The sequence below is a fragment of the Actinoplanes sp. TBRC 11911 genome, from assembly GCF_012933445.1.
GTDB lineage: Bacteria > Actinomycetota > Actinomycetes > Mycobacteriales > Micromonosporaceae > Actinoplanes.
In genome coordinates, this window is sequence record NZ_JABBNC010000024.1 from 1 (window position 1) to 57377 (window position 57377).

Annotated in this window: 53 protein-coding genes and 1 riboswitch (1 of these 54 running past the window's edge); of the genes, 28 read left to right on the forward strand and 25 right to left on the reverse strand. The window is 68.6% G+C overall.

Going from position 1 to position 57377, the window contains the following annotated elements; genetic code table 11:
* From HH310_RS27655 to HH310_RS27670, 4 genes are all read left to right on the forward strand, one after another.
* Positions 1–265, forward strand: a 265-nt coding sequence (locus HH310_RS27655) for an adenosylhomocysteinase (RefSeq protein WP_211192704.1), incomplete at its 5' end; no start/stop codon positions are given.
* 66 nt (positions 266–331) lie between these two features.
* Positions 332–1951, forward strand: coding sequence for a Na+/H+ antiporter (locus HH310_RS27660; RefSeq protein ID WP_169178597.1), 1620 nt, complete (start codon positions 332–334; stop codon positions 1949–1951).
* Positions 1952–2008: 57 nt separating this feature from the next.
* Positions 2009–2212, forward strand: a complete 204-nt coding sequence (locus tag HH310_RS27665; protein ID WP_169178598.1) for a hypothetical protein — start codon at positions 2009–2011, stop codon at positions 2210–2212.
* An 8-nt stretch (positions 2213–2220) separates the two neighbouring features.
* On the forward strand, positions 2221–2793 hold the full coding sequence (locus HH310_RS27670; RefSeq protein ID WP_169178599.1) for a hypothetical protein: 573 nt from the start codon (positions 2221–2223) through the stop codon (positions 2791–2793).
* Positions 2794–2803: 10 nt separating this feature from the next.
* On the opposite strand, the gene HH310_RS27675 is transcribed toward HH310_RS27670, so the two are convergent.
* Complete coding sequence (locus HH310_RS27675; protein ID WP_169178600.1) at positions 2804–3235, reverse strand: MarR family winged helix-turn-helix transcriptional regulator; 432 nt, start codon at positions 3233–3235, stop codon at positions 2804–2806.
* A 65-nt stretch (positions 3236–3300) separates the two neighbouring features.
* Here HH310_RS27675 and HH310_RS27680 point away from each other — a divergent pair, with 65 nt between their 5' ends.
* Positions 3301–4146 carry an LLM class flavin-dependent oxidoreductase gene (locus HH310_RS27680; RefSeq protein WP_169178601.1) on the forward strand — a complete coding sequence of 282 codons (846 nt, stop codon included), beginning with the start codon at positions 3301–3303 and terminating at the stop codon, positions 4144–4146.
* A 64-nt stretch (positions 4147–4210) separates the two neighbouring features.
* Here HH310_RS27680 and HH310_RS27685 read toward each other — a convergent pair whose 3' ends face one another.
* From HH310_RS27685 to HH310_RS27695, 3 genes are read right to left on the reverse strand one after another with little or no spacing between them, the layout of a single operon-like run.
* Positions 4211–5791 (reverse strand): ABC transporter permease, encoded by a 1581-nt coding sequence (locus HH310_RS27685; protein ID WP_169178602.1) that lies wholly within the window; start codon positions 5789–5791, stop codon positions 4211–4213.
* The gene (locus tag HH310_RS27690; RefSeq protein WP_169178603.1) at positions 5788–6681 is read right to left on the reverse strand and encodes an ABC transporter ATP-binding protein; all 894 of its coding nucleotides are present in this window, start codon (positions 6679–6681) and stop codon (positions 5788–5790) included. Before HH310_RS27690 ends, HH310_RS27685 begins: the two co-directional genes overlap by 4 nt.
* A 3-nt stretch (positions 6682–6684) precedes the next feature.
* The gene (locus HH310_RS27695) at positions 6685–7278 is read right to left on the reverse strand and encodes a TetR/AcrR family transcriptional regulator (RefSeq protein ID WP_169178604.1); all 594 of its coding nucleotides are present in this window, start codon (positions 7276–7278) and stop codon (positions 6685–6687) included.
* A gap of 123 nt (positions 7279–7401) precedes the next feature.
* Between HH310_RS27695 and HH310_RS27700 the strand changes: the two genes are divergently transcribed.
* Positions 7402–8496 (forward strand): hypothetical protein, encoded by a 1095-nt coding sequence (locus HH310_RS27700; protein ID WP_169178605.1) that lies wholly within the window; start codon positions 7402–7404, stop codon positions 8494–8496.
* Positions 8497–8498: 2 nt separating this feature from the next.
* On the opposite strand, the gene nhaA is transcribed toward HH310_RS27700, so the two are convergent.
* Together nhaA and HH310_RS27710 are read right to left on the reverse strand one after the other, a co-directional pair.
* Positions 8499–9629, reverse strand: coding sequence for a Na+/H+ antiporter NhaA (gene nhaA, locus HH310_RS27705; protein ID WP_248294481.1), 1131 nt, complete (start codon positions 9627–9629; stop codon positions 8499–8501).
* A 65-nt stretch (positions 9630–9694) separates the two neighbouring features.
* Positions 9695–10063 carry a hypothetical protein gene (locus tag HH310_RS27710; RefSeq protein WP_169178606.1) on the reverse strand — a complete coding sequence of 123 codons (369 nt, stop codon included), beginning with the start codon at positions 10061–10063 and terminating at the stop codon, positions 9695–9697.
* Between the two features lie 147 nt (positions 10064–10210).
* Between HH310_RS27710 and HH310_RS27715 the strand changes: the two genes are divergently transcribed.
* From HH310_RS27715 to HH310_RS27755, 9 genes are all read left to right on the forward strand, one after another.
* Positions 10211–10963 (forward strand): SDR family NAD(P)-dependent oxidoreductase, encoded by a 753-nt coding sequence (locus tag HH310_RS27715; protein ID WP_169178607.1) that lies wholly within the window; start codon positions 10211–10213, stop codon positions 10961–10963.
* 234 nt (positions 10964–11197) lie between these two features.
* The gene (kdpF, locus tag HH310_RS27720) at positions 11198–11287 is read left to right on the forward strand and encodes a K(+)-transporting ATPase subunit F (RefSeq protein WP_169178608.1); all 90 of its coding nucleotides are present in this window, start codon (positions 11198–11200) and stop codon (positions 11285–11287) included.
* Entirely contained in the window at positions 11287–12930 is a 1644-nt protein-coding gene (kdpA, locus tag HH310_RS27725; RefSeq protein WP_169178609.1) for a potassium-transporting ATPase subunit KdpA, read from the forward strand. Before kdpF ends, kdpA begins: the two co-directional genes overlap by 1 nt.
* Entirely contained in the window at positions 12931–15030 is a 2100-nt protein-coding gene (gene kdpB, locus HH310_RS27730) for a potassium-transporting ATPase subunit KdpB (RefSeq protein ID WP_169178610.1), read from the forward strand. It abuts the gene before it with no gap.
* Between the two features lies 1 nt (position 15031).
* The gene (locus tag HH310_RS27735) at positions 15032–15901 is read left to right on the forward strand and encodes a potassium-transporting ATPase subunit C (protein WP_169178611.1); all 870 of its coding nucleotides are present in this window, start codon (positions 15032–15034) and stop codon (positions 15899–15901) included.
* Positions 15902–15909: 8 nt separating this feature from the next.
* Complete coding sequence (locus HH310_RS27740; protein ID WP_169178612.1) at positions 15910–18369, forward strand: DUF4118 domain-containing protein; 2460 nt, start codon at positions 15910–15912, stop codon at positions 18367–18369.
* Complete coding sequence (locus tag HH310_RS27745; RefSeq protein WP_169178613.1) at positions 18366–19043, forward strand: response regulator; 678 nt, start codon at positions 18366–18368, stop codon at positions 19041–19043. The genes HH310_RS27740 and HH310_RS27745 overlap by 4 nt, the downstream gene beginning before the upstream one ends.
* Positions 19044–19074: 31 nt before the next feature.
* Positions 19075–20172, forward strand: a complete 1098-nt coding sequence (locus tag HH310_RS27750; protein ID WP_169178614.1) for a hypothetical protein — start codon at positions 19075–19077, stop codon at positions 20170–20172.
* Positions 20172–20885, forward strand: a complete 714-nt coding sequence (locus HH310_RS27755; RefSeq protein ID WP_248294482.1) for a LamG domain-containing protein — start codon at positions 20172–20174, stop codon at positions 20883–20885. The genes HH310_RS27750 and HH310_RS27755 overlap by 1 nt, the downstream gene beginning before the upstream one ends.
* Here HH310_RS27755 and HH310_RS45505 read toward each other — a convergent pair.
* From HH310_RS45505 to HH310_RS27815, 12 genes are all read right to left on the reverse strand, one after another.
* A complete protein-coding gene (locus HH310_RS45505) occupies positions 20879–21439 on the reverse strand; it encodes a DUF1707 domain-containing protein (RefSeq protein ID WP_312034362.1) in 561 nt (186 codons plus the stop codon). The two genes, HH310_RS27755 and HH310_RS45505, sit on opposite strands and share 7 nt — an antisense overlap.
* Positions 21440–21511: 72 nt before the next feature.
* Complete coding sequence (locus tag HH310_RS27765; protein WP_169178615.1) at positions 21512–21781, reverse strand: hypothetical protein; 270 nt, start codon at positions 21779–21781, stop codon at positions 21512–21514.
* 14 nt (positions 21782–21795) lie between these two features.
* Complete coding sequence (locus tag HH310_RS27770; RefSeq protein ID WP_169178616.1) at positions 21796–22008, reverse strand: hypothetical protein; 213 nt, start codon at positions 22006–22008, stop codon at positions 21796–21798.
* The gene (locus HH310_RS27775) at positions 21977–22552 is read right to left on the reverse strand and encodes a RelA/SpoT domain-containing protein (protein ID WP_169178617.1); all 576 of its coding nucleotides are present in this window, start codon (positions 22550–22552) and stop codon (positions 21977–21979) included. The genes HH310_RS27770 and HH310_RS27775 overlap by 32 nt, the downstream gene beginning before the upstream one ends.
* 263 nt (positions 22553–22815) lie before the next feature.
* The gene (locus tag HH310_RS27780) at positions 22816–23667 is read right to left on the reverse strand and encodes an NAD(P)H-binding protein (protein WP_169178618.1); all 852 of its coding nucleotides are present in this window, start codon (positions 23665–23667) and stop codon (positions 22816–22818) included.
* Positions 23668–23683: 16 nt separating this feature from the next.
* Complete coding sequence (locus HH310_RS27785) at positions 23684–25099, reverse strand: L-fucose/L-arabinose isomerase family protein (protein ID WP_169178619.1); 1416 nt, start codon at positions 25097–25099, stop codon at positions 23684–23686.
* Complete coding sequence (locus tag HH310_RS27790) at positions 25096–25686, reverse strand: LUD domain-containing protein (RefSeq protein WP_169178620.1); 591 nt, start codon at positions 25684–25686, stop codon at positions 25096–25098. The genes HH310_RS27785 and HH310_RS27790 overlap by 4 nt, the downstream gene beginning before the upstream one ends.
* The gene (locus HH310_RS27795) at positions 25683–27110 is read right to left on the reverse strand and encodes a lactate utilization protein B (RefSeq protein ID WP_169178621.1); all 1428 of its coding nucleotides are present in this window, start codon (positions 27108–27110) and stop codon (positions 25683–25685) included. Before HH310_RS27795 ends, HH310_RS27790 begins: the two co-directional genes overlap by 4 nt.
* A complete protein-coding gene (locus HH310_RS27800; protein ID WP_169178622.1) occupies positions 27110–27841 on the reverse strand; it encodes a (Fe-S)-binding protein in 732 nt (243 codons plus the stop codon). Before HH310_RS27800 ends, HH310_RS27795 begins: the two co-directional genes overlap by 1 nt.
* A gap of 9 nt (positions 27842–27850) precedes the next feature.
* The gene (locus HH310_RS27805) at positions 27851–29251 is read right to left on the reverse strand and encodes a rhamnulokinase family protein (RefSeq protein WP_169178623.1); all 1401 of its coding nucleotides are present in this window, start codon (positions 29249–29251) and stop codon (positions 27851–27853) included.
* Positions 29248–31272 carry a bifunctional aldolase/short-chain dehydrogenase gene (locus HH310_RS27810; protein WP_169178624.1) on the reverse strand — a complete coding sequence of 675 codons (2025 nt, stop codon included), beginning with the start codon at positions 31270–31272 and terminating at the stop codon, positions 29248–29250. The genes HH310_RS27805 and HH310_RS27810 overlap by 4 nt, the downstream gene beginning before the upstream one ends.
* Positions 31273–31536: 264 nt before the next feature.
* On the reverse strand, positions 31537–32562 hold the full coding sequence (locus HH310_RS27815; RefSeq protein ID WP_312034364.1) for a LacI family DNA-binding transcriptional regulator: 1026 nt from the start codon (positions 32560–32562) through the stop codon (positions 31537–31539).
* Positions 32563–33018: 456 nt separating this feature from the next.
* On the opposite strand from HH310_RS27815, the gene HH310_RS45510 reads away from it, so the two are divergent.
* The 7 genes from HH310_RS45510 to HH310_RS27850 all read left to right on the forward strand — a co-directional run bounded on the left by HH310_RS45510 (position 33019) and on the right by HH310_RS27850 (position 43368).
* A complete protein-coding gene (locus HH310_RS45510) occupies positions 33019–34524 on the forward strand; it encodes a sugar ABC transporter ATP-binding protein (RefSeq protein ID WP_169178625.1) in 1506 nt (501 codons plus the stop codon).
* 25 nt (positions 34525–34549) lie between these two features.
* Positions 34550–35578 (forward strand): ABC transporter permease, encoded by a 1029-nt coding sequence (locus tag HH310_RS27825; protein WP_169178626.1) that lies wholly within the window; start codon positions 34550–34552, stop codon positions 35576–35578.
* The gene (locus HH310_RS27830; protein WP_169178627.1) at positions 35571–36569 is read left to right on the forward strand and encodes an ABC transporter permease; all 999 of its coding nucleotides are present in this window, start codon (positions 35571–35573) and stop codon (positions 36567–36569) included. Before HH310_RS27825 ends, HH310_RS27830 begins: the two co-directional genes overlap by 8 nt.
* 9 nt (positions 36570–36578) lie before the next feature.
* Positions 36579–37646: a rhamnose ABC transporter substrate-binding protein gene (rhaS, locus tag HH310_RS27835; protein WP_169178628.1), complete on the forward strand. Its 1068-nt coding sequence runs from the start codon at positions 36579–36581 to the stop codon at positions 37644–37646.
* The gene (locus tag HH310_RS27840; protein WP_169178629.1) at positions 37646–37981 is read left to right on the forward strand and encodes an L-rhamnose mutarotase; all 336 of its coding nucleotides are present in this window, start codon (positions 37646–37648) and stop codon (positions 37979–37981) included. The genes rhaS and HH310_RS27840 overlap by 1 nt, the downstream gene beginning before the upstream one ends.
* Positions 37978–39144 carry an L-rhamnose isomerase gene (gene rhaI / locus HH310_RS27845; protein ID WP_169178630.1) on the forward strand — a complete coding sequence of 389 codons (1167 nt, stop codon included), beginning with the start codon at positions 37978–37980 and terminating at the stop codon, positions 39142–39144. The genes HH310_RS27840 and rhaI overlap by 4 nt, the downstream gene beginning before the upstream one ends.
* A 2025-nt stretch (positions 39145–41169) precedes the next feature.
* Entirely contained in the window at positions 41170–43368 is a 2199-nt protein-coding gene (locus HH310_RS27850) for a discoidin domain-containing protein (protein ID WP_169178631.1), read from the forward strand.
* Here HH310_RS27850 and HH310_RS27855 read toward each other — a convergent pair.
* Entirely contained in the window at positions 43365–44342 is a 978-nt protein-coding gene (locus HH310_RS27855) for a LacI family DNA-binding transcriptional regulator (protein WP_211192706.1), read from the reverse strand. The two genes, HH310_RS27850 and HH310_RS27855, sit on opposite strands and share 4 nt — an antisense overlap.
* Before the next feature lie 180 nt (positions 44343–44522).
* Between HH310_RS27855 and HH310_RS27860 the strand changes: the two genes are divergently transcribed.
* The 3 genes from HH310_RS27860 to HH310_RS27870 are packed head-to-tail and all read left to right on the forward strand — an operon-like array spanning position 44523 to position 47347.
* Positions 44523–45554, forward strand: coding sequence for a sugar ABC transporter substrate-binding protein (locus HH310_RS27860; protein WP_169178632.1), 1032 nt, complete (start codon positions 44523–44525; stop codon positions 45552–45554).
* 3 nt (positions 45555–45557) lie between these two features.
* A complete protein-coding gene (locus tag HH310_RS27865; protein WP_169178633.1) occupies positions 45558–46571 on the forward strand; it encodes an ABC transporter permease in 1014 nt (337 codons plus the stop codon).
* Positions 46568–47347 carry an ATP-binding cassette domain-containing protein gene (locus tag HH310_RS27870; RefSeq protein WP_169178634.1) on the forward strand — a complete coding sequence of 260 codons (780 nt, stop codon included), beginning with the start codon at positions 46568–46570 and terminating at the stop codon, positions 47345–47347. The genes HH310_RS27865 and HH310_RS27870 overlap by 4 nt, the downstream gene beginning before the upstream one ends.
* Before the next feature lie 97 nt (positions 47348–47444).
* On the opposite strand, the gene HH310_RS27875 is transcribed toward HH310_RS27870, so the two are convergent.
* Positions 47445–47648 carry a hypothetical protein gene (locus tag HH310_RS27875; RefSeq protein WP_169178635.1) on the reverse strand — a complete coding sequence of 68 codons (204 nt, stop codon included), beginning with the start codon at positions 47646–47648 and terminating at the stop codon, positions 47445–47447.
* A gap of 154 nt (positions 47649–47802) precedes the next feature.
* Positions 47803–48708, reverse strand: a complete 906-nt coding sequence (locus HH310_RS27880) for a Gfo/Idh/MocA family protein (RefSeq protein ID WP_169178636.1) — start codon at positions 48706–48708, stop codon at positions 47803–47805.
* Between the two features lie 35 nt (positions 48709–48743).
* On the opposite strand from HH310_RS27880, the gene HH310_RS27885 reads away from it, so the two are divergent.
* The gene (locus HH310_RS27885; RefSeq protein WP_169178637.1) at positions 48744–49457 is read left to right on the forward strand and encodes a TetR/AcrR family transcriptional regulator; all 714 of its coding nucleotides are present in this window, start codon (positions 48744–48746) and stop codon (positions 49455–49457) included.
* A 177-nt stretch (positions 49458–49634) separates the two neighbouring features.
* Here the strand turns inward: HH310_RS27885 and HH310_RS27890 are convergent, their stop codons facing one another.
* Complete coding sequence (locus HH310_RS27890) at positions 49635–50303, reverse strand: MBL fold metallo-hydrolase (RefSeq protein ID WP_169178638.1); 669 nt, start codon at positions 50301–50303, stop codon at positions 49635–49637.
* Positions 50304–51872: 1569 nt separating this feature from the next.
* On the opposite strand from HH310_RS27890, the gene HH310_RS27895 reads away from it, so the two are divergent.
* Positions 51873–52910, forward strand: a complete 1038-nt coding sequence (locus HH310_RS27895) for an aldo/keto reductase (RefSeq protein ID WP_169178639.1) — start codon at positions 51873–51875, stop codon at positions 52908–52910.
* Position 52911: 1 nt separating this feature from the next.
* Here the strand turns inward: HH310_RS27895 and HH310_RS27900 are convergent, their stop codons facing one another.
* The 3 genes from HH310_RS27900 to HH310_RS27910 form a co-directional block, all read right to left on the reverse strand.
* Positions 52912–54243, reverse strand: a complete 1332-nt coding sequence (locus HH310_RS27900) for a beta-1,3-glucanase family protein (RefSeq protein ID WP_169178640.1) — start codon at positions 54241–54243, stop codon at positions 52912–52914.
* 316 nt (positions 54244–54559) lie between these two features.
* Positions 54560–56113 (reverse strand): sodium:proton antiporter, encoded by a 1554-nt coding sequence (locus HH310_RS27905; protein WP_169178641.1) that lies wholly within the window; start codon positions 56111–56113, stop codon positions 54560–54562.
* A 4-nt stretch (positions 56114–56117) separates the two neighbouring features.
* Positions 56118–56834: a cyclopropane-fatty-acyl-phospholipid synthase family protein gene (locus HH310_RS27910; protein ID WP_169178642.1), complete on the reverse strand. Its 717-nt coding sequence runs from the start codon at positions 56832–56834 to the stop codon at positions 56118–56120.
* 114 nt (positions 56835–56948) lie between these two features.
* A riboswitch (ZMP/ZTP riboswitch) is annotated at positions 56949–57039 on the forward strand.
* Between the two features lie 18 nt (positions 57040–57057).
* On the opposite strand from HH310_RS27910, the gene HH310_RS27915 reads away from it, so the two are divergent.
* On the forward strand, positions 57058–57377 hold the beginning of the coding sequence (locus HH310_RS27915; protein WP_169178643.1) for a glycine hydroxymethyltransferase. It continues 1102 nt past the right edge of the window; the window shows 320 of its 1422 coding nt (coding positions 1–320); it begins with the start codon at positions 57058–57060; its stop codon lies beyond the right edge, outside the window.

Here is a 57377-nt window from a genome sequence, read left to right on the forward strand (position 1 = left end):
GAACCTGGGCAACGCCACCGGCCACCCCAGCTTCGTCATGTCGAACTCGTTCACCAACCAGGTGATGGCCCAGATCGAGCTCTGGACCAAGCCGGGCGAGTACGACAAGCAGGTCTACGTGCTGCCCAAACACCTCGACGAGAAAGTCGCGCGGCTGCACCTGGACGCGCTGGGCGTACACCTGACCACACTCACCAAGAAGCAGGCCGAATACCTGGGCGTCGACGTGAACGGCCCGTACAAGCCGGATCACTACCGCTACTGAGTTCGTCGTCTCACAGACCGGTCCGGCGCGAGGGCGCCGGGCCGGTTTTTGCATCAATATGAGCAGGTGGACGCCGAGGAAACACTGCTGTTCATCCTGGGTGCGGTCGCGGTGATCGTCGTCGTCAGGCGGATCGCCGACAAGACCGGGCTGCCGTCCGCCGCGCTGCTCACCGTGATCGGGATCGTCTACGCGGTGCTGCCCGGCCCCAACCTGGTGCTCGACCCCGAGATCGTCCTCACGTACATCATCCCGCCGCTGCTCTACATCGCGGCGCTGGATTCCTCGCTGCTGGACATACGCCGCAATCTGCGCACCGTGATCAGTTTGTCGGTGCTGCTGGTCTTCGCCACCGCGTTGCTCGTGGGGGTCGGTTTCCATCTGCTGGTGGCCGGCGGGACCCTGGCCGCCGGCGTCGCGCTCGGGGCGGCCGTCGCACCACCGGACCCGGTGGCGGCGCTCGCGGTCGGTCGCCGCGCCGGGCTGCCGACGAACCTGGTCACGATCATCCAGGGTGAGGGGCTGCTCAACGACGGGACGGCGCTGACGATCCTCACCGTCGCGGTCGCCGCGGCCGAGGGCGACGGGTTCGACGCCCCGCAGGCGACCGGCCAGTTCTTCCTGGTGTCGGTCGGCGGGGTGGTGGCGGGCGTGCTGGTCGCGCTCGTGGTCCGCTGGCTGCGGCACTTCCGTGGTGACCCGCTCACCGCGAACGCCATCTCGCTGGCGACACCCTTCGGGGCGTACCTGCTGGGGGTTTCGGTGCATGTGTCCGGCGTGCTCGCGGTGGTCGTGGCCGGCCTGATCATCGGGCATGACTCGCCGCGGTATGCGGCTGCGGCCAGCCGAATCCAGACCAACGCGGTGTGGCGGCTGGTCGGTTTCCTGCTGGAGGGCATCGTCTTCCTGCTGATCGGGCAGCAGTTGCCGCGGGTCATCCGGGACCTCGCGGACCACGACGTCGGCACCATCCTGGCCGCGCTCGGGGTGTCGCTCGGGGTGGTGCTGCTGCTGCGCCCGCTCTGGCTGATCCTTACCCAGATGCTGCCCGGCTCGCTGCACACCCGGCTGGGCGGCGAGGGCGAGTCCCGCATCCTCGACAAGGCGCTCAGCGGCACCGAGGTCACGGTGCTCAGCTGGGCCGGGACCCGCGGTGTCATCAGCCTCGCCGCGATCTTCACGCTGACCGACGCCGTACCGCAGCATGGTCTTCTGCAGTTCTGTGCGTTCGTGGTCGTGCTGGTCACGCTGGTCGGGCAGGGTCTGACGTTCGCGCCGCTGGTGCGCCGGCTCGGCGTCCGGGCGAACCGCAACGACCTGGCCCGCGAGCGCAACGAGGCACGCTCGGCGGCGGTGCGGGCGGCGCTGGACCGCCTCGACGAGATCCAGCAGGAGAAGCACGACCACATCGAGGACCGCGCGATCGAGAACATGCGCCGGCAACTGGAGATCCGGCTGGACCGTTATCGCAAACGGCTCGACATGCTGGAGAACGCCGAGGCCGACGACGAGGTGCCGACCTCACCGCAGTACGAGGCGACGCTGATGGTGCGGCGCGCGGTGATCGGGGCGCAGCGCGAGGAGCTGCTGCGCTGGCGGGACGCGGGCAACCTCAACGACGACGGCCTGCGCATCCTGGAGCGGGAGCTGGACCACGAGGAGCGGGTGCTGCCCGAGCGCTCCTGACCGAACCCTTACAAAAGCCTGGCATTCCGATAATCCGCGCTCGCCAGGATTCGGCGCATGAACGTCACCCGTTTTGCCGCCCGCCTGGCGCTCGGCGGGCTGCTGCTGGGCGCGCTGCTGCTCGGTGGCTGCGCCCGGCAGCAGCATGCCACGGCACCGGTGCCGGCGGCGACGACCAGTGCCGACGATGTGGACAGCCTCCTCACCGAGGTGGACAACCAACTGAACGCGGACAGCCAGCCGCTCGCCGACCAGGATTGAGGAAAAGAATGAACCGCATTTCCCGTACGGCGGTAGCAGGCGTCGCCGCGATCGGACTAGGCCTGGTGGCGAGCGCCCCCGCGTCCGCCGCCGACACCGATCGGGGTGTCGACGCCGTAAAGCACGCCGTGACGACGCGCATCGACAAGCGCCTCGCGGCCCTCAAGAAGTTCGACAGCGCGCTCGCCGACGCCAAGCAGGTGCAGCCGGCCCACCGGTCCACACTCGACAATCTGATCGACGACCAGACCGCGGGGCTGACCACGTTGCGCGCGAAGGTCCAGCAGGAGACGACCAGGGCGGCGTTGAAGACGGACGCCAAGGCCATGGTGCAGGACTACCGCGTGTTCCTGCTGACCGGGCCGAAGGTGCGCCTGACCGCGGCGATCGACACCGAGCTCGTGGCAGCGGACAAGCTGAAGTCCGCCGACGTGACGAAGTCCTTGTCCGGCAAGGTCGACGCGTTGCTGGCGCTGCGGCCCGGCCCGGACGGCGACGCCATCAAGGCGAGCGTCCAGACGATCCGCAAGTCCGCGAAGGACGCCCGCGCCACGCTGAAGTCGCTCCGCAAGCACAAATAGCCCGCACTGCTCAGTCGACGCCAAGCAGCAGCTTGAGGGACTTGCGGAACTGCTCGGCCGCCGCCGGGTCGAGCGCCGCGAGGAAGGTGCTCTCGGCCGCCCGGGTCGCGCGCGCCCCGTCGGTCAGGACCCGCCGGCCCTCGCCGGTCAGCTGCACCAGGTTGCGGCGGCGGTCGGCCGGGTCGGGGCCGCGCGCGACCAGCCCGCGGCCCTCGAGCTGGTCGACGAGCTCGACCATGGTGGTGCGGTCGATGCCGAGCCGGCTCGCCGCCTGCTGCTGCGCGAGCGGCACCGCGGTGTCCAGAACCGTGAGCACCGCCAGATCGCGGCCGGTGACGCCGAGCGGCGCGAGGGCCGGTCCGGCGTGCTCGGCCAGCCGCAGCTGGGCGTGCTTGAGCAGGTAACCGAGCCGGTCGTGGAGCTGCGGGGTATCGGCGGACATGGCGACACGATAGCGCAGGCCGGCAGATCGTCAGCTAAACTGATTATCGGGTAGGCTGTCGTTTCATGACCCTCACGTTCGGCTGGAAAGCCTCCCAGCAGCACTTCGCCATCGACGGGTATCGCCGGCTGTGGACCTCGGTCGAGGAGGCGGGCTTCGACAGTTGCTGGGTGTTCGACCACTTCCTGGCGATGGGCCGGGACCGCCGCGGCGACATCTTCGAGGCCTGGACGACGCTGGCCGCGATGGCGCAGGCCACCAGCCGGGTCCGGCTCGGCACGCTGGTCACCGGAAACGGTTACCGGCATCCGGCGATCCTCGCCAAGATGGCCGCCACGGTGGACCATCTCAGCGGCGGCCGGCTGACCGTCGGGCTGGGGGCGGGCGGCGATCCGGCCGCGGACGGGATGCTCGGCCTCCCCGATCGTCCGGCGCGCGAACGCGTCGAACGACTCGACGAGGCCGCTCAGGTCCTCCGTCTGCTGTGGACCGAGCCGGAGAGCGACTTCGACGGCAGCCACTATCGGTTACGCCGCGCGCAATCCGACCCGAAGCCGCTGCAGCCGCACCTGCCGCTCTGGCTGGCCAGCAACGGCGAACGGTACGGCCTGCGCATCGTGGCCGAGCGGGCGGACGGCTGGCTGAACGCGACCTTCGACGCCGAGCCGGGCGACCTCGTACGCCTCGCGGCGGTCCTGGACCGGCATTGTGCGACGATCGGTCGCGACCCGGCCACGCTCCGGCGGGCGATTCAGTTCCCGCTGCCCGGCACCGACGACGACACGTTGCGGGCGGTCGAGAAGTTCGCCGGCGCGGGCTTCACCGATGTCATCTTCATGCCGCGCGGCGGCGACCTCGCGCGGTTGGAAGCGACCGCCGCCCTTCTCCCCCGGCTTCGCGGGTTGGGCTGACCCCGGCTCGCCGCCGGGAAACGGCCGGCGGCGAGGGGCAAGGCGGCTAGGCGGCCGAGGCCGCTCAGTCCGGGATGTTGCGGCGGCGCAGGCCGCCCAGGCCGGTGAAGGTGAGCACGAGCGCCACCGCGGTCAGCGTCACCAGCGGCAGGGCCGTCACCGAGCCGCCGGGCACGTGCGGCACGTGGGTGAACGGCGAGATGTCCAGCACCCACTGGTCGAGCCGCAGCGTGCCACCCACCAGCAGCACCAGCAGGCAGATCGCCGGCGGCGCCCAGGCCACGAGCGACAACCGGGGCACCACCCCGAACAGCAGCACGGCGATCGCGGCCAGCACCCACACCGCCGGCAGCTGCACCATCGTGCCGGTGAGGATGTCGCCGAGCCGGGCGCGGTCGTAGGTCAGGCCGGCCGCGACGCCCTCGGCCAGCAGGACCACGGCCGGTCCGATCAGCGAGAACAGCAGATGGCTCGCGGCCCACGTCCAGCGCGAGACGGACGTGGTGAGAACCGCCTCGGCGTGGCCCTTCTGCTCCTCGTCGCGCAGTCGCAGGGTGGCCTGCACGGCGTAGCAGGACGCGATCAGGCCGACCAGCCCGGCCGTACCGGCGAAGTAGTTGTCGGCCAGCGAGGACGCGCCGCCGAGATCGCCCAGGATGTCGGACAGGCCCTTGTTGTCCTCGGCGATGGCCAGCACGCTGCTGCCGACGCCGCCGAAGACGATGCCCAGCAGCGCGAATCCCAGAGTCCAGCCGATCAGCAGGCCGCGGTGCAGCCGCCAGGCCAGCGCCGGCGCCGTCCGTAACCAGGCCGCGGCGGCCGGCCGCCCGAGGCGCGAGGGCAGCATCCCGGAACCCAGATCACGGTGGCCGAGCAGCACGACTGCGACGATCACCGCGACGACGCTGAACAGCGCGCTCAGCGCAAGGGGCCACCAGGCGTTCGCCTGGAACGCGAACACGTGCGTCACCCAGCCGAGCGGGCTCAGCCACGCGGCGAAGGAGAGGCTGCCGTTGTCGCCGATCGCCGAGGTGTCGCCGACGATGCGCAGCACATAGGACACGCCGATCGCCAGCACGACGAGCGTGCGGGCGCTGCGGGCGCCGCTGGTGAGCTGGGCGGCGATCCCGGCGAGCGCCGCGAAGATCCAGGCGCTGGCGGTGAACTCGGCGCCGAAGGCCAGCGCACCGGCCGCCGGCAGGCCGCTGCCGATCATGCCGAGGAACAGCACCAGGCCGAGGACGACGCCGGCCGCCGCGGTGGTGATCAGGGCTGCCGCGAGCTGGGCCTGGCGGCCGACGGCGGCGGCGCCGATCAGCTCGGTGCGGCCCAGTTCCTCGTCGGTGCGGGTGTGCCGGATGACGGTCAGCGCGGCGAACAGGCCGATGATGACGGGGAGAAAGCCGGAACGCCACGCCACCAGCTCGCCGAGCGAATCGCCGTGCAACTGCCCATATAAACTGACAAATCCGGCGTTTGTCGCGCTCGTCTGGGCGTACGCAATCCGCTCTTGATCGGTGGGGAAGAGGCCCTCGAACGCGCTGACGTAGCCCGCGGGCACGATGCCGAGCACCAGCACCCACAGCGGCATGATGAACCGGTCGCGCCGCAGGATGAGACGGATGAGCTTGCCGGTGCCGGTCATCTGTCGCCCCGCTGGTACTGCCGCAGGAACAGCTCCTCGAGCGACGGCGGCGCGCTGACCAGGCTGCGCACGCCGACCTGGACCAGCGTCCGCAAAGCCGGTTCGAGCGCGTCGGTGTCCACATCGAAGCGCACCCGCCCGTTGTCGGTGCGCAGGTCGTGCACGCCCGCCAGGCTCGCCAGCCCGTCCACCGGCCCGGCCAGCTCGGCCTGGATCGTCGTGCGGGTCAGGTGCCGCATGTCCTGCAGCGTGCCGGTCTCGACCGTGCGGCCGTCCCGGATGATCGTCAGCCGGTCGCAGAGCGCCTCGACCTCGGCCAGGATGTGGCTGGACAGCAGCACCGTCCGGTCGCCGCGCCGTTTCTCCTGCAGGATGACCTCGCGGAAGACCTCTTCCATGAGCGGGTCCAGGCCGCTGGTCGGCTCGTCCAGGATCAGCAGCTCCACATCGGACGCGAGCGCCGCCACCAGCGCCACCTTCTGCCGGTTGCCCTTCGAATACGTCCGGCCCTTCTTGCGCGGGTCCAGCTCGAAGCGTTCCAGCAGCTCGGCCCGGCGCGCCCGGTCGAGCCCGCCGCGTAATCGGCCGAGCAGGTCGATGACCTCACCCCCGGTCAGGTTCGGCCAGAGGGTGACGTCGCCCGGCACGTACGCCAACCGGCGGTGCAACGCCGTGGCCTCGGCCCAGGGATCACCGCCGAGAAGCCGGGCGTGCCCGCCGTCGTGGCGCATCAGCCCCAGCAGGATCCGGATCGTGGTGGTCTTGCCGGCCCCGTTCGGGCCCAGAAAACCGTGCACCTCGCCGGTCCGGACGTGCAGGTCGAGCCCGTCCAGAGCCGGTACCTTGCCGAACCGCTTGATGAGTCCCTCGGCATCGATGGCCTCGGTCATTTCCTACTCCTCGGGGGATAGCGCACGCCGCGCCTGTTCGGCCTGCTCAGGGGTGATGATCTGGTTCGTGAAGATCTCCAGCGAGGCCAGCAGGACCCGGTTCCAACCCGCCGGGGTGCCGACGTCCTGGCCGAGCGTGCGGGACAGCTGCTCCCGCATCGTGTAGAGCGACATCTTCATGACGCTGATGACGGCGATGTAGCCGCGCGGGTCGTTCAGCTTGAGGTCGGCGACTTGCAGGAACTCCTCGCCGTACTCGATCATGCGATCGAACAGAGCGTTACCGGCCGGCGAGCCATCCATCATGGAACGCACCAGGTAACGCTGCATCTGGAGCACCTCGGGCGTAACCCGATCGATGATCATCAGATCGGTGAACCGCTTGCCAATGCCGGTGAGCACGTTCAGCGCGTACTCGTCGCAGGCGTCCCGCAGCCCCTCCTTCGAGCCGAAATGGTGGCGCAGCAGGCCGGAGGACACCCCGGCCGCCTCGGCGATGTCACGGACAGTCGCGCCGTCGATGCCACGCTCCGCCATCAGCGCGATGGCGGAGTCCCGGATGCGGGCGCGAGCGGTCAGATCCGATGGGCTACTCACGCGTGTAGGCTACTACACAAGCGTGTAGTCGATGTGTTAAAAACCGTCAACAACGACGCCCGGAGCGTCAACGTCCCGTATCCGCCCCTGCCCCTCGCGCGCGCCGCGGCGGACTGTCATCTCATGACCCTTGCTGATCTACTGCCGTCGCTGCGGACGTTCGCGGCGCCGGCGAATTCCCCCCTCGCCGCGCTCGCCATCGAGTACGGAACGCCGCTGCACGTGCTCGATGAGGAAGTGGTCCGGGACCGGTGCGCCGCGTACGCCACCGCGTTCGGGGCGGACGCCGTCTCGTACAGCGCCAAGGCCGGCCTGAACCACGGCCTGGCCCGTTGGATCGCCGACTCGGGGCTGGGCATCTTCGCCAGCGGGTGCGGCGCGCTGACCACCGCCGTGTCCGCGGGCATCCCCGGCGAGCGGGTGACGCTCACCGGTGTCCGGAAATCGGTCGAGGACATGGAGGCCGCGTTCGCGCACGGCGCCACCGTGGTGGCCCGCACCAACGCCGAGATCACCGCCCTCATCGACCGGGCGCCGCACGGCCTGCCGGTCCTGCTCCGGGTCGGCTCGTCGGCCACAACCGGCGGGTTCAAGCTCGGCTCGGGCGCCACGCTCGCCGCGCTGGGCCGCATCATCCGGGCCCGCAACCTGACGTTCGCCGGGCTCGACTTCTCGATCGGGCACCGGCTCAGCCGCTTCGGCGGCTACGAGGCCCACGTGCGCGAGGCGGCGGCGTTCTGCGCGGTCGTTCAAGCCCGTTTCCGTACGCCGGTGCCCGCCCTCAACCTCGGCGGCGGCTACTCCGACGACTTCGCCACCGCGGCGTTCGCGGCCCGGATCCGGGGCGTGCTGGCCCTGGCCGTGGACCGGTACGGCATCGTGTCGCCGAAGCTGAGCGTCTCCCCCGGGCGTGCGCTGGTCGGCCCGGCCGGCATCTCGATCTACCGGATGCTCGACGACGGCACCGTGAACGGACCGGACTGCACCTGCGGCGGCGAACACCCGGCGACCCTGATCGGACGCGCCTCGCGGGCACCGCTGCGGCCGATGGTGCTGGCCGGCACACCGGTGATGCTGCCGGGTGACGTCGGGCCGGGTGATCTGATCGCGTTCGCCGGGACCGGCGCCTACCACTACGACAAGGGCAGCGCCGCCGTGGTCAGCGTGTGGCACAACCGGGCGCGGCTGATGCTGCCGAAACGCGACATCTTCGAATGACGTCAGGGCCGCCCGCGAGGGCGGCCCTTTTGCCGCATCGTGTTCAGCAGGACGGCGGCGAGCACGGCGGAGATCACCGAGCCCAGCAGCACCCCGATCTTGGCGTGGTCGTCCTGTTCGGTGCCGGCGCCGAAGGCCAGCTCGCCGATGAGCAGCGACACGGTGAAGCCGACGCCGCCCAGCATGCCGAGCCCGATCACGTGCGGCCAGCGCAGTTCCTCGGCCAGCTCGGCCCGGGTGAAGCGCTGCACCAGCCAGGTCGCCGCGGTGATCCCGATGGTCTTGCCGAGGACCAGCCCGCAGACGACCCCGATGGTGATCCGGTCGCGCAGGCTCGCCCCGAAACCGCCGGAGATCGAGACCCCGGCCGCGAAGAACGCGAAGACCGGCACCGCGATCCCCGCCGACACCGGCCGCCACCGGTGTTCGACGCTCTCGGTGGCGGCCACCGGGACGGTGAACGCGAGCAGCACCCCGGCGACCGTGGCGTGCACTCCGGACTCGTGCACCAGCGCCCACGTCGCGACGGCCAGCGGCAGCAGCAGATACGTTCGCGGGAAGCGCCGCACCGCCAGAGCGAACAGCGTGAGCGGGACCAGTGCCAGCAGCAACCACAGCACGTGCAGCGAGGCCGTGTAGAAGACCGCGATGATGATGATCGCCAGCAGGTCGTCCACCACGGCCAGGGTCAGCAGGAAGGTGCGCAGGGCGGGCGGCAGATGCTTGCCGATCACGGCGAGCACGGCCAGCGCGAACGCGATGTCGGTGGCGCTGGGTATCGCCCACCCGCGGACCGCGCCACCCAGGTTGATCAGGGTGTAGATCAGCGCGGGGACGGCCATGCCACCGACCGCGGCGGCGATCGGGAGCACCGCCCGTTTCGGGTCGCGCAGGTCACCGACGGCGAACTCGCGCTTGAGCTCGAGCCCGGCCACGAAGAAGAAGATCGCCAGCAGACCCTCTGCGGACCAGCCGGCCAGGTTGAGATAGCCGATCTTGTACTGCGAGATGTCGGTATACGCCGACGCCCACGGCGTGTTGGCCCAGACCAGCCCGATCAGGGCGGCGGCGATCAGCAGGACGCCGCCGATCGTCTCGGTACGCAAGGCGTCGGCTAGCCGGCGGGCGGGCAACGGGCCTCCTGAGGGGTCGGCGAAACGTCTGCCGACCAGGCTTCCCGGCTCACCTGGTAGCGAGTCTAGTGCCTCGTCATCCTGGCTTGCAGCCGATCATGCGGCTGCCGCACCGCGTGCATCCAGCGCTGCCCGCGTCCGAGCAGGGCGGCAAAACCGATCACCAGCGTGTACGCCCACGCGGGCTCGTCGCCGGTCAGCACGCCCTGGTGTCCGGCGAGGAAGCCGACGTAGACGAGCGCGGCGAAGGCGGTCGAGCCGAGGCAGGCACGCCAGTCCACGGTCCGCGCCGCGATCACGCCGGCGGCGAGAGCCAGCACGATCAGGCGGCCGTGCATATCCGTGCTGACCGCCGCGGCCAGGAAAGCCGCGCCGATCACCGCTACACATCCACCGGCGAGCCCGAAGGCCCACCCCGAGTCGTTCCGTGCCATGCCTTCATGGCACCGCGCCGGGCGGCCGATTTCGCTATCCGTTCACGGACTAGGTACAGCCACCTCGCGAACGTTGACAATCTGTTCACGTAAAGGGTCTGTCAACAGCCGTTGCCGCTCGTCAACCGCACGCAGACAGTTGGCTAGGTGAGGAGCATCGCAATGGTTACCGGCGCCACACACGGGATCGGCTACGAGGTCGCCCGCCGGCTGGCGCTCCGGGACAGTTTCGTCATCGTGCACGGCCCCACGCCCAGCCAGGCGCACGCCGCCGTGGCCGGGCTGATCCGGGACGGCGTCGACCCGCACCTGCTGGAGCCGGTCGCTGCCGACTTCCGCCGGCTCGCCGACGTGGTCTCGCTCGGCAAGTACCTGGACCGCCGGCACGCCGCGCTTGACCTGCTGGTCAACAACGCCGGCGCGGCCACCCCGATCGCCGAGTCGTGGAACGTCAACTACCTGGGCCACTACGCGTTGACCCGGCTCCTCGCGCCCGGGCTGAAGGCGGCCCGCGGCCGGGTCATCTCGGTGACCTCGGCGCTGCACCGGGAGGCGACGCTGGGGCTCACCCCGGTCACGCCGCGCGGGGCGTACGCGAAGGCCAAGCTCGCCCTGACCATGTTCACGCGCTGCCTGCGGGTCGCGGTCGAGGACCCGATCGACGCCGTCGCGGTGCACCCCGGATACGTCGACACCGGCGCTTTCACCGAGTTCTACGGCATGGGCGGCTTACCCGTACGCGATGCTGCCGCGGCGGTCCTGGACACCGGCAAGTACTTCTACTACGAGGGTCACTTCCGCGCGGACGCGGCGCCGGAGGTCTACGACGACGAGGCGCTGCGCTGGCTGTGGCACCGGTCGGAACGAGCCCTCGCCTGGGACCACGCACCCGCGGCATAGCGACGGTTCACCGAGGCGGCTCGCGTCGCGCGTCAACAGCGCGTGAAAAAAGCCAGCCGCCTCGTAGCCATGCCATTAACACCCCTGTTGACGGCCGCCCCGCCGCGCTTCGCTTCTTGCGCAACCGAGAAACCCCTCGTCAAGGAGCAGTGCAGTGGCCGATCTTGGCTTCGTCGTACTCACGGTGGTGCTTTTCGTCGCGCTGGCGTGGCTCGTCAAGGCGGTAGAACGCTGATGAGTCCCGTCAACGTCGTCGGCGGCATCGTCGCCATCATCCTGGCCGTCTTCCTGGTCGCGGCCCTCCTGTTCCCGGAGCGGTTCTGATGGCCGGGTGGCTGTTCGTCATCACGCTGATACTCGCGCTCGCCGTGGTGTACCGGCCCTTCGGTGACTTCATGTACCGAGTGGTGTCCGGGAAACGAAACAGTGTCGTCGAGCGCGGTATCTATCGTCTGGTCGGGATCGACCCGAACTCCGAGCAGACCTGGGGCGTCTATGCCCGCAGCGTGCTCGCGTTCTCGGCGGTCTCGATCCTCTTCCTCTATCTGTTCCTGCGTATCCAGAGCCATCTGCCACTGTCTCTGGGCATGTCCAATGTGAACCCGCATGGGGCGTGGAACACCGCGGTCAGCTTCGTGACCAACACGAACTGGCAGGACTACTCCGGTGAGTCGACCATGGGCCACCTGGTCCAGATGGCCGGCCTCTCGGTCCAGAACTTCGTGTCCGCCAGCGTCGGTATCGCCGTGGCGATCGCGCTGGTCCGGGGCTTCGCCGCGCGCAAGACGCAGACGCTGGGCAACTTCTGGGTCGACCTGACCCGGATCACGATCCGCGTCCTGCTGCCGATCTCGGTCATCTTCGCGATCGTCTTCATCGCGGCCGGCATGGTGCAGAACCTGTCCGGCGGCACCGACGTGACCACCCTGGTCGGCGGCACCCAGCACATCACCGGCGGCCCGGTGGCGTCCCAGGAGGTAATCAAGGAACTGGGCACCAACGGCGGCGGCTTCTACAACGCGAACTCGGCGCACCCGTTCGAGAACCCGACCGCGTGGACGAACTGGATCCAGATCTTCCTGATCTTCCTGATCCCGTTCAGCCTGCCGCGGGTCTTCGGCCGGATGGTCGGGCAGAACCGCCAGGGCTACGCGATCCTCGCGGTGGCCGGCGTGATCGCGCTGGCCAGCATCGCCCTCACCGTCGGCTTCGAGGTGCACGCGGGCGGCACGGTACCCCAAGCGGTCAGTGCGGCCATGGAAGGCAAGGAAGTCAGATTCGGCGTCCCCAACTCGGCGACCTTCGGCGCCGCGACGACACTCACGTCGACCGGTGCCGTGGACGGGTTCCACGACTCGTACACCGCGCTCGGTGGCATGATGCCGATGCTGAACATGATGCTCGGTGAGGTCGCTCCCGGCGGTGTCGGTTCCGGTCTGTACGGCATCCTCATCCTCGCCGTGATCACGGTCTTCGTGGCCGGCCTGATGGTCGGCCGCACCCCGGAGTACCTGGGCAAGAAGATCACCGGCCGCGAGATGAAACTCGCCTCGCTCTACATCCTGACGACACCGGCGGTGGTGCTCATCGGCACCGCACTGGCGTTCATGACCGGCCACAACTCCACCGCGCTCAATACCGGCGCGCACGGTCTCTCCGAGGTCCTGTACGCCTTCACCAGCGCCGGCAACAACAACGGCTCGGCGTTCGGCGGCATCACCGTGAACACCGGCTGGTGGGACACGTCGCTCGGCCTCGCCATGCTGATCGGCCGCTTCCTACCGCTGGTCCTGGTCATGGCCTTGGCCGGTTCGCTCGCGAAACAGCAGGCCGTACCCGCATCCGAGGGCACCATGCCCACTCACAAACCCCTGTTCGTCGGAATGGTCGTCGGCGTCTCCATCGTGGTTGTCGCGCTGACCTTCTTCCCCGCCATCGCGCTGGGACCCCTCGCGGAGGCCTTTTAAATGACCGTCACTGCGGAGAAACCCGCACGCACTGAGGACAACTCCAGGCCCACCGCTGTCAAGGCGGGTCTGCTGGACCCGGGCCAGCTGTGGCGCTCGCTGCCGGACGCCCTGGTCAAGCTCGACCCCCGCGTCATGTGGCGCAACCCCGTCATGTTCATCGTCGAGGTCGGCGCGGTGTTCACCACCGTGCTGTCCATCGCCAACCCGAGCACCTTCGCCTGGGTCACCACGGTCTGGCTCTGGCTGACCGTCGTCTTCGCCAACCTGGCCGAGGCGGTGGCCGAGGGCCGCGGCAAGGCGCAGGCCGCCGCGCTGCGCGCCGCCCGGCAGGACACGGTGGCCCGCTTGCGGGACGGCCGTTCGGTCCCGGCACCCGAGCTGAAGCAGGGTGACGTGGTCGTCGTCGCGGCCGGCGAGATCATCCCCGGTGACGGCGACGTCATCGAGGGCATCGCCAGCGTCGACGAGTCGGCGATCACCGGCGAGTCGGCCCCGGTGATCCGGGAGTCCGGCGGCGACCGGTCCGCGGTCACCGGCGGCACCAAGGTGCTCAGCGACGAGATCGTCGTCCAGATCACCCAGAAGCCCGGCGAGAGCTTCATCGATCGGATGATCGCCCTGGTCGAGGGCGCCAACCGGCAGAAGACACCGAACGAGATCGCGCTGAACATCCTGCTCGCCGCGCTCACGATCATCTTCCTGCTGTCCGTGGTGACCCTCCAGCCGCTGGCCATCTTCTCGAAGGGGTTCCAGGCCGCGGCCCCGAACACGCAGGCGATCAACGCGCACGGCGTCACCGGCATCGTGCTGGTCTCGCTGCTGGTCTGTCTGATCCCCACCACCATCGGCGCGCTGCTGTCGGCCATCGGTATCGCCGGCATGGACCGTCTGGTGCAGCGCAACGTGCTCGCCATGTCGGGTCGTGCGGTCGAGGCGGCCGGCGACGTCAACACCCTGCTGCTGGACAAGACCGGCACCATCACGCTGGGCAACCGGCAGGCCAGCGCCTTCATCCCGGCCCCCGGGGTGGATCCGCAGGAACTCGCCGACGCCGCGCAACTCTCCAGCCTCGCCGACGAGACGCCGGAAGGGCGCTCGGTGGTCGTGTTCGCCAAGAACGAGTACGGCCTGCGGGAGCGTGAGCCCGGTCTGATGACCGAGGCGACGTTCGTCCCGTTCACCGCGCAGACCCGGATGAGCGGCATCGACCTCGGCGGCCGGCAGATCCGCAAGGGTGCCGCGGCCGCGGTCATGAAGTGGGTCCGGGACAACGGCGGTCACCCGACCGAAGCGGTCGGCGAGATCGTCGACGGGATCAGCTCGTCCGGCGGTACGCCGCTGGTGGTCGCCGAGGGCAACCGGGTGCTCGGCGTCATCCACCTCAAGGACGTGGTGAAGTCCGGCATGCGGGCCCGGTTCGACGAGATGCGCAAGATGGGCATCCGGACCGTGATGATCACCGGTGACAACCCGCGTACCGCGCGGGCCATCGCCGAGGAGGCCGGAGTCGACGACTTCCTGGCCGAGGCGACGCCGGAGGACAAGCTCGCCCTGATCCGCAAGGAGCAGGAGGGCGGCCGGCTGGTCGCGATGACCGGTGACGGCACCAACGACGCGCCCGCGCTGGCTCAGGCGGACGTCGGCGTGGCCATGAACACCGGCACGTCGGCCGCGAAGGAGGCCGGCAACATGGTCGACCTCGACTCGGACCCGACGAAGCTGATCGAGATCGTGGAGATCGGCAAGCAGTTGCTGATCACCCGCGGTGCCTTGACCACCTTCTCGATCACCAACGACATCGCCAAGTACTTCGCCATCATCCCGGCGATGTTCGCGGGGGTGTACCCGGGCCTGAACACGCTCAACATCATGCGGTTGCACTCGCCGGAATCGGCGATCCTCTCCGCGGTCATCTTCAACGCGTTGATCATCGTGGCGCTGATCCCGCTGGCGTTGCGCGGCGTCCGGTACCGGCCGTCGAGCGCGAGCGCGCTGCTGCGGCGCAACCTGTGGATCTACGGCGTGGGCGGCGTCATCCTGCCGTTCATCTGTATCAAGCTCATCGACCTCATCGTCCAGTTCATTCCGGGGTTCTGAGATGCGACTCCCTTCGTGGATTTCCCAGCACGTCGCGGCGCTCCGCGCGGTGATCGTGTTCACCATCGTTCTAGGGCTGGCGTACCCGCTGGTCATGGTCGCGGTCGGCAAGCTTCCGGGCCTGGACAGCCGCGCGAACGGCTCGATGATCACCGTGGCCGACAACAAGGTCGGCAGCAAGCTCATCGGCCAGTTGTTCACCGACAAGGACGGCAACCCGATACCGAAATACTTCCAGAGCCGGCCCTCGGCCGCGGGTGACGGGTACGACCCGACGTCGACCTCGGCCAGCAACCTGGGCCCGGAGAGCATCGTCGACACCCTCTCCAAGAACCCGGACGACGCGTCGCAGAGCCTGCTCACCCAGGTCTGCACGCGAAGCCTGGACATCGGCAAGCTGGAGGGCGTGTCCGGGGCCCGGCCGTTCTGTGCCCCGGACGGCACCGGCGCCGTCCTCGGGGTGTTCCGCAGTGGCGGTTTCACCGGCCCGATCACGCGGGTCGTCGCGGTCAACGAGACCGGGACGCCGTTCCTGGACACCTACCAGGGTGTCAAGGTCGAGCCGGCCCAGAACGACGTCGACTACCAGGCCGAGGGCGCGGTGATGACCCCGATCCGGGGCGACGCGCCGGCGAAGCCGGCCGTCCCGGCCGACGCGGTCACCGCGAGCGGCAGCGGCCTCGACCCGGACATCAGCCCGCAGTACGCCGATCTGCAGGCGCCCCGGATCGCCCGGGAGCGTGGCTTGACCTTGGATCAGGTACATCAGCTGATCAAGGCGCACACTGATGGACGGACGCTCGGTTTCATGGGTGAGCCGGGCGTGAACGTGCTCGAGCTCAACATCGCCTTGGACCAGGGCCAGAAGTAAAGGCAGACATGGCTCGCGGAGAATTGCGGATCTATCTCGGCGCCGCCCCCGGCGTCGGCAAGACCTACACCATGCTCGAAGAGGCGCACCGGCGGGCCGAACGCGGGACCGACGTGGTGATCGGCCTCATCGAGACCCATGGGCGCAAACACACCGCCGCCATGATCGGCGATCTGGAGGTGGTGCCCCGGCGGGAAGTGACCTACCGGGGTGCCACCTTCAGCGAGATGGACATCGACGCCGTGCTGGCCCGCAAGCCGGAGATCGCGGTGGTCGACGAGTACGCGCACACCAACATCCCCGGCTCTCGCAACGCCAAGCGCTGGCAGGACGTCCAGGAGCTGCTGGACGCCGGGATCAGCGTGCTCACCACGGTGAACGTGCAGCACCTGGAATCGCTCAACGACGTGGTCACCCAGATCACCGGCATCGAGCAGAAGGAAACCGTGCCGGACGCGATCGTGCGCCAGGCCGAGCAGGTCGAGCTCGTCGACATGACGCCGGAGGCACTCCGCCGCCGGATGGCGCACGGCAACATCTACCAGCCCGAGAAGATCGACGCGGCGCTGGGCAACTACTTCCGGACCGGCAACCTCACCGCGCTGCGTGAGCTGGCCCTGCTGTGGCTGGCCGGCAAGGTGGACGATCAGCTGGATAAATACCGGGCCGACCACGGGATCGACAAGACCTGGGAAACCCGCGAGCGGGTGGTGGTCGGCCTGACCGGCGGTCCGGAGGGCGCCAGCCTGATCCGGCGCGCGGCCCGGATCGCCGCTCGCAACAAGGGCGCCGACCTGCTCGCGGTGCACGTGGCCCGCAACGACGGGCTGGCCGGCGCCAGCCCCGCCGAGCTGGCCAAGCAGCGGGTGCTCGTGGAGAGCCTCGGCGGCACGTACCACCAGGTGGTCGGCGCCGACGTGCCGCGCGCCCTGCTCGATTTCGCCCGGGCGGTCAACGCCACCCAGATCGTGGTGGGTGCGAGCCGGCGCAGCAAGCTCGCCCAGGCGCTCACCGCCGGCGTCGGCGCGACCACCACCGCGCTGGCCGGCTCGATCGACGTGCACCTGGTCACGCACGAGCGGGCCCGCAAGGGCCGCAGCCTGCGCAGCGTCTCGCCGGCCCTCTCGCTGCGGCGGCGCATCGCCGGCTTCGCCCTGGTGGTGTTCGGCCTGCCCGCCCTGACCGGCCTGCTGCACGTGCTGCCGCCGATCAGCCTGACCAACGACATCCTGCTGTTCCTGTTCGCGGTCGTGGCGGTGTCGCTGGTCGGCGGGCTCTGGCCGGCGCTACTGGCCGCGGTGTTCGGCTCGCTGCTGCTGAACTGGTTCTTCACCCCGCCGATCGGCAGGTTCACCATCGCCGCCGCGGATAACCTGCTGGCCCTGGCCATCTTCGTGGCGGTGGGTCTGGCGGTGAGCTGGGTGGTGGACACCGCCGCCCGCAAGACCCGGCAGGCCGCGACGTCGTCCGCCGAGTCACAGACGCTGGCCACCATCGCGGGCAGCGTGATCCGTGGCGAACGGCTGCTGGAACGACTGCGCGAGACGTTCAGCCTCGACTCGGTGACGCTGCTCGAGGACGGCAAGGTGGCCTCCTGCGTGGGCGACCCGTGCACCGACCCGAACACCGCGGACGCCGAGGTCATCATCGACGACCACCACCGGCTGCTGCTGCGCGGGCACCCGCTGGACGCGTCCGATCGCCGGATCCTGGAGGCGTTCGCGGCCCAGGCGGCGCTCGCGTTGCAGCAGGAACGGCTGAGCGCCGAGGCGGCCGCGGCCAAACCGCTGGCCGAGGCGGACAAGATGCGCACCGCCTTGCTGGCCGCGGTCAGCCACGATTTGCGGACGCCGCTGGCCAGCGCCAAGGCCGCCGTGGCCGGGCTGCTCAGCGACGAGGTGCACTTCGACGAGGAGGACCGGCACGAGCTGCTGGAAACCGCTGACGTGTCGCTCAACCGGCTGGACCGGCTGGTGGCCAACCTGCTCGACATGAGCCGGCTGCAGGCGGGCGTGCTCGGCATCACCGCGGTCGACGTCGGCCTGGAGGAGGTCGTGCCCCGGGCTCTCGACGACCTGGGCGGCACGGTCATCTCCCAGCTGCCGCCCGAATTGCCCGCGGTGCACGCCGATCCGGGTCTGCTGGAACGGATTCTGGTGAACGTCATCGGCAACGCGTTGCGCTACAGCCCGCACGACCAGCCGCCGGTGATCACCGGCAGCACCTTCGGCGACAGCGTCGAGCTGCGCGTCATCGATCACGGCCCGGGCATCCCGGAAGACCGGTGGGACGACGTGTTCCTGCCCTTCCAGCGGCTCGGCGACCACGACAACCACACCGGCGTCGGGCTCGGCCTGGCCCTCTCCCGCGGCTTGACCGAGGCGATGGGCGGCACCCTCACGCCGTCAGCAACACCCGGAGGCGGTCTCACCATGGTTCTCTCCTTGCCGGCCGGCGGTCTTTCATGACCCGGATCCTGGTCGTCGACGATGAACCCCAACTAGTACGAGCGGTACGCATCAACCTGCGAGCCCGGGGCTACGAGGTGGACACCGCACCGGACGGCGGGACCGCGCTGCGGCTGGCCGCGCACCGGCCACCGGACCTGGTCGTGCTCGACCTCGGCCTGCCCGACGTGGAGGGCGCCGAGGTGATCCGCGGGCTGCGCGGCTGGAGCTCGGTGCCGATCATCGTGCTCTCCGGCCGGGTGGACAGCGCCGACAAGGTGGCCGCCCTGGACGCCGGCGCGGACGACTACATGACCAAGCCGTTCGGCGTGGACGAGCTGCTCGCCCGGATCCGCGCGGTGACCCGGCGGCTGCACCCGGCCGGCTCGGCCGACCCGATCGTGACGATCGGCGACCACACGGTGGATTTGGCGGCCCGAACCGTGTCCGGCGGCGTGAAGCTGACCCCGACCGAATGGCAGCTGCTGGAATACCTGCTGCGCAACCCCGGCAAGCTGATCGGGCGGCGCACGCTGCTGCGTGACCTGTGGGGCCCGCAGTACCAGACCGAGACGAACTACCTGCGGCAATACATGGCCCGGCTGCGCCGCAAGCTGGAACGCGACCCGGCCCACCCGGCACACCTGCGCACCGAACCCGGGATGGGGTACCGGTTCGACCCGGGCGCATCCTGACCGTGCTTACGCGCGTTAGCCGGGCGTGCGAATGTCAACGGTGGTCGCCGGCCTCGCGGCCCTCGCGACCCTTTCGGTGGCGTGCCCGGCGGCCGCGGCGGTCGGCAGCGCGGCCGGCGCCACTCCGTCGTTCAACGGATCGGTCTACGCGATCGCGTATCGGGGCGACACCGTATACGTCGGCGGGTCGTTCACCCGTGCCTTGAACGACGGCCGGTCGGTCGCCCGCGAGCACCTGGCGGCCTTCGACGCCACCAGCGGCAAGCTGCTCGACTGGGCGCCCTCGGCCGACGACACCGTGCGCGCCCTGGCCGTCGCCGGGGACTCGGTCTACGCCGGCGGGGACTTCAACGAGGTCGACGGCGACCGGCGGGACGCGCTGGCCGGGATCGACGCGGACAGCGGTTCGGTGGAGAGCTTCGAGCACGGGGTGGACGGCGGCGTGCGGACCCTCGCGGTCGGCGACGGCCGGTTGTACGCGGCCGGGTCGATCAGCCGGGTGGACGGCTCCGCCCGGTCGCGGGCCGCGGCGTTCTCGCTGGAAACCGGGGTGCTCGACGCTTCGTGGGCGCCCCGGCTGGACAACACGGTGAACTCGCTCGCCTACTACGACGGGCAGGTCTACCTCGGCGGGAGCTTCCGGCACCGGCTGTCGCGTGTGGACGCCGCCACCGGTTCGCTCGACGACGACTTCCGTCCCGCGCCGCCGGCCATGGTGCACTCGGTGGCGGTGGACCGGGACGGCGTCTTCGCGGCCATGGGCGGGCCGGGCGGTCGCGCCGCCGCGTACGACCTGGACGGCGACGCGCGCTGGACCCGGGTGTTCGACGGCGACGCGCAGGCGATCGCGGTGCTGGACGGCACGGCGTACGTGGGCGGGCATTTCGACCACGCCTGCGCGGCCGGCGACGAGGCCGGCAACGGCGAGTGCGACGGCGAGTCGGTGTCCCGGGTCAAGCTGGCCGCGGTCGAGCCGGAGGGGTCGCTCAGCGACTGGGCGCCGCAGGCGAACGGCATCGCCGGCGTTCGCGCGATCGCGGTGGATCCGGCCCGTGGCACGGTCGCGGCGGGCGGCGACTTCACCGCGATCGGCGGGCAGACCCAGAGGCGCTTCGCCGCGTTCGGCTGATGGTGTCCCGAGCAGCGTTTTTCACCGCCGTGCTGGTGCTCGCCGGCACCGCGATGGGTCCGGCCCAGGCCGCGCCGGCCACCGGCGACGTCGTCCGGTACACGTTCGACGGCGCGTTCCCGCTGGCCGACGACTCCGGCAACGGTCACGACCTGACCCCCGTGTCCCGGCACGGCGGCAGTTACACCACGGTCGCGCACGACGGGGGCAGCGCGCTGGCGTTCCCGCCGCCGTGCGACGACGAGCCGTGCCCGCGCATCGCGCTGCGCTCGGCGACCACGACGGGGCTGAACCCGGGCCGCCACCCGCTGCGCTACGGCGCGTCGGTGCGGCTCGCCGCGGACGAGACCACCAAGGGCGAAAACGTCCTGCAGAAGGGCTATTCGGCGATGGGCAGCCAGTACAAGCTGCAGATCGACGGCGCTCAGGGGCGTCCCAGCTGCGTGCTGGTGGGCGATCGCAGCCCGATGATCCACCTGGCGGTCAGCTCGGTGTCGGTGGCCGACGATCGCTGGCACACGCTGGAATGCCGTCGCTCCGGGTCACACCTGGTGATTCTGGTGGACGACCGGCTGCGCGGCGCGACGCTCATCCCGGTGAACCTGGCCGTGCGCAACGACATGCCGGTCAGCGTCGGCGGCAAGGGTTCCTATCTCGACAACGACCAGTTCCAAGGCGTCCTGGACGAGGTCTGGGTGTCGATCGATCACTGAGGTAACGCGTACGGCTTGGAAACGACCTCGACCGAGCTGAACCACGTCTGAAGCCGGACCCGGATCGCGGGTGTGCCCGGCACGCGCGGCACCGGCGCGAGCTGCATGCTCCGCGAGGAGAAGATCGCCGCGCCGGTGAGCTCGACCTCGACCCCCTCGGGCACGATCACCTTGACCTCACCGAAATAGCAGCCGCCGGCGATCTCGACCTCCGGCTCGTCGACGATCATGCTGCGCAGGTCGAGCTCGGTGCTCCCGAAGACCGTCCGGACCGCCAGCCGCGGCGAGCGCATCCGCCAGCGACCGCGCCGCTTGTTCTCACTGAAGACGGTGACCACCCGCTCGACGGTGACCGACGAGCCGACGACCGGCGCGGGCAGAAGATCGGCCGTGGCCCGCACCATCTCGTCATGCGTCTCGGCGGCCCACACGGCACCCACCCGCACCCCGAACTCTTCCAGCGTGAGCCGGCCGTCGCCGCAGGCCCGCTGTAGCACCTCGGCAGCGCGCTGACGATCGTCATCCGACGGTGGCACCGGCACGGGTGAACTCACGTCGTGATCCTAGGGGGTAACGCGATGGTTCGCTGTCCCGTCACACGTTGACCCGACCGCCACGGCGACGCGCTATGCCAGCAGATCTTCCGTCAGGAACTCGGAGAACAGGCTCCGGTCGGAGCTGTGGAAGTAGTGCCCATGGGTCTTCATGACCGTTTCGATGCTGTCGGCACCCACCAGGACGATCTCGAACTTGTCCAGCTTGCCCCGATGGTCGGCCTCAGCCTGCCCGTAGGCAGTCGTTGCAGCATTACTATCCGTAAACTCTTGCTGCCCGATGAGCTTGCCCTCATCGAAGCTGTACACGAGCAGGAAGTAGACAGTGCGGTGCCTTTCCATCCGAACTCCTCCTGTCAGCTTGCGTAGTACCCGGCTTCGATGACGGCCTTGCGCGCAACGTTGAACCGATCGATCAGCGCTGCTGGCACTTCTTTACCATACTCGCGAAGGAAGATCACCTCGCCGGCGGCGGCGAAGTACTCGACCATCTCCGCTGGTCCGGCACCGTCCTTGAGGGTAAGCCCCAACCTGCCATCAGCTGCCTCTACGGCGTCCGGCAGCGCCACGCCGGGGAGGTTCACGCTCCGCCCACTCTTGTTGGCCACGAGTCCGCAGCTGGACCTCGATGGCTCGACCGTCTCGTTCAACGACTAGGTGCACGGCGCGGTAACCGATGTCTTTAGGGCTCTCGATGTAATCCCGTGGATCCCTTATCAGTTGCGAGCGCCAGTTCTTCATGATCCGGGCTCGGACCTTTTCCAACTGGGGGCCGTCAAGCAATACCGACCGCACGCCACCAACATCCTCCAGACTCGCAAGCGGCATGTTGGGCATCCGATGCAGCTTTCGGACGATGCGCGGCACTCGCTTGAGTCGCTGAGTGACCGCCTCGTCCGCCAGCTCCGTGCGCACCATGCTCGTCAGGCCCGACCTCACTTTAAGCATCGGGTAGGCGTGGGCCGCACGGAACTGCCGGACCACCTCGATCGCATGTTCAATCTCAGACTCGTCGGTCATCGTTAACTGCCCGTACATCGCCCTCTTCAGCAGCTTGCCGCATTTGTTGATCTGAGTCTTGCTAGGCAGTTCCAGGTTTACGGAGTCCATCATGTCCTCATCGATCGTCCTCGCCCGATGTCATGCTACGGACCAGAGCCAAGCGATTTATCGGGCGGCATAACGCATCCCGGGGACGTCTGTCTACAGTAGTAACCTCTCGCGCAGTAGAAAGCTCTTTCTGATGTGATTAACCTGCCTTGCGGCGGTGAGCGGCTAGCAACGGCGGTGAAGTGGACTTTGGCGCAGGTCATACTTGTATGGCCGCGCAGAATTCACCCCGTCTCGTCAAGCACTGACTCCATAGCGCCAGCGAACTACAGCAACGGGCGCAAGTTTTCGTACGCCCAGGCGTCCAACGTGGTCGGCGTGGTGGTGAGCAGGTCGCGCGGCTGCTCGGGGCGGAAGTTGTCGCGGACGCCCGCGGGCATGCTGACCACGCCGGTGATCGCCTTGTCGCTCATGCCCTCGGCGCGCAACGTGGCCGCCATCGCCTCGTCGGTGATCTCCTCGACCGTGATCGGGCGTCCGACGGCGGCGCCGATCGTCGCGGCCACCTCGTCCCACGAGAGGTCGGCGGGCCCGTGCACGGCGGTGACCTTGTGGCCGGACCAGTTCGCGGCGAGCAACCGGACGGCGGCCACCTCGGCGACGTCGCGCGGGTCGACCCACGGCATCCGGTGGTCGGGGCGCATCGTGGTCTTCAGCGTGCCGGTGCGCAGCGAGTCGAGCGAGCCCATCAGGTTGGTGAAGTAGTTGCCGCAGCGCAGCGTCAGCACGTCAGCGCCGGACGAGGCGAACTGGTCCTCGTTGCGGGCCAGGCCGTCGATCAGGCCGGCGCCGTGCCGGCGTTCCGCGCCGATGCTGCTGATCTGCACGATTCTCGGTACGCCCGCGGCGGCCGCGTTGGCGCCCATCGTTTCCATGTCGGCCTGCGGGTCCGGGGTGCCGAAGTTCTCCGGCGTGGCCCAGAACAGCGCGTCGGCACCCTTGAGCGCGTCCGCGACGAAACCGGCGTCGAGCAGGTCGCCCTGCCGCACGTCTAAATCACGAAATTTGAGTCGGGAAGGGTCGCGGGCCAGCACGCGTGGCCGCATGCCCGCCTGCACCAGCAACTGCAGAACCCGCGACCCGACATTTCCGGTGGGCGTGACGACAGCGATAGTCATTCTTCTATTCATAGGGTCAAACCTGGCGGAAGTCGATCCCCAGCAGGCTCGCCGCCGCCCGGTAGTCGGCCGCCCGGTGGCCCACCGACAGCGACCAGTGGTGCCCGACCCCGGACGCGCTCCAGTCGTCGACCCACTCCCCCGGGTCACGGCCGAAGTCGACCCGCGAGGTCGTGTTGCCGATCGCCAGCAACGGCCCGTCCACCACCGTCCCCTCGCCGGCGATGAACGACAGCGAACCGTCCCGGTCCTGGCCCAGGCCCAGCAGGGTGACGGGTCCGTGGCGTACGTCGAACTCGACGCTCACGCCCCACCCCCGCTTGCCGTGATAGACGCCCAGCCCGCGCAGCAACGGCTGTTTCGACGAGACCGCCAGGTGCGCCGGGCCGTCGTGGCCCATCTCCACCACGCCGTCGGTGAAGTTCAGCGCCTGGATCTCGCAGAACGACCCGCCGGCGCCGGCCACCTGGGTGGCCAGCTGCGCGACGGTGGTCCGCAGCTCGTACTCGCCGGTCGTCGGAATGCCGCGGGCGGTGAGCAGCGACGCGCCCAGGATCATCCCGGCGCCCAGCCGCTCGTGCATCTCGCCGTCCAGCCCGCGGTGGTAGTAGGCGAGGCTGTCCAGCGCGAAGTCGTCGGCGAGCCGGTCCAGCCCGACCGAGACCTGGGCACCCCACGCGAAATCGTCGTCGTCGACCGATTCGTCCAGCGTGAAGATCTTGCGGGCCAGGTCCATCCGGTCGGCGATCTCGGCCGGGGTGACGGCCTGGACCCGGGTACGGAGGTCGTCGAACTCGAGCACCTCCACGTGCGACCCGAACGTGGCAGGCAGCAGCGTGAGGTCGGTGGAGACGTCGAGCATCCCCGGGTAGAGGTGTCCCATCAGGCCGTGCCGGGCGTGCCGTAACGCGGCCCGGATGTGCGCCGCCTGGATCCACCGGGAGATGCGCTGCCAGGCCGCTTCCTGCCGGAGCCAGCCGGTGACCGAGCGGAACGGGATCCCGGCCCGGCGGAACAGGTTGCCGACCTCGGGCACCGGGCACTGGCCGCAGTACGCCAGCCAGGCGCCGGTGTCGAAGGTGGCGTGATCCATCCGTTCGGTCGGCTGCAGGTCGATGACCAGCACCGGCGTGTTCGACCGTTGCGCGATCGGCAGGATCATCGAGGAGGTCAGGTACGTGGTCAGGAACAGCACGATCAGATCGCAGTCGGCCTCCCGCAGTCGCGAGGCGGCCGCCGCCCCCTCCTGCGCGTCCGAGATGAACCCGACGTCGACGACGGTGGCGTCCATCTCGGCGAACCGTTCCGAGACGTAGCGGGCCGACTCCTGCAGCTGCGGCAACAGGTGCGGGAACTGCGGCCAGTACGTGCCGAGACCGCCGGCGACGAGTCCGATGCGGGTCTTCCGGCGCTGCTTCTGTTCCAAGATCACAATGCCTCCAAAAGGATCACGTGCAGGTTGCGGGGGCCGTGCACCCCCTCGACCCGGTTGAGCTCGATGTCGCTGGTCGCGGACGGTCCGCTGATCCAGGTCAGCGGCCGGGTCGGGTCGAGACGGGCGACCGCCTCCGGCACCGAGGCCACCACCTGCTCCGGGCGAAGCACGCAGATGTGCAGGTCGGGCAGCAGCGAGATGATGCGGCGGCCCTGGTCGGGCGAGCCGTCCAGCACGATCGTCCCGGTCTCGGCAACGGCGACGGCGGCGGCGGTCACGACCCCGTCGGCGGCGGCGATGCGATCGGCCGGCAGGGACTCATCCGGTAAAACGGAAATGTCCGGTGGCAGCCACCCGCGTGGGAGTCCGGGCGGGATCACCACGACCCCGGCACCCAGGATCATCTTGATAGTGCCCGAGATGTCCGAGGTCCGATGCACCTCGGCCTTGTAGTCGACCAGCCGATCCACCAGCAGGTTCAGGTCCGCGGGCGGGAACGACCGGCGATAGTCCCGCGGAATCGAGCCGTCGTAGGCGGCACGCGCCGCCCGGATCCGGCCCAGGATCAGGTCTTTCGAGCTCATCGTCCGCGCCACCAATCCCGGAACGTCTCGGCCGGCGGCACCGGCAGGTCACGGCTGGCCGCCCAGCCGTTGAGCGGCGGCGGGAGTCCCCGGCCGCGGCGCCCGGCGATCCGCGCCAGCTTCGCGGCGCGCTGGGCACGGGCGTACAGCTTGGGACGGTCCATCGTGTACGCCGCGGCGGCCATCATCGCGGCCTCGGATCGCGGATGCGGTGCCTGATCGCGCAGGTGCACCAGGATGGACGGGATGTCGATCCGCACGGGACACGCGTCGAAGCAGGCGCCGCACAGCGACGAGGCGTACGGCAGGGAAGCATTGTCCTCGACGCCGGTGAGCTGCGGCGACAGCACCGCGCCGATCGGGCCGGGATAGACCGAGCCGTACGAGTGCCCGCCGGTCCGCTCGTACACCGGGCACACGTTGAGGCACGCCGAGCAGCGGATGCAGTGCAGCGCCTGCCGGCCCACCTCGTCGGCGAGGACCGCGCTGCGCCCGTTGTCGAGCAGCACGAGGTGGAAGTTCTGCGGGCCGTCGCCGGGCGTGACCCCGGTCCACATCGACGTGTACGGGTTCATCCGTTCGCCGGTCGACGCGCGCGGCAGCAGTTGCAGGAAGACCTCCAGGTCCTGCCACGTCGGCACCAGCTTCTCGATGCCCATCACGGTGATCAGCGTGTCCGGCAGGGTCAGGCACATCCGGCCGTTGCCCTCCGACTCGACGACCGCCAGGGTGCCGGTCTCCGCGATGCCGAAGTTCGCGCCGGAGACTGCTACGCGCGTACGCAGGAAGGTGTCTCGAAGGTATTTGCGCGCCGCACCGGCCAGCCGGGGTGGATCATCGGTGAGCGACGGGTCGACGCCCGGCATGGCGCGCAGGAAGATCTCCCGGATCTCGGCGCGGTTGCGGTGGATGGCCGGCACCAGGATGTGGCTCGGCTTGTCGTCGCCGAGCTGCACGATCAGCTCGGCGAGGTCGGTCTCGACCGGCGTGATCCCGGCGTCCGCCAGCGCCTCGTTGAGCCCGATCTCCTGGGTGGCCATCGACTTGACCTTGATGACCCGCTGCTCGCCGGTGGCCCGGACCAGGTCGGTGACGATCCGGTTGGCCTCGTTCGCGTCCGCCGCCCAGTGCACGACCCCGCCCGCGGCCGTCACCTTCTCCTCCAGCTGCTCCAGGAGCGAGGTCAAATTCCCCATCGTGTACGCCTTGAGGGCCGACCCGGCCGCACGCAGGTCCTGCCAGTCGGGCAGTTCCGCGATGACCCGGCCCGACTTGTTGCGGATCGTCGTCGTCGCGTGATGCAGATTGCGCCGCAGTTGCGGGTTCGCCAGCGCGGTCCGCGCCGCCTGCGGGAACGTTTCGTCGCCGCGCAGGTGGCCGACGCCCTTGGGGGCACGAGCCGGCATCCCGAGGAAGGTGCTCATCATGCCTCCGTAGACGCGAGAATCTCCGCCAAGTGGACCGTTTGCACGCCCGTACGCAATCGGGAAAGACCGCCGCCGATATGCATGAGGCACGACGCGTCACCCGCCGTACAGACGTCCGCGCCGGTCTCCAGCACGTGCCGCATCTTGTCGGCCAGCATCGCGGTCGACGTGTCCGCGTTCTTCACCGAGAACGTGCCGCCGAAACCGCAGCACTGCTCGGCCGCCGGCAACTCGATCAGGTCCAGGCCGCGCACGTTGCGCAGCAGCCGCAACGGTTTGTCGCCGACCCGCAGGATGCGCAGCGAATGGCAGGTCGGGTGATAGGTGACGCGATGCGGGTAGTACGCGCCGACGTCCTCGACGCCCAGCACGTCGACGAGCAGTTCGGACAACTCATAGGTGCGTCCGGCGACCGCGTCGGCGCGTGCGGCCAGCCCCGGCTCGTTCGCGGCGCGGGCCACCATGGCGTGCTGGTGACGCACCGAGCCGACGCAGCTCCCCGAGGGCGCGACCACCACGTCATATGGTTCGAATGTGCGCACGTGCCGCTTCACCAGCGGTAATGCGTCCTTCTGGTATCCGGTATTGATGTGCATCTGTCCACAGCAGGTCTGCTCGGTCGGGAAGACAACCTCGTGGCCGAGCCGTTCGAGCAGTTGCACGGTCGCTTTGGCCGCAGCCGGGAACATCGTGTCGGCCAGGCATGTCACGAACAGCGCTATTCGCACGCGCACCTCCTATCCGGCATTGACAGTGGTGACGGCGATCCGGGCCGCCGCGGCTCGCCAGTTCGCAGCGTCGCCGCGCGGCTCGTACCGCACGATCTGCTGAGTGTCTCGCAGAACGCCGCGCAGCGCTGCCAGGTCACCGTCGAGAATGCCGGCCGCGCGCGCCTGCACCAGCACATTGCCCAGCGCCGTCGCCTCGACCGGCCCGGCTATCACCGGAAGTTCGCAGGCGTCGGCGGTCAGCTGGCACAACAACGCGTTCCGGGCGCCGCCGCCGACGATGTGCACGGCGTCGACCGTACGGCCGGAAAGGCTTTGGGCCTGTCTTATCGCCCGCCGGTGCGCCAGCGCCAAACTGTCCACAATGCATCTCGTGATGGTCGCCCGGGTGGCGTCCGCACCCAGGCCGGCCTTGTCGACCACGCGGCGGGTCATGTCGCCGGGCCTGAGGAAATCGGGATCGTCGAGGTCGACCACCGTGCCGAGCGGCTTCTCCCGCGAGGCCTCCCGCAGCAGCGTCCCGATGTCCGGCGAATCCCATTCCCGCATGCATTCCTGCAACGGCCAGAGGCCCATCACGTTGCGCAGATAGCGGATCGTGCCGTCCACGCCGCCCTCGTTCGTGAAATTGGCGGCTCTCGATTCGGCGGTGAGCACCGGCTCGGGCAGTTCCAGACCCACCAAGGACCAGGTGCCACAGCTTATGTACGCGAACCGGTCGCCCACGGCCGGAACACCGACGACCGCGGACGCCGTGTCGTGCGAGCCGACCGCCACCACCGGAGTGTCCCGATACCGGCCGATGGTCGTTCCCGGGAGGCGGATCGGCGGGAAGAGCGACGGTTTGAGGCCCAATTCGGCGAGCAACGGCAAGGACCATTCCCGGGTACGCACGTCGAGAAGTTCCGTGGTCGACGCGTTGGTGTATTCGGCTCCCATCTCGCCGGTCAGCCAATACGCGAGCAGGTCGGGGATGAGCAGCATCCGTTCGGCGGCGGCGAATTGCGGGGTGTCCCGTGCTGCTACCAGTTGATACAACGTGTTGAACGGGAGCTTCTGCAGGCCGGTTACTTCGTAGAGTTTGTCCGATTTTATCGGGATTTTTACCCCATCGGTGCGGGTGTCTCGATAATGGACTGGATTTCCCAGCAGGGCGCCGCTCTCGTCCAGCAGGCCGTAGTCGACCGCCCAGGAATCGATGCCGATGCTGTCCACCGGGCCCGCCTTCCGCAGGCCGTCGAGCACGCCGCGGTAGAGGCCGAGGATGTCCCAGTGCAGGGTGCCGCCCGCGTGCACCGGTTCGTTGGCGAAGCGGTGCACCTCGGTCAGATTCACCTCGCCGGGGCCGACGCGGCCGACCATGACGCGCCCGTTGGACGCGCCGAGGTCGACCGCGGCGAAGGATCTCATCTCAGGAACGCGGCCGCCACGCCCGCGTCCACCGGGATGTGCAGGCCGGTCGTGTGGGTCAGGTCGCCGCCGGTCAGGGCGAACACGGCGTTAGCCACGTGTTCCGGGAGCACCTCGCGCTTGAGCAGGGTGCGTTGCGCGTAGTACTCGCCGAGCTTCTCCTCCGGCACGCCGTACACCGCGGCCCGCTTCGCACCCCAGCCACCGGCGAAGATGCCGGAGCCGCGGACCACGCCGTCGGGGTTGATGCCGTTGACCCGGACGCCGTACGCGCCCAGTTCGGCGGCTAGGAGGCGTACCTGATGGGCCTGGTCTGCCTTGGTGGCGCCGTAGGCGACGTTGTTCGGGCCCGCGAACAGCGAGTTCTTGCTGGAGATGTAGACGATGTCGCCGCCCATGCCCTGCGCGATCAGCACCCGGGCCGCCTCGCGGGAGACCAGGAACGAGCCCTTGGCCATCACGTCGTGCTGGAGGTCCCAGTCCTGTTCGGTGGTCTCCAGGAGCGGCTTGGAGATGGACAGTCCGGCGTTGTTGATGATCAGGTCGATGCCACCGAAGGCGAGGACCGCCTCCTGGATGCTCTTCTGGATCTCGTCGGCGCTCGTGACGTCCACTGTGGTCGCGATCGCGACGTCGCTATTGCCGATCTCCCGCGCGGCATTTCGGGCATTCTCCGCGTCTCGGTCCGCGACGATGACGCAGGCGCCCTCCGCTGCCAGCCTTTGCGCGATGGCCTTGCCGATGCCGGAACCGCCGCCGGTCACGTACGCGATCCGGGTCGCCAGGGGCTTCGGCTTCGGCATCCGCTGCAGCTTTGCCTCTTCGAGCGCCCAGTACTCGATGCGGAACTTCTCCGACTCGTCGATCGGGGCGTAGGTGGAGACGCTTTCCGCGCCGTGCATGACGTTGATGGCGTTGACGTAGAACTCGCCGGCCACCCGCGCGGTCTGCTTGTTGGCGCCGAAGGAGAACATGCCGACGCCGGGGACCAGCACGATCGCCGGGTCGGCGCCGCGGATCGCCGGGCTGTTCGCGTCGGCGTGCCGGTCGTAGTAGGCGCGGTAGTCCTCGCGGTAGACGGCGTGCAGCTCTTTGATCCGCTTTTCGACGTCCTCGAGGGGTGCGTCCGGCGCGGTGTCCAGCACCATCGGCTTCACCTTGGTGCGCAGGAAGTGGTCGGGGCAGGAGGTGCCCTTCGCGGCCAGTTCCGGCATCCGCTCGCTGTTGACGAAGTCGAGCACCACGTCGGTGTCGGTGAAGTGGCCGACCTGGTTCTTGTCGGTCGAGGCGAGTCCACGCAGGATCGGGAAGAGCTGGGCGGCGCGTGCCTTACGGTCCGTCAGCGTTTCGTGCCGCTTTGGGCCGAACGGCTCTGCTTTTCCATGATTTTTCAGGTACGCCGCCGCGGTCTCGATGATCTCGCGGGAGTGGCGTTCGCATTCCTCGCTGGTCGCGCCCCACGCGGTGATGCCGTGGCCGCCGAGGATGACGCCGATCGCCTGCGGGTTGGACCGGTACGCGGCGGCGATGTCCAGGCCCAGCTGGAAACCGGGGCGGCGCCAGGGCACCCAGAGCACCCGGTCGCCGAAGATCTCCTTGGTCAGGGCCGGCCCGTCCGCCGCGGTCGCGATCGCGATGCCCGAGTCGGGGTGCAGGTGGTCGACATGCGGGGCGTCGACCAGGCCGTGCATGGCGGTGTCGATGCTCGGGGCCGCGCCGCCCCGCCCGTGCAGGCAGTAGTCGAAGGCGGCGACCATCTCGTCCTCGCGGTCGACACCCGGGTACGTCGTGGTGAGCGCCCGCAGCCGGTCCAGGCGCAGCACCGCGAGGCCCTTCTCGGTGAGGGTACCGAGGTCGCCGCCGGAGCCCTTGACCCACACCAGCTCGGCCGGCTCGCCGGTGACCGGGTCGGTTTCGCTGCCCTTGGCCGAGGTGTTGCCCCCGGCGTAGTTGGTGTTGCGCGGGTCGGCACCGAGCCGGTTGCTGCGGTCCAGAAGCTCACGTACTGCGGGGTTAGTCATCGTGTTCCTCGATCGGAGGGGCGCTTACGTTGGGGATGCGACGCCGCGGCCATCCCGGCGTCGTCGGCCGGTCGAGCTCTCGCCGGCGTCCTTCCGGCCGAGATGCCGTCCGGTCCCACCGGCGGAGATGTCCTCCGGCGTCGCCGGCGCGCGTGTCGCTGCGGGCTTTCCCAAGGTCGATGATGATGGTGAAACGTTTCAGATGGTTGTTGCCGTCAGATTACGTGCCGGTGGCGGCGGGGGTCAAGGCTTTGTTAACCGCGGTCAGCGGCGGACGGCCGTCGAAGCGCGCGCGACCAGCTCGGGCGTGAACGACAGCTGCTGGTGCCGGTGGTCGGGATTGGTGGCCTCGTCGAGCACCAACTGGGCCGCCGCGCGTCCCAGTTCCTGGCGCGGCTGCCGCACCGACGTCAGCGGAACGGCGGCCGCCGCGGCGAAGTCGATGTCGTCGAACCCGACGATCGCCAGGTCGTCCGGTACTCGGATGCCGGCGCCGATGCCCTGCTGCAGCAGGCCCAGTGCCAGCAGGTCGTTGGCGCAGAAGGCCGCGGTCGGCCGGCGTCGCGCGGGCAGGCCGGCCAGTCGCTCCCCGGCGGACCGTCCTTCCGCGACGGTCAGGTTCTCGGTCGGGAGATACACCAAATCGTCCGGCGGCAGCCCGAGCTCCGCCCAGATCTCCCGGGCACCCTGCAGACGCTCGCGCACCTGACCTATTGATTCCGGCCCGCCGATGACCGCCACCCGCGTGTGCCCCTGCTCGACCAGATGCTCGACCGCGATCCGGCCGCCGAGCACGTCGTCGACGGCCACCGAGCAACAGCTCTCGCCATCGCGTACGCGGTCGACGATCACCATCGGCACGCCCCGCCGCGCCAACTCGTCCAGGTATGACGCCGAGGGGTCGACCGGGGTGATCAGGATGCCCTGGACGCGCTGTTGCAACAGCCGGTCGACGTGCACCGCCTCGCGCGCGGCCCGGCTGTTGCTGTTGCAGATGAACAGCGACAGGTCGGCATCCTCGGCCGCCATCTCGATGCCCTGCGCCACGTCGTGGAAGAAGGGGTTGGTGCCGTCGAGCATCACGTACGCCAGGGTGCGGCTCGTGCCCGCCCGCAGCTGGCGGGCCGACTCGTTCCGCACGAACCCCAGCTCGGACATCGCTCGCTCGACGCGCTCGCGGGTGCGCGCGCTGACCACTTCGGGCCGGTTCATCACATTGGAGACCGTGCCGAGCGAGACACCGGCTGCCGCAGCCACATCTTTCACGGACGGCGTCCTGCCGTTCAGCACAGCAACCTCCTTCGTCGGTCACCTCGCAGCCGAGGCGCTCAAATCCTTGCGCGCGCCCCCGCTAAGCCGAGGCACTCGCAAACTCATGCGTGCGCCCCCGCGCAGCCGAGGCACAACACGCACCTCCGCACGACCGAGGCGCACCCAAATTCTGGCGTGCCCCGCCGCGCCGAGGCACTCGACCTTCCGGTGGGCACTCACCCGACGTCAGGCGAAGCGCTTCGATGACTCCCCCACCAAGGCGCTCCGACCGACACGCCTCCTTTTGAAACGTTGAAGCAGCATCGTACGACATTCGCACGACAAGCAACGGCGGTGTTTCCACAACGTTTCACGCCAACGCTTGACACGTGTGATGGGGGCCACCTACGTTCACGGTACGCCCTCTGAAACATTTCAAACACCCCCGCGGCGTACATCAAGCGAAGCCCCGCAGGGAAGACTGGGAGGTGGTCCGTGGCGGAAGCACCAGCCCTTCTCGAGGTCCACGACGTGTCGAAATCCTTCGGCGCGGTCGCGGCGGTCCAGGGCGTCAGCTTCCCGCTGTACGGCGGTGAGGCCCACGCTCTCGTCGGAGAGAACGGCGCCGGCAAGTCCACGATCGTCAAAATGCTGGCCGGCGTGCATCGGCCGGACACCGGCACCCTGCGAGTCGACGGCGGCGACGTGGTGTTCGCCAGTCCGGGCGACGCCAAGTCGCACGGCATCGCGGTCATCTACCAGGAGCCGACGCTTTTCCCGGACCTCTCGGTCGCGGAGAACATCGCGATGGGCAACCAGCCGCTGACCAGGCTGAAGCAGATCGACCGCAAGGCCATGACCGGCAACGCCGCGCGGCTGTTCCAACGGCTCGGCGTGCACATCGACCCGGCCCGCCCGGCGCGCGGCCTGTCCATCGCCGACCAGCAGCTCGTCGAGATCGCGAAGGCGCTGTCCAGCGAGGCTCGCATCCTGATCATGGATGAGCCGACGGCGGCGCTGTCCGCTGTCGAAGTGGAGCGGCTGTTCTCGGTGGTGCGGTCGTTGCGCGACGAGGGCGCCGCGATCATGTTCATCTCGCACCGCTTCGAGGAGATCACCGCCCTCTGCGAGCGCGTCACCATCATGCGGGACGGCAAGCACGTCGCCACCGAGATGGTCGCCGACCTGAGCGTCGACGACATGATCCGGCGCATGGTGGGCCGCGACCTCAGCGCCCTGTTCCCGAAGCAGGACGTCCCGCCCGGCGAGGTGCTGCTCGAGGTCGAGGGCCTGTCGCGCGAGGGCGTCTTCCGGGACATCTCTTTCTCCGTACGGGCTGGGGAGATCGTCGCGTTGGCGGGACTCGTCGGCGCCGGACGGTCGGAAGTCATGCAGGCGGTGTTCGGTGTGGACGCGTACGACAAGGGAAGCGTGCGTTTCCGCGGCAGAAAGCTGAAGCCGGGCTCGCCGCGGGCCGCGATGGCCGCCGGCCTGGCGCTCGTGCCCGAGGACCGGCGGCAGCAGGGCCTGGTCATGGAACTGTCGATCGAGCGCAACGTGACGCTGCCGCGGGCGCGCAAGCTGACCCGGCTCGGGCTGCTGTTCGGCGGCAGCGAGCGCCGCGCCGCCGCCACCTGGACGCAGAAGCTGCAGACCAAGCTGGGCCGGCTCAGCGACGCGGTCGGCACCCTCTCCGGCGGCAACCAGCAGAAGGTCGTGCTGGCCAAGTGGCTGGCGACCGGCCCGCAGTTGCTGATCGTGGACGAGCCGACCCGGGGCATCGACGTCGGCACCAAGGCCGAGGTGCACCGGCTGATGTCGTCGCTGGCCGCGGACGGTCTCGCGGTCGTCATGGTGTCGTCCGAGCTACCCGAGGTGCTGGGCATGGCCGACCGGATCCTGGTGCTGCGCGAGGGTCGGATCGCGGCCGAGCTGACCCGCGACGAGGCCACCGAGGAGTCGGTCATGTACGCCGCGATGGGACAAGAGGTTTCGGCATGACAGCGCGGCGCGCGGGAGGCGCAGAATGACCCAGCTGGCTGAACGGCCGGCCGTCGCCACGGCGACGGAGAGCAAGGCCCGCACCTTCCTGAAGACGCGCGAGCTGGGCATCGTCCTGGCGCTGGCCGCGCTGATCCTCTACACCGCGATCAACAACCCGCGGTTCCTCTCCGGTCAGAGCATCCGCGACAACCTGCTCAACACGGCCATCCTCGCGGTGATGGCGGCCGGCCAGGCGGTCGTCGTCATCACCCGCAACATCGACCTGAGCGTCGGCTCGGTCCTCGGCATCAGCGCCTTCGCGGTCGCCACCCTGATGAGCGACCACCAGGGCCTGCCTATGATCGTCGCCATCGTGGTCGGCATCGCGGTCGGTGCCGCGTGCGGACTCCTCAACGGCGTTCTGGTTCGGTACGGCCGGGTGCCCGCGCTGGTGGTCACGCTGGGCACGCTCTACATCTTCCGCGGCATCACCTATCAGTGGGCCGGCGGTTCCCAGGTGAACGCCGACGAACTCCCCCGGCACTTCAACAGCTTCGGGACCGGCGGCATCCTGGGCGTACCGTGGCTGGTCCTGATCGCCGTGGTGGTGGTCGGCGGCGTGTCGCTGATGATGCGCAACTACCGGGTGGGCCGCGAGCTCTACGCGATGGGTTCCAGCCCGCAGGCCGCCGAGCTGGCCGGTATCAAGGTCACCCGCAACCTGCTCGGCGCGTTCCTGCTGAGCGGCAGCCTGGCCGGGCTGGCCGGCGTCCTGTTCGCCACCCGGTTCGGCACCGTGGACGCCAGCGCCGGCACCGGCTACGAGCTGAACGTGGTGGCCGCGGTCGTGGTCGGCGGGGTCGCGGTCTTCGGCGGCAGCGGCACCGTGTGGGGTGCCGGGCTGGGCGCGCTGCTGCTGACCGTGATCAGCAGCGCCCTCGCCGTCCTGGACATCAACCAGTTCTGGCAGCAGGCCATCGTCGGCGCCCTGATCATCCTGGCCATCTGCGCGGACCGCCTGGTCGCCGTCCGGATCGCCCGCTCGCTGCGAAAGAGGGACACCCATGTCTGAGTTGCGCCGCAGGCTGGCGAGCTGGGACACCGCCATCATCGGGCTCACCGTGATCGTGCTGTTCGTCGCGTCGTTCAGCGTGGACAACTTCGGCACCAGCCGGAACTTCACCTTCATGGTGCTGGACTTGCTGCCGATCATCCTGGTCGCGCTGCCGATGACCTTCATCATCGTGACCGGCGAAATCGACCTGTCGGTGGCGAGCATCCTGGGTCTGACCAGCTCGCTGATGGGCTGGTTCTGGAACCACGGCCTGACCATCGAGTCGATCATCCCGCTGTGCATCGTGATCGGTGCGGTCGCCGGTCTGATCAACGGCTTCCTGATCACCGGGCTGGGCCTGCCCTCGCTCGCGGTCACCATCGGCACGCTCGCCCTCTACCGCGGCCTCGCGTTCGTGGTGCTGGGTGACGGCGCGGTCGCCGACTTCCCGTTCAGCTACACGAACTGGGTCACCGGCACGATCGGCGGTGGTCCCGTACCCAATGTGCTGATTTTGATCGTGGTCCTCGCCCTGATCTTCGGGGTGATCCTGCACGCGACGCCGTACGGGCGTTCGCTGTACGCCATCGGGGCCAACGCGCAGGCCGCCCACTTCTCCGGCATCCGGGTCGCGCGCACCAAGTTCTGGCTGTACGTGGCCAGCGGCGCGGTGTGCGGCCTGGTCGGTGTGCTGTGGACCCTGCGCTACTCCAGCGCCCGCGCCGACAACGGCTCGGGACTCGAACTCGCCGTGGTCGCGGCCGTCCTGCTGGGCGGCGTCTCGATCTTCGGTGGGAAGGGCAGCCTGCCCGGCGTGCTGGCCGGCGTGGTGCTGCTGACCGCGTTGCAGAACGCGCTGCGCCTGGAGGACGTCTCCGGGCAGGCGCTGAACATCGTCACGGGCGTCCTGCTCGTGCTGTCGGTACTGCTTCCCAACATCGTCAACGGCATTCGCGGGAGTTGGCAGCGCCGCAAGGTGCGCCAAGCCGCGGCTCTTGAAGTTCGTTAAGGAGATCTCATGAGGCGACTGCTCACCGCGGGTGCGGCGGCCACGGTCCTGGTACTCGGTACGACCGCGTGTAGTGGCACGACGAAGGACAACTCCTCGGACACCGGCGGCGGGGGCCAGACGGCGGCCGCGGCCGATCCGAACGCGCCGCTGAAAGAGGGCTTGAAGATCGCGTATCTGCCCAAGCAGCTCAACAACCCGTACTCGGACGTGGAGACCGGCGGCGGCAAGGTGGCCGTCGGCGAGATCAAGGGCGAGTACAAGCTGGTCGGCCCCAACGACGCGTCCGCGTCCTCGCAGGTGTCGTACATCAACACGCTGATCCAGCAGCAGCAGGACGTGATCGTGGTGGCGGCCAACGACCCGAACGCGGTCTGCCCGTCGCTGAACCAGGCCCGCGCCGCGAAGATCAAGGTGATCACGTTCGACTCGGACGCCAACAAGGACTGCCGGGACGCGTTCATCAACCAGGCCACCACGCAGGGCATCGGCGAGTCGCTGGCCAAGATGGCGCTCGAGCAGGCCGGCAGTGCCGGCGGGGACATCGCGATCCTGTCGGCGACGCCGAACGCGACGAACCAGAACGCGTGGATCGACGTCATGAAGAAGGAACTGGCCAAGCCGGAGTACTCGAAGCTGAAGCTGGTCAAGACCGCGTACGGCAACGACGACGACCAGAAGTCGTTCCAGGAGGCGCAGGGTCTGCTGCAGTCGTTCCCGAACCTCAAGGTGATCGTCTCGCCGACCACCGTCGGTATCGCGGCGGCGTCCCGGTACGTCTCGTCGTCGTCGTACAAGGGCAAGGTGCAGATCACCGGCCTCGGCCTGCCGAACCAGATGCGCGAGTACGTCAAGGACGGCACGGTCAAGGAGTTCGCGCTGTGGAACCCGGCCGACATCGGCTACCTGGCCGCATACGCGGGTGCCGCGATGGCGTCGGGGCAGATCACCGGCGCTCAGGGTGAAAAATTCAAGGCCGGCAAGCTCGGCGACTACACGATCGGCGCGGACGGCGAGATCGTGCTCGGCCCGCCGACGGTCTTCAACGCGCAGAACATCGACCAGTTCAATTTCTGATGCCTCGTTACTGCTTCCAGCTCCAGGTCCGCCCGGACCGCATGACGGAGTACGTGGAGCGGCACCGGACCGTGTGGCCCGAAATGCAAGCGGCACTTCGGGCCACCGGCTGGCGCAACTACTCCCTTTTCCTGCGCTCCGACGGGCTGCTCATCGGCTACGTGGAGTCGGACGATCTCGCGGCGTCCCAGGCGGCGATGGAGGCGCTGGACGTCAACACCCGGTGGCAGGCCTCGATGGCACCGTTCTTCGAAGGCACCACCCCCACAGACGGCTTTCCGCTGCTCACCGAGGTGTTCCACCTTTCCGAAGATCCTTTGGAGAAGACATCATGACCGACCTCGCGGCCGTCAAGCGCGCCCTGAACGCCCAGCGCGTCGAGACACCCTCCTGGGCGTACGCCAACTCCGGAACCCGCTTCAAGGTCTTCGCCCAGCCCGGCGTGCCGCGCACCCCCGAGGAAAAGATCGCCGACGCCGCGCAGGTGCACCGCTTCACCGGTATCGCCTCGTCAGTGGCCCTGCACATTCCCTGGGACAAGGTGGACGATTACGGCGCGCTTTCGCGTTTTGCCACCGACAACGGCGTCGAGATCGGCGCCATCAACACCAACGTCTTCCAGGACGACGACTACAAGCTCGGCTCGGTCACCAACCCCGACCCCGGCATCCGGCGCAAGGCCACCGATCACCTGCTCGAGGCGATCGACATCATGGACCAGACCGGTTCGCGCGACCTCAAACTCTGGTTCAGCGACGGCATCAATTACCCCGGCCAGGACGACCTACGCAACCGCCAGGACCGTTTGGCTGCCGCCTTGCGCGAGACCTACGACCGCCTTGGTGCGGATCAGCGCATGCTGCTGGAATACAAATTCTTCGAGCCGGCCTTCTACGCCACCGACGTGCCAGACTGGGGAACCTCCTACGCGCATTGCATCGAGCTGGGCGACCGGGCCACCGTCTGCATCGACACCGGCCACCACGCCCCCGGCACGAACATCGAGTTCATCGTCACTTTCCTGCTCCGTCAGAAAAAGCTCGGCGCGTTCGACTTCAACAGCCGTTTCTACGCCGACGACGACTTGATGGTCGGTGCCGCCGACCCGTTCCAGCTGTTCCGGATAATGTACGAAATTGTCCGCGGCGAGGCGCTGGATCCGTCGTACGGCATCGCTTTCATGCTCGACCAATGCCACAACATCGAGCGCAAAATCCCCGCCATCATCCGCTCGGTGATGAACGTCCAGGAGGCAACCGCGAAGGCTTTGCTGGTCGACCGCGACGCCTTGAAGCGAGCCCAGGATTCCGGCGACGTCCTGGACGCGAACGCCGTCCTGATGGACGCCTACAACACCGACGTCCGCCCGCTGCTGGCCTCCTTGCGCGAGGACGCCGGCCTGGACCCCGACCCGGTCGCCGCCTACCGCCGAAGCGGCTACGACGAGAAAATCACCGCCGACCGCGTAGGCGGCACCCAGGCCGGCTGGGGGGCGTAGGGGCCGGCCGCGGGGGATCGCGCTAGGCGGTCCAGTGTGGGCGGTCCCCGGTTTCCGCCCGCCGGACCGCCCACCCCACGAGCGCGAGACCGGCGGCGGCCGCAATCATTCAAGACCAAGAGGTCGTAGCGGGGTGGGTGGTGCAGACCGCAACTCCCGTCGAGGGCCGGCGCGGGGCGAGCAGGCCGCTGGCGCGCCCAAGACGCTCCCCCCACCCCGGCGACCTGCGTAAGTGGTCACCCCCAAACCCCCGCGTGGCGACCCGCGCCGCCCGGCCAGTCGACACCCCGCGACCGGGCACCCCAAACGCCGGAGATGGCGCGGCCGCACCACACCACCCACGTCGGCTACACCAACGACGAAAAGGCACGGACCGCCCAGCCACCCCACCCGCGCGCCGGTACGCCGAGCGTTTCGCCGCCGCGGCCAGGCCGAAACGTGGCACGTCAGGGCATGGCGGCGGGGTGTCTTGGCGGCAGCGCACAGACGGTGCGGGCGCGCCATCTCCGCCGAGACAGTCGATACCCGCATCCGCCGTCTTCCGGGGGCAGACTTCGACGTCGCACCGATGTCAACACGGCGGTCGGGGTAACGCCCGATGTCCGACAAATCCGCATGAGATGCGCTTTCACTGTCCCGGGTCGCGCGAGTGAGCCTCGGAGGGGGCTGGCATCCGGTGGTCATCTCATAATGCGGTCGCGGACGTCCACATATTGAATCGATGTCCAAATAGGACACCAATTTTGTCCAAATTAGAGGCCTTTGCACCCGCCGTGGGCCGGTTGATTTCGAGACCTTGGAGAGTTATGCCCACATGCGAGCCCTAACTTGCCAAGGTCTCGAAATCAGACTGCGCGGCCATGCCTGTGATGCCGCATGGCCGCGCGATGCCGCATTCGTTGCCGGTATTCCCAACCCCGGAGTATCCCCAACCCAGTAGGTCCGGCCGGCGTGCACCACGACGTCCGCGGAGTCGATCGCCGCCCACAACGGCGCCGGAAGGTCGCGAGCCCGCTTCGGCAGGTGGGTGTCTCTGGTAAGCACAAGCCGCACACCGGTAACCGTAAGCCGTGGCGCCGCTCCTCGGGGCCGCTGGACGGGTGGGCTCGGGGCGCGGCCGCGCGGCGCTTCCATTCCGTGAGACGGGCGACCGCCTGCTGAGACCCGCGCCCGCATCATGGACCCACCGTCCGCGATGTGAGACCAACGTCCATTGTAGAGAGCATCTTTGTCACGCAACGAGGCTTTTGTCCCGCAAATTTTTCCGCCCGAATGTGAACCTTGGAGGGTTATGGCTCGTATGTGGGCGCAACTCTCCAAGGTTCACAAAAATCCATGATGTGGCCGGCGGTGTCCCACATAGTGGGACGCTCGGCCGTGAGCGGATCACCACAGCGCCTCAGCTCTGGCACAACCGCGCCACCGGCCACGTCGACCGCGGCCCGGACCACCTCGGCCGGCCGTGACCAGGGCACGCACCGCCTACAACCACGGTTAGGACACTCGTCTAGGGTTAGTGGCCGATGTCCGACAAATCGTATGAGATGCCCTCGGTCGCTCGGCTCGATGGCGGGAGCGCTCGGCTCGATGGCGGGCGCGCTTGGCTCGACGGCGGGCGCGCTTGGCTCGACGGCGGGAGTGCTTGGCTCGATGGCGGGAGTGCTTGGCTCGATGGCGGGAGCGCTCGGCTCGATGGCGGAGCCGGGAAGCGCTTCCCGGGCGATAAATCCGACACATACCGGAAGGACGGTTTTTTCGTTTCCTGCCGGAACCGGTTCCGGAGAACGTGTTATCGACGCCCGAGGGATCGACCGCAGGCGATCTAGCTGCGGTGACGGCCCACCCTGGTTACGGGCGCAAGACCGCAACGGTTATCGATTGGTTCCGGAACCTCGCTCGGGCCTGGACAGCCGGGAAACCCATCCCTAGCTTCGATGACGGGGGAGCGCTCTCCCCGTACATGTGGAGAAGCTTCCCCGAGGGTGCACGCAGTCCCCCTTGCAGTTCCCCGCCCGAGGAGAAGCAATGACCATCCCCAGTAACTCCGCACCCCCGCGGAGACGCTCCCCCTGGCGCCTCGCCGCCATCGGTGGCCTGGTCGCCGGCGTCGTCGCCGGGTTCACGGCCGTCACCGCCACCGGTGCGAGTGCCGCCGAAACCCTGTTGTCGCAAGGTAAACCGGCAACCGCGTCGTCCACTCAAGCGGCCGGCGCCTACCTCGCCTCGGAAGCCGTCGACGGCAACCTCGGCACCCGCTGGTCGTCGGCGGCCAGCGACCCGCAATGGCTGCAGGTCGACCTGGGCAGCACGCAGAGCATCACCCGGGTCGAGCTGAACTGGGAGACCGCCGCGGCCAAGGCGTTCCAGATCCAGGTGTCGAACACAGGTAACACCAACGACTGGCAGTCGATCTACTCGACCACCACCTCGACCGGCGGCAACCAGTCACTGACCGTCAGCGGATCCGGGCGATATGTCCGGATGTACGGGACGCAGCGCACCACCGGCTACGGCTACTCGCTCTGGGAGTTCAAGGTCTACGGAGGCACCACGACCACCGATCCGCCGCCCACCGGTGGCGGCGGCAGCCTCGGCGCCAACGTGATCGTCTTCGACCCGAGCATGTCGAGCGCGAGCATCCAGAGCCAGGCCGACGCGATCTTCGCCCAGCAGGAGCGCGACCAGATGGGCACCCGGCGGTACGTGCTGGCGTTCAAGCCCGGCACCTACAACGGCCTCAACATCCAGGTCGGCTTCTACACGTCGGTGATCGGTCTGGGCCAGAACCCGCAGGACGTGCGGATCAACGGTGATGTCACGGTCGACGCCGGCTGGATGGCCGGCAACGCCACCCAGAACTTCTGGCGCTCGATCGAAAATGTATCGCTATATCCGGTAAATGGTGATGATCGCTGGGCGGTGAGCCAGGCCGCGCCGTTCCGCCGAGTGGACGTCCACGGTGGCGTGAACCTGGCTCCGAACGGCTACGGCTGGGCGTCCGGCGGCTACATCGCCGACTCCCGGATCAGCGGCACCGAGGGCCAGTACTCGCAGCAGCAGTGGTTCACCCGCAACAGCCAGATCGGGTCGAACTCGAACGCGGTGTGGAACCAGATGTTCGTCGGCGTGCAGGGCGCTCCGGCCGCCAGCTACCCCACCCCGCCGTACACGGTGATCGGCAGCACCCCGGTGATCCGGGAGAAGCCGTACCTGTACCAGACCGGCGGCAACTACGCCGTCTTCGTGCCGAACCTGCAGACCAATGCCAATGGTCCCACCTGGGTGAACGGCAACACGCCGGGCACCAGCCTGCCGCTGACCAGCTTCTACGTCGCCAAGCCCGGCGACAGTGCCGCGACGATCAACGCGGCGCTCGCACAAGGTCTCAACCTGATCTTCCAGCCCGGCGTCTACCACGTGAACCAGACGATCAACGTGACCCGGGCGAACACCGTGGTGATGGGCCTCGGCTACGCGACGATCATCCCGGACAACGGGGTCACGCCGATGCAGGTGGCCGATGTGGACGGTGTAAAGGTCGCCGGCATCCTCTTCGACGCGGGCACCACCAACTCGGCGAACCTGCTGGTCATCGGGCCGTCAACAAGCGGAACGAGCCACGCCTCCAATCCGACCACGGTGCAGGACGTGTTCTTCCGGATCGGCGGCTCGATCGCCGGCAAGGCCACCAACAGCCTGCTGGTCAACAGCAACAACGTGATCATCGACCACATCTGGGCGTGGCGGGCCGACCACGGCAACGGCGGCACGTTCGGGTGGAACGTCAACACCGCGGACAGCGGGCTGATCGTGAACGGGAACAACGTCACGGCGTACGGGCTGTTCGTCGAGCATTATCAGAAGACCGAGGTGCTCTGGAACGGCAACGGTGGCCGGACGTACTTCCTGCAGAACGAGCAGCCGTACGACCCGCCGTCCAACGCCGCCTGGCGCAGTGACGGGACGGGTTACCCGGCGTACAAGGTCGCGGACAGCGTGAGCACGCACGAGGCCTGGGGCATGGGCAGCTACGCGTTCTTCCAGAACAACCCGGCGGTGCACTCGGCCAACGGGTTCCAGGCGCCGGTCAACGGCGGGGTGAAGCTGCACAACATCTTCACCATCTCGCTCGCCTCCGGCACGATCGACCACGTGGTCAACAACATCGGTGCGGCGGCCACGGCCGATCAGGTCGTTCCCCGTACGGTGACCACCTTCCCCTAAGCGATCTCGCCACTGCCGCGCGGGATCAGGGTCGTCGGAATCCTGATCTCGCGCGGCGGTCCGGCATAGCCCTCGATCCGTTCGAAAAGGACGTTTGCCGCCGTACGCCCGAGTCGGCCCGGATCCTGCGCCACCACCGTGATCGCGGGGTCGAGCAGGTCCGCCAGCGGAAAGTCGTCGAAGCCCACCAGCGCGACCGTCCGCTGCCGGTCCAGTCGTCGCAGCCCACGCACCACGCCGACGGTGATCCGGCTCTGTCCCGCGAAGATCGCCGTCGGTGGCTCGGGACCGCGCAGCAACGCGATCGTGGCCTTCTCCGCCGCCACCGCGTCGTGCAGGTCGTGCACCACCGGACCGGCCCGCTCGCCGAGCGCCTTGCGATACCCGCGAAAACGGTCCCGGGCCGTGGGCAGCCGCGAAAAGTCCCCGAGATAGGCGATCCGCCGATGTCCGTGGGCGACCAGGTGGCGTACGGCTCCGGCGGCCCCCGCCACGTTCGTCGAGACCACCGTGTCGGCTTCGACGCCGGACGCCTCCCGATCCACGAAGACCACCGGAGTCATCCCGAGATGCCGCTGGTCATCGCTGGTGGGCGCGAGGATCAGGCCGTCCACCTGCCGCCTGCCGAACGCCTCGGCCAGCTCCCGCTCGCGCTGCGGGCTGTCGTCGAGATTGCCGGTGAGCACGTGGACGCCGCGGTCGTGAGCCGCGTCGGCCACCGCCCGGTGCACCGCCGCGGAGAACGGATGCGACACGTCCTCGAGCAGCACCCCGATGGTCCGGGTGCGACGGTCCTGGCGGCGCAGCATGCTGGCGCCGAGGTGCGGGCGATAGTCGAGAGATGCGACGGCGGCGCGCACCCGGGCGGCCAGATCGGGCGCGACCGTGGTCTCGCCGTTGACCACCCGGGACACGGTTTTGAGGCTGACGCCGGCCGCCCTGGCCACGTCGTTCATGGTCGGTCGTTGCGTCATTTGTCGACTCCCGTCGATGTCGATCACCGAACGCAACAAGTTGGCCACTCATTGTTGACATGAGATGAACCCGGGCGTCTACTGCGGGACAACGTTGTCTTTCAATGTCCAGTCTTCAGTCCTTCGTAGGGTGGCGGGTGGGGCGGTCGGATGGGCTAAATCGATTTGGAGGACCCGATCATGCGTACCGGAAGGGTGGTGGCCGTCGGCTGCGTGATGACGCTGGTCCTGGGGCCGACCGCCGCTTGCAACAGAGGCTCCGGTGAGGACGTCGTCGGGCTGATCACGAAGACCGACACGAATCCGTTCTTCGTGCAGATGAAGAAGGGCGCCGAGGCCGCGGCCAAAGAACAGGGCCTCGAGCTGCAGAGCTTCGCCGGTAAGCAGGACGGCGACAACGAGGCCCAGGTGCAGGCCATCGAGAACCTGATGTCCTTCGGTGCCAAGGGTTTCCTGATCACGCCGAACGACTCGAAGGCGATCGTGCCCTCCATCGACAAGGCGCACGAGCAGAACATGCTGGTGATCGCCTTGGACACGCCGGTCGACCCGCCGGACGCCGCGGACGCCACCTTCGCCACCGACAACTACCAGGCCGGGAAGCTGATCGGGCAGTGGGCCAAGGCGAAGTTCGCGAAGGACGGCAAGCAGGCGAAGATCGCGATGCTGGACCTCAACGCCAATCAGGTCTCCGTCGACGTCAAGCGGGACCAGGGTTTCCTGGACGGCTTCGGCATCCAGGTCGGCAACCCGGACAAGATCGGCGACGAGAACGACCCGCGGATCGCCGGGCACGACGTCACCGACGGTGCCGAGGACGGCGGCCGGACCGCGATGGAGAACCTGCTGCAGAAGGACCCGTCGATCAACCTGGTCTACACGATCAACGAGCCCGCGGCGGCCGGCGCGTACCAGGCCCTGAAGTCGGCCGGCCGGGACAAGGACACCGTCATCGTCTCGATCGACGGCGGCTGCCCCGGCGTCGACAACGTCTCGAAGGGCATCATCGGCGCGACGTCCATGCAGTTCCCGCTCAAGATGGCGCAGATGGGCGTGGACGCCATCGCCGCGTACACCAAGGACGGCACCAAACCGCAGGCGACGCCGGGCAAGGACTTCGTGGACACCGGCGTCCAACTGATCACCGACGACCCGCAGGCCGGCGTGGACGCGAAGGACTCCACGTGGGGCAAGCAGAACTGCTGGGGATGACAAATGGCCACTGCCACTGCTGATTTCGACGTACGCCGGAACGACTCCCTCGGCTTGCGCATCCAACACGTGCTGCACGCCAACCCCGTCCTCGGGCCGCTCGCCGTCCTGATCGTCGCGATCATCGCCTTCTCGATCATCAACGGCCGGTTCTTGACGGCGACCAACCTGTCCCTGGTCCTGCAACAGGTCACGGTCATCGCCACGCTCGCCCTCGGGCAGACGCTGATCATCCTGACCGCGGGCATCGACCTGTCCGCGGGCGCCATCGCGGTCTTCTCCTCGATCCTGATGGCGAACTTCGCGACCAAGGCCGGGATGCCCGGGTTCATCGCGCTCGTGCTCAGCCTGGCCTGCGGCACCGCGATGGGGGCGATCAACGGCTTCCTGGTGACCCGGATCAAACTGCCGCCGTTCATCGTCACGCTCGGCACGCTGACCATCTTCTTCTCGCTGAACTCGGTGGTCAGCAACTCGGAGACGGTGCGCGGCTCGGACATGCCCAGCCTGATGACGTGGACGGGCAACTCGATCCCTCTGGGTGGCTTCCGGTTGACGTACGGGTCGATCATCATGCTTTTGCTCTTCGGGTTGTTCTTTTACTCGCTCGGGCGTACGGCCTGGGGAAAGCATGTCTATGCCACCGGCGACGACGTGGAGGCCGCACGACTGGCCGGCATCCGGACCGGGCGCGTGCTCTTCTCCGTGTACGCCGTCGCGGGTCTGCTCTACGCGATCGCCGGATGGATCCTCATCGGCCGGTTGGCGTCGGCCAGCCCCAACGTCGGCGTCGAATACAACCTCGACTCGATCACCGCGGTCGTGCTCGGCGGCACCAGCCTTTTCGGCGGCCGCGGCATGGTCCTCGGCACCCTGATCGGCGCGCTGATCGTCGGTGTCTTCCGCAACGGCCTGCAGCTGGCCGGCGTCGAGGTGGTGTGGCAGGGCTTCGCGATCGGCCTGCTCGTCCTCGTCGCGGTCTCCCTCGACCAGTGGATCAGGAAGGTGAAGACGTGACCACGCCCGTGTTGGAAGCTCGCGGACTGACCAAACGCTACGGCCGCGTCGTGGCCATCGACGGCAGCGACCTTTCCCTCTACCCGGGCGAGATCCTGGCCGTCATCGGCGACAACGGTGCCGGCAAGTCCAGCCTCATCAAGGCCCTGTCCGGCGCCCTGATCCCGGACAGCGGTTCCATTTTTCTCGACGGAAACCAGGTCCATTTCCGTACGCCCATGGACGCTCGCACGGCCGGCATCGAAACCGTGTATCAGACCCTGGCGCTGGCCCCCGGCCTCGACATCGCGGACAACCTGTTCCTGGGCCGGGAGGAGCGCCGATCCGGGACGCTGGGCTCGATGTTCCGGATGCTGGACCGCCGGCACATGCGTGACGAGGCCAAGCGGCACATGAGTGACCTGGGCGTGGCGACCTTGCAGAACATCGGGCAGGCGGTTGAGTCGCTCTCCGGTGGCCAGCGGCAGGCCGTGGCGGTGGCCCGCTCGGCGGCGTTCGGCAGCAAGGTGGTGATCCTGGACGAGCCGACGGCGGCGCTCGGGGTGAAGGAGGGCAACCGGGTGCTGCAGCTGATCCGCGACGTCCGGGACCGTGGCCTGCCGGTCATCCTGATCAGCCACAACATGCCGCACGTGTTCGAGGTGGCGGACCGGATCCACATTCAGCGCCTGGGCAAGCGGGCGACGGTCATCACCCCGGCGTCCCACTCGATGTCCGAGGCGGTCGCGATCATGACGGGCGCGGCCCAGCCCCCGCCGCAGCCGGTGGCTCCGTAGCTTTACCGTCCCCCTCCCGGCACGACGCCGCCTCTGGTTCTGGCGTCGCGCCCCCGCCAAGGCCCGGTGGTCGTGCGAACCACCGGGCCTTGTGCTGCTACTTGTTCTTCTTGTCGCTTTTGTCGCTGTCGAGCGCGGCCAGCATCTCGGCGTCGCGGTCGTCGGCGAGCTCGCGGACCGACTTCGTCTGCGGCATGACCACCTTCCAGAGGAGGGCGATCAAAACAAAGGCCCAGGCCCACGGGGGAATGTTGGAGTCCGGCCCGAACATCTGGGCCGTAACGTCATAGGCCGAATCCATGTACTGGTCCATTGGTTACCGCCGGGATGGTTGAGCCGGATGGGACGTGACTGCTCTTCGCTGAGCGTCGGCCCCAAGAATCGGACGCCAGGTTCCCGGGCTTAGCGATTCGGCCTCCTCGGCGTCAGCTCGGCTATCGCGCAGGGAGGCGCTTTCACGCTCCGGCGGAGTGGATGTCCCGCTCGAGCTCGGCAAGGATCTCGGTCATCCGCAGACCGAACCGCACATCGCACTCATGGGGCGTGTTCGTGCGCACGGACGTCACCAGAGCATCGACGGCGTTGTGGTACGAGGCCACCGGATCGTTCCAACCGCCCTGCGGCATCGCCGCAATGCCGTGCTCGCCCAGGAGTTCCATCTGGTTGGCCATGCTCGCCGGCGGTGCCTGCAGGCTCAACGTCGCCGAACTGGACGCTCCCGAGTCGTGCGTCATGATCAGATGCGTCAGGTCGTGCCCGGTCCGGACCGCCTTAACCGCACGCACGTCCCCGAGCAGCGGAAGGTAGACCGAAAGCACGTGCGGGCCGAGGTCCCACAGCGCACCCGACTCCTCCCGCCACGGAGTCAGGGTAGAGATGCCTGGAATTCCTGCGGCGGGAAATAGGGTCAGCCCTTGCGCGGTGAACCAACCGCCCTTCGCGGTCTGTTCGCCGATCCAGGTCGCGGTCTCCTCGGTGAATCGCAGGGTGGTGAAGACGATGGACGAGACACCCGTCCGCGCGACGGCGTCAGCGACCTCACGGGCCGCCGCGACGCTGGTGGCGACCGGCTTCTCCAACAGCAGGTGGCGTCCGGCGAGCGCAGCCTGGACCGCGATGCCCGCCTGGACATCCGGAGGCACGGCGAAGGCGATGACGTCACTGGATTCGATGAGCTCGGTCAAGCCGTCGTCTCCCGAGTACGCCGTCGCACCGTAGGAGCCGGCGAGGCGGCCGGCGGCGTCGGAGGAGCGCCCCCAGACCCCGTTGAGGTCGATGTCGGGATGGGCGGCCAAGGCCGGGGCATGCGTTTTCTGGGCCCACGACCCGGTACCGATGAGTCCTGCACTTAATTTGGTCATTCCGAGATATTACACAGATCTGTTTAATTGGCATGGTGACAACCGACACTCAGCTTATCATACCGATCTGTTTACTTATATCGACCAGCCCGATACTCTCCGGGGTTTCGTGGCGACACTGTGGTGAACAGCACTGTTTACCTGTTGTTATGCTTGGTCGCGTGGGCGACACGACAGACAAGGCCAGGACGCGAATCGTCCGGCGCGCGACGGAGCTGTTCCGCGCGGAGGGCTTCGGCGCCGTCGGCGTCGACCGGATCAGCGACCTGGCACCGGTTTCGAAGCGCACGCTGTATCAGCGCTTCCCCACCAAAGACGATCTGATCGCCGAGTACGTGCGAACGATCGGCGACACAAACTATGACTCCATGCAAGACGCGGTGGACGACGACGCACCGCCGGCGGAGCGCATCCTTCAGGCTTTCATCTGGCTGCAGAATCAGACGACGCCGTCCGGATACCGCGGCTGCCCGATCGTCAACGCGGTGGCCGAGCTCCCCGACGCCACCCACCCGGCACGACAACTCGCACTGGACCACAAGGACCAGGTGCTCGGTTTCTTCCGCGACCAGGCCGCAAGCGCGGGCGCCGCCGACCCGGACGAGCTGGCCGAGCAGCTGATAATGCTTTTCGACGGCGCCTCGTCGTATTCCCTGGTACGCGACAGTCGGATCCCGCCAAGCTTCCTCGCGGCAGCCAAGACCCTGATCAACGCGCAGCTGCCCCCGGACAGCCAACCGCTGAAGTAAGGCGGCTCCGGCAGTCCACGTGGACTGCTCTTCGTTGGGCGTCGGCCCCAAGAGTCGGGCGCTCGCGGCGGGTTTGCGCTCGAGGCCCTCGGTCAGCGGCAGCTCGGGACGCCAGGTACCCGAGGCTTGCGGATTCGGCCTTTTCCGGCGGTCAGCTCGGTCTCGGCCCCGGCGGAATCAGCTCGGTCTCGGTCCCGGCGGAACCGGCGCGAGGCGGTACGCGTCCCCGTCGGCGCGGACGAGGCCGGCGGTGGGCGCGGCGAAATGCGACCCGAACAGCAGGTTCTCCGTGCGGGCGAGCCGGGCGAGAAGGCCACGGCGGGTGCGCTCGGACTGCTCCGCCTCGACATCGGCCGAGCAGGCCCAATCGGGTCGGGCGAGCTGCGCCGGATGATGCAGCCAGTCGCCGCCGATCAGCGCCGATCGTCCCGCGTCGCTGACCTCCACGCTGAGCTGGCCCGGAGTGTGGCCGGGCGCGGGCCGCAGCAGCAGACCCGGCGCCACCTCCACACCTTCCTCGCGCAGGTCGACGAGCTCGAGCTGGCCGGTGGCGGTTACCGGGTCAAACGAGTCGGCGAAGATCCGTTGCCGCCGCGGGTCGGGCTTGGCGAACTCGAACTCGGTTCGGCTGATGAGGTAGCGCGCCCGCGGGAAGGTTGGCAGCCATTTGCCGGCCACCTGGCGGGTGTTCCAGCCGACGTGGTCCGGGTGCAGGTGAGTCGTGATGACGACGTCGATCAGTCCGGCTGGAAAGTCGGCCGCTTCGAGCCGCGCGAGGAACGGCGTGTCCAATTGGTCGAAGGCGGTGCCGGGATAGGACTTGCCGTTGCCGATCCCGGTGTCCACCAGGACCCGATCGACGCTTGGCGAATGCGCAGGTAACGAAGCTCCTTTAGCAGATCGAATGGCCGAAATCAGCAACACGGCGAGTTAATTCGATACGCGCAACTCTCCAAGGTTGCGAAATCACGCCGGAAACGGCCGCCGCAAAAGCGTGTAATACGGGTAAAGCAACCGTCCTCCTCGAGCTGTCGTCCACAATGTGTAACTGTTCAGCTGGTTCCGTCGGCCGGGAGCCCCCGTGCGAGGCGACGCCGCCAGGCCCCGGCAGGTCCCAGCTCCCCACAGTGGCCGCCCCACCCGGGCGTGGGGAGTCGCGACGCCGAGGAGGTTGCGGTTGCCCACACCGCAGCCACCCCCACCCCCGTGTGGGCAACCGCGACACCGAGAAGGTTGCGGTTCCCCACACCGCAGCCACCCCCACCCCCGTGTGGGCAACCGCGACACCGAGAAGGTTGCGGTTCCCCACACCGCAGCCACCCCCACCCCCGTGTGGGCAACCGCCACGAACGGAAGGTCCCGGCTCCCCACAGCGACGGCCCGCGCAGGTCCGCCGCGCAAGGTCAACTCATCGGAGCGTGAGCGGCGCGAGAAACAGCTGAACAGTTCCACAATGTGGGCACCTCTGACCAGATGGTAGATGGTGGTGACTGTTCAGCTGGTTTGGCGGGAGCGGTGGACCCACCCCACGGGGGAACGTGTTTCGCGTGGTTCGTGGCTTTCGTCTCGCGTGTGTCCAGCGGGCGGTTGCGACGACGGGTGCGTTCGCGCCTCGGATGACCTCGGTGGGCGTCGGAGCCCGGAATCTTGATGAGTTGTGGTCGGGACGCCCGAAGTCATCAAGATTCGCGGGTGGCCGGAGGAAGCCGCGTCGCAAAAGCTGTGTGGGTTGGACAAAGCGGTCCGGCGCCACGCGGTCCATGGCGGGGCGTGGGGAGTTCGGACGATAGATGGTGCGGCGTGGGGGGTCCGGACGGTGGATAGCGGTGCGTGGGGGGCGGACGGTGCATGGCGGTGCGTGGGGGGCGGACGGTGCATGGCGGTGCGTGGGGGGCGGACGGTGCATGGCGGTGCGTGGGGGGCGGACGGTGCATGGCGGTGCGTGGGCGGCTCGGACGATGCATGGCGGGGCGTGGGGAGTTTGGACGGCGGGGGGCGAATGCCCGCACGGGTGGGTTTGGGGGTGACCACTTACGCAGGTCGCCGGGGTGGGGGGAGCGTTCTGGGCGCGTCAGCGGCCTGCTCGCCCCGCCCCGGCCCTCGACGGGAGTTGCGGTCTGCACCACCCACCCCGCTACGACATCTTGGTCTCGATTCGCGGGGATTCGCGGGGCGGGATTGCGACCTCTTGGTCTTGCGTCACGGGGTTGGCGGGGCGGAATTGGGGGCGCCGAACCGGGCTCGGGTGGGCTGCTCCTCCGCCGCCGCGCCGGGCCGGTGGGGGAAGCCGGGGATCCGGTGGGGGATCACCAGGCGGCGGAGGGCGCCCAACAAAAATCAGCTTGGTCGATGCCTCGGGTCACTGGCAAGACATCCTGGATTGCAAAAGATGTTTGACGTACTAACTTCTTCCCCATGGAATATCGCAGTCTCGGTCGTACCGGAATTCAGGTCAGTCCACTCTGTCTCGGCGCCATGATGTTCGGGGCGTGGGGCGAGCCCGATCACGACATGTCCGTGAAGACCATCCACGCCGCGCTCGACTCCGGGATCAACTTCATCGACACCGCGGACGTGTATTCGCAGGGCGAGTCCGAGGTCATCGTCGGTAAGGCGCTGGCCGACGGGCGACGCGACGACGTCGTGCTGGCCACCAAGGTGCACGGCCAGATGGGCGGCACCGGCGATCCCAACAGCCGCGGCACCTCCCGGCGGTGGATCGTGCGGGAGCTGGAGAACAGCCTGCGTCGATTAAAGACCGACTACGTCGACCTGTATCAGGTGCACCGGCTGGACCCGCACACCCACCACGAGGAGACCCTGGGCGCGCTGACCGACCTGCAGCGCCAGGGCAAGATCCGGGCGTTCGGCTCGTCCACCTACCCGGCGGAGCAGATCGTCGAGGCACAGTGGACGGCGGAGAAGCGGGGGCTGGGGCGGTTCGCTACCGAGCAGCCGCCGTACTCGATACTGGTCCGGCACGTCGAGGCGGATGTGCTGCCGACGCTGCAGCGCTACGGCATGGGGGTGCTGTCGTGGGGTCCGCTGGCGAGCGGCTGGTTGTCCGGCGGTTACCGCAAGGGCGCGCCGCTGCCGCAGTCGAAGCGTGCCGACCGGCTGCCGCAGCGTTTCGACATCACGCTGCCGGGCAACCAGCTCAAGCTCGACGCGGCGGAGCGGCTCGCCCAGCTCGCCAACGAGGCCGGCATGTCGCTGATCCACCTGTCGCTGGCGTTCGTGCTGCAGCACCCGGCGATCACCTCGGCGATCATCGGACCGCGCACGATGGACCACCTCGACTCGCAGCTGGGCGCCGCCGAGGTCACGCTGACCCCGGAAATCCTGGACCGGATCGACGAGATCGTCCCGCCCGGCGTCACGCTCGCGTTCGGTGACCGCGGATACCAGTCGCCGACGCTGACCGACAAGCTCCAGCGCCGGCGACGGGTCTAGCTCACCAGCCGACCGCGACCAGCAGATACTGCGGGTTCGCGTGTGAGACAAACGAGCTCTGGCCGGCCACGTCGTCGTACGGGAAGCCGTAGGCGAGCTTTCCGAGGGCGTGGTCGTGCCAGAACTTCGCGTAGTAGTTCGCGGGCGCGGCCCGGTAGTAGTTCGACACCGTCTCCCACTGCGACTGCGGCAGGTCGATGGTGTGCCGGTTCAGCGCGGCGCACTGTTGCGGCTGGCTGGCGAGCACCCCGGCGCAGCCGAAGATGTCCGAGGTGATCGCGTTGATGCCGTGGGCCGAGGCGTACGGGGAGATGTAGTTCTGGTATTGGCCACCCTGCCGGAACATCGGGTCGCTGCCCGGCGCCAGGATCCGATAGGGCGCGGTGGCGGTGGCCAGGTGCTTGAACTCGGTGGGGACCTCGGCGGCGAACTTGTTGAAGGTGGCGGTGCGGTCCTCGGTGAAGGTCTGATAATCCTCGCCGACCTGCACGTCGTTGCCGTCCCGGCTGTGCAGCCGCATGGCGATCTTCAGGCCGAAGGCGTCGACGCGGGTGGTGTTGCCGTTGAACACGTTGGCGCCGACGGTGAACTCGATGAAGTCGAAGTATTGGCTGTTCGGCGCGCCGAGGTAGAAGTACATGCGGCCGGCCGAGTTGGCGGGCATGTCGAGGTAGGGCTGCTCGGCGATCGAGTGGGTCTGCCCGTTGAAGCTCCAGTAGACCTGGCTGTCGGGGTAGCGGCCGTTGGTGCGGTTGAGGACTTTGACCTGCACGACGTTGCGCGCCGGCGGGATGCTCGCGGTGTCGCCCCAGAACGAGTCCGGCATGCCGGTGGTCGGCGGCGGCGGCGTGGACGTCGACGTGCCGAAAACCTGGAACTCCCAGAGCGAATAGCCGTACGGGGTGGCGCGCGTCGTCCCGTTCATCCGGATATATCGCCCGCTGCCGGTGACGTTGATCGTCTGGGTGCCGCCGGTGCCGGTCGTGGTGCTGTAGATCGTGGTCCAGGCGTTGCCGTCGGCCGAGGTCTGGATTTGAAAGGCCCGCGCGTACGCCGCCTCCCAGTTGAGTGTCACCGAAGTGATCGTGGCGCCGGCACCCAGATCGACCCGTAGCCATTGCGGGTCGCTGAACGCACTGGACCAGCGGGTTCCGGTGTTGCCGTCAACGGCGGCGCTGGCCGGGAAGGTCCCGTTCTCGGTGCTGGAGGCGGTCGCCGGACGGCCTTGCGAGATGAGGGTGGGTGCGGCCTGCGCGGCCGTGGCCGTGGTCAGGGGGATCAGGAGCGTGAGGACGGCGCCGAAAAGCAGCGGGCGCCACCGGGTTCGGGGCATGGGGTCTCCAATGGGGAGCGTGCGGCGGTGCGCCCGGCCGCCCGCCGTCGCCGGCCTGGGGATGGCGGCTGAGAGCGCTCTCGCGAGTGAGTTTCATCGATGGATATCGCTGTGGCAAGCGGTCTGCCCGTTGGGGCGAGGCGATAGGTCCGTTCGGCCCGGCTTTCGCCGGCCGGTGCCGAGGCCCTCCCGCCGACCGGATGACGCGGCTTCCGTAGGCCCGCGCAGAGGCCCTCCCGCCGACCGGATGCCGCGGCTTCCGTAGGCTCGCGCAGAGGCCCTCCCGTCGGCCGGATGCCGTGGCGCTTCCGCCTGCTCAGCTCGGGGTGTGTTGCGCGGCCTGCCGCAGGTCCAGGTCTTCGATCAGGTCGCGGGCGGTCTCCTCGGGCAGCCGCCGCTCCATCACCGCCTGACCCAGCGCCTTCCGCTGAGCATCGAACGACGAATCCATGTCGGCGGCCGGGTCGGCGGTGGCGGCCTCGGCCACGATCTCGCGGCCCAGCTGCCGCATCCGCTCCCCCTCGGCCCGCTCGCCGGCCAGGTCGAACTTGAGCAGCCGGGCCGCCCGGCCGATCGTGGTGCCCTGGATCAGCAGCGTGCCGAGCGTGACGATCAGCGCGATGGCCTGGATGGCGGGCCGGCCCGGGAACGGCGCGCCGGACGCCGTCCGCTCCGGGATCGCGGCGGCGGCGGCCAGCGTCAGGATGCCGCGCATGCCGGTCCAGCCCACGAGCAGCGTCTCGCGCGTCGTCGGCGGATCCAACGGCTCGCCGCGGCGGCGGGTGCGGCGCTTGCGGCGTACGTCGTAGGCATCTTTGAACTTGGGGTCTTTCGCCAGCCGGCGGTTGATCAGTCGCAGACGCAGCGTCCAGCGGCCGAACAGCAGGTAGACCACCACCATGCGGAACACGATCGCCACCACCAGCAGCACCCCGGCCGCGACCAGCGTGCGCACCAGGCCGGGCTGCTCGGAGTCGGCGAGGTCCTGCAGGACGAACTTCAACTGCAGTCCGATGTACGCGAAGACGAAGGTCTCCAGCACGAAGTCCACGACCGGCCAGAACGCCTCTTCCTGCAGCCGGGTGCGGTAGGCGCCGGGATACTGATGTTTCGGGTCGAGGGTGAGGTTGACGCTGAGCCCGAACGCGGCCGCCACCACCGCGAGGATGCCGGACGCGTGCGCCTGCTCGGCGGCCAGGAACGCGGTGAACGGCACGAGCAGCACCAGCGACGTCTCGAGCGTCGGGTTGCCGAGCCGTTTACGGATCCACAGCGCCACCACGGCGAGCAGCGCCCCGATAGCGAGCCCGACCACCGCGTTGCGCAGCAGATCGACGGTGCCGCCCCGCCACGACGTGTGCTCGCCGTTGACCGCCCCGACCGCGATCGTGAACAGGGTCAGCGCTGTCGCGTCGTTGACCAGGCTCTCCCCGGTCAGGATCGTCGTCACCCGTTGCGGCAGCCCGATCTCGTCACCGTGCGACACCGTGGTGATCGTGTCCGGCGGCGCGAGCACCGACCCGAGCACGAACGCCGCGGCCACCCCGATCGACGGCAGCAGCCATTGCGCGACCAGGCCCAGCGCGCCCGCGGTCAGCAGCACCAGGACGACGCCGAGCGTGGTGATCGCCCGCAGGTTTGCCCCGAAGCCGGAGAACGACGAGCCGCGGGTGGCCGAGTAGAGCAACGGCGGCACCACGACCGCGAGGATGAGCTCGCTGTCGAGTTCCAGGCGTGGCACGCCCGGGATGAACGAGGCCCCGGCGGCCAGCACCACGATGATCAGGCCCGGCTCGATGTGCCGCTTGCGGGCGATGGCCGAGACCGCGATGCCGACGCCGACGATGAGCAGGATTTGTACGCCGTTCACCTGGTTATCTCATCAGAGCGATCACACCCCAGCCCAAATACTCCCGTTGATACCTCGCGTGGTGCACCGGATCGTCGGTCAACTCCTGACGCATCTCGGGCGCGAGCGGATCGTCGGGATTGGCGTCCAGCCACCGGCGGATGTTGAGCCAGTGGGCGGCCGCGTACCGATCCCAGTCGTCCTGGTTCGCCAGCACCATCTCGACGACGTCCCAGCCCAGCTCGCGGAACTGTTTGAGCAGCTCGGGCAGCGACCGGAACTGCTGGCCCATCGCGTACTCGACGGGGGGATAACCCCGGCGGAACGGTTCGCCGATCAGCACCATGCCGCCGGGCCGCAGGCTGCGCTCGGCGATCTCCAGAGTGCCCTGCACGCCCTCGCCGATCCACGTGGCGCCGAGGCAGGCGACGACGTCCGCCTTCTTCCGGCTCGTATATGTGCTCGCGTCGGCGTGCTCGAACTCGACCGGGCTGCACAGCTCGTCGGCGCGGGCCCGCGCGGCGGCGAGGAAGTCGGTCGAGATGTCCACCCCGATGCCGGTGATGCCATGATCGCGTGACCAGGTGCAGAGCATCTCGCCCTTGCCGCAGCAGAGGTCGAGCAGGTGGTCGCCGGGCCGCAGCTTGATGACCTGGCCGAGGGTGGCGAGCTTCGTGGCCGATAGTGGGTTCAGGATGCGGAGGTCACCCTCGCGGATGACGAAACTGCGAGGAAGATCCATGCCGCCGCCTTTCGTCGATGCCATCGATTCTCGCGATCGGCGGCGACGCCCGGCAACCGTCTTTGGTCGACGGCTGCGGTCCGTTGGTAGCCAGGGCGGACCCCGGTATGCTCGGCCTCGGGCCGTGACTGGCGCGTGAAGGTGGGCTAACCATCGGGGAGCGGCCTCGTCGAATGACGACCTGCCGTGCGCCTGGGCCTCTGCATCGTGATAGTGAGGTCCTATGTCCGAGCTGAATGCCGAGTCCACCGCTTTTCGTGCGGCGCTGGATGTCGTCCGGTCCGTCGAGCCGCGCATCGCGGACGCGATCACCAAAGAGCTGCATGATCAGCGAGAGTCGCTCAAGCTGATCGCGAGTGAGAACTATGCGTCGCCGGCCGTGCTGCTGGCAATGGGTAACTGGCTTTCCGACAAGTATGCCGAGGGCACGATCGGCCGCCGGTTCTACGCGGGCTGCCAGAACGTGGACACCGTCGAGGCGGTCGCGGTCGAGCACGCCAAGGCACTGTTCGACGCGCCGTACGCGTACGTCCAGCCGCACTC

What these genes read in the sequence shown, in the direction of transcription:
- HH310_RS27665 (WP_169178598.1), top strand. Translation starts at nt 2,009, where the DNA reads ATGAACGTCACCCGTTTTGCCGCCCGCCTGGCGCTCGGCGGGCTGCTG.
- HH310_RS27670 (WP_169178599.1), top strand. Translation starts at nt 2,221, where the DNA reads ATGAACCGCATTTCCCGTACGGCGGTAGCAGGCGTCGCCGCGATCGGA.
- HH310_RS27675 (WP_169178600.1), bottom strand. Translation starts at nt 3,235, where the DNA reads ATGTCCGCCGATACCCCGCAGCTCCACGACCGGCTCGGTTACCTGCTC.
- HH310_RS27680 (WP_169178601.1), top strand. Translation starts at nt 3,301, where the DNA reads ATGACCCTCACGTTCGGCTGGAAAGCCTCCCAGCAGCACTTCGCCATC.
- HH310_RS27685 (WP_169178602.1), bottom strand. Translation starts at nt 5,791, where the DNA reads ATGACCGGCACCGGCAAGCTCATCCGTCTCATCCTGCGGCGCGACCGG.
- HH310_RS27690 (WP_169178603.1), bottom strand. Translation starts at nt 6,681, where the DNA reads ATGACCGAGGCCATCGATGCCGAGGGACTCATCAAGCGGTTCGGCAAG.
- HH310_RS27700 (WP_169178605.1), top strand. Translation starts at nt 7,402, where the DNA reads ATGACCCTTGCTGATCTACTGCCGTCGCTGCGGACGTTCGCGGCGCCG.
- HH310_RS27710 (WP_169178606.1), bottom strand. Translation starts at nt 10,063, where the DNA reads ATGGCACGGAACGACTCGGGGTGGGCCTTCGGGCTCGCCGGTGGATGT.
- kdpF (WP_169178608.1), top strand. Translation starts at nt 11,198, where the DNA reads ATGAGTCCCGTCAACGTCGTCGGCGGCATCGTCGCCATCATCCTGGCC.
- kdpA (WP_169178609.1), top strand. Translation starts at nt 11,287, where the DNA reads ATGGCCGGGTGGCTGTTCGTCATCACGCTGATACTCGCGCTCGCCGTG.
- kdpB (WP_169178610.1), top strand. Translation starts at nt 12,931, where the DNA reads ATGACCGTCACTGCGGAGAAACCCGCACGCACTGAGGACAACTCCAGG.
- HH310_RS27735 (WP_169178611.1), top strand. Translation starts at nt 15,032, where the DNA reads ATGCGACTCCCTTCGTGGATTTCCCAGCACGTCGCGGCGCTCCGCGCG.
- HH310_RS27740 (WP_169178612.1), top strand. Translation starts at nt 15,910, where the DNA reads ATGGCTCGCGGAGAATTGCGGATCTATCTCGGCGCCGCCCCCGGCGTC.
- HH310_RS27745 (WP_169178613.1), top strand. Translation starts at nt 18,366, where the DNA reads ATGACCCGGATCCTGGTCGTCGACGATGAACCCCAACTAGTACGAGCG.
- HH310_RS27750 (WP_169178614.1), top strand. Translation starts at nt 19,075, where the DNA reads ATGTCAACGGTGGTCGCCGGCCTCGCGGCCCTCGCGACCCTTTCGGTG.
- HH310_RS27755 (WP_248294482.1), top strand. Translation starts at nt 20,172, where the DNA reads ATGGTGTCCCGAGCAGCGTTTTTCACCGCCGTGCTGGTGCTCGCCGGC.
- HH310_RS27765 (WP_169178615.1), bottom strand. Translation starts at nt 21,781, where the DNA reads ATGGAAAGGCACCGCACTGTCTACTTCCTGCTCGTGTACAGCTTCGAT.
- HH310_RS27775 (WP_169178617.1), bottom strand. Translation starts at nt 22,552, where the DNA reads ATGATGGACTCCGTAAACCTGGAACTGCCTAGCAAGACTCAGATCAAC.
- HH310_RS27780 (WP_169178618.1), bottom strand. Translation starts at nt 23,667, where the DNA reads ATGACTATCGCTGTCGTCACGCCCACCGGAAATGTCGGGTCGCGGGTT.
- HH310_RS27790 (WP_169178620.1), bottom strand. Translation starts at nt 25,686, where the DNA reads ATGAGCTCGAAAGACCTGATCCTGGGCCGGATCCGGGCGGCGCGTGCC.
- HH310_RS27795 (WP_169178621.1), bottom strand. Translation starts at nt 27,110, where the DNA reads ATGAGCACCTTCCTCGGGATGCCGGCTCGTGCCCCCAAGGGCGTCGGC.
- HH310_RS27805 (WP_169178623.1), bottom strand. Translation starts at nt 29,251, where the DNA reads ATGAGATCCTTCGCCGCGGTCGACCTCGGCGCGTCCAACGGGCGCGTC.
- HH310_RS27810 (WP_169178624.1), bottom strand. Translation starts at nt 31,272, where the DNA reads ATGACTAACCCCGCAGTACGTGAGCTTCTGGACCGCAGCAACCGGCTC.
- HH310_RS27825 (WP_169178626.1), top strand. Translation starts at nt 34,550, where the DNA reads ATGACCCAGCTGGCTGAACGGCCGGCCGTCGCCACGGCGACGGAGAGC.
- HH310_RS27830 (WP_169178627.1), top strand. Translation starts at nt 35,571, where the DNA reads ATGTCTGAGTTGCGCCGCAGGCTGGCGAGCTGGGACACCGCCATCATC.
- rhaS (WP_169178628.1), top strand. Translation starts at nt 36,579, where the DNA reads ATGAGGCGACTGCTCACCGCGGGTGCGGCGGCCACGGTCCTGGTACTC.
- HH310_RS27840 (WP_169178629.1), top strand. Translation starts at nt 37,646, where the DNA reads ATGCCTCGTTACTGCTTCCAGCTCCAGGTCCGCCCGGACCGCATGACG.
- rhaI (WP_169178630.1), top strand. Translation starts at nt 37,978, where the DNA reads ATGACCGACCTCGCGGCCGTCAAGCGCGCCCTGAACGCCCAGCGCGTC.
- HH310_RS27850 (WP_169178631.1), top strand. Translation starts at nt 41,170, where the DNA reads ATGACCATCCCCAGTAACTCCGCACCCCCGCGGAGACGCTCCCCCTGG.
- HH310_RS27855 (WP_211192706.1), bottom strand. Translation starts at nt 44,342, where the DNA reads ATGACGCAACGACCGACCATGAACGACGTGGCCAGGGCGGCCGGCGTC.
- HH310_RS27860 (WP_169178632.1), top strand. Translation starts at nt 44,523, where the DNA reads ATGCGTACCGGAAGGGTGGTGGCCGTCGGCTGCGTGATGACGCTGGTC.
- HH310_RS27865 (WP_169178633.1), top strand. Translation starts at nt 45,558, where the DNA reads ATGGCCACTGCCACTGCTGATTTCGACGTACGCCGGAACGACTCCCTC.
- HH310_RS27875 (WP_169178635.1), bottom strand. Translation starts at nt 47,648, where the DNA reads ATGGATTCGGCCTATGACGTTACGGCCCAGATGTTCGGGCCGGACTCC.
- HH310_RS27880 (WP_169178636.1), bottom strand. Translation starts at nt 48,708, where the DNA reads ATGACCAAATTAAGTGCAGGACTCATCGGTACCGGGTCGTGGGCCCAG.
- HH310_RS27895 (WP_169178639.1), top strand. Translation starts at nt 51,873, where the DNA reads ATGGAATATCGCAGTCTCGGTCGTACCGGAATTCAGGTCAGTCCACTC.
- HH310_RS27900 (WP_169178640.1), bottom strand. Translation starts at nt 54,243, where the DNA reads ATGCCCCGAACCCGGTGGCGCCCGCTGCTTTTCGGCGCCGTCCTCACG.
- HH310_RS27910 (WP_169178642.1), bottom strand. Translation starts at nt 56,834, where the DNA reads ATGGATCTTCCTCGCAGTTTCGTCATCCGCGAGGGTGACCTCCGCATC.